The sequence below is a fragment of the Vibrio metschnikovii CIP 69.14 genome (genome assembly GCF_000176155.1).
Taxonomy (GTDB): Bacteria; Pseudomonadota; Gammaproteobacteria; order Enterobacterales; family Vibrionaceae; genus Vibrio; species Vibrio metschnikovii.
In genome coordinates, this window is sequence record NZ_ACZO01000005.1 from 115,343 (window position 1) to 173,013 (window position 57,671).

The following is a 57,671-nucleotide window of genomic DNA, read 5'->3' on the forward strand; positions in this document are numbered from 1 at the left end:
TGCAATTGCTGTTCAGCATTGGGGTTGAAGCTCATATCGGGCAACATAAACCTGTGTTTGTGTACGATTTTCCGGCTTCTCAAGCCGCGTTAGCCAAGGTAAACCGAAACGATCCACGAGTTGCAGATCGCTTTGAGGTGTATTTTAAAGGTATTGAATTAGCGAATGGATTCCATGAACTAGACGATGCGGCTGAGCAGCGTAAGCGCTTTGAGCAAGACAACCAAAAAAGAATTGCTATGGGTCTTGTTGCGCAGCCGATCGATGAAAATTTGCTTGCGGCTTTGACCGCAGGATTACCAACTTGCGCGGGAGTCGCATTAGGTATTGATCGTTTGATTATGTTGGCTTTAGGTGAAGATCACATTGATAAGGTCACGGCTTTTCCTTTTCCTCGCGCTTAGCACTCGCGTCAAACTGGCAAGCCCGTTATACTCCATCACTGTTTTGAACTTCCACTGTAAGAGCACAGGATATGCAAGAGTACATTGACTTTTTTCAACAGAACATGATCCTCTCCCTCGCATGGGTAGGGGTGTTTATCGCGTTGATCTTAAATATTTATAAATCTTCCACCGCCGTCTATAAAGAGATCGGTGCCGCTCAGGTGACCCATTTAATGAACCGTGAAAATGGGGTTGTGGTTGATATTCGTACTAAAGATGAATATAAGCAGGGACATATTACTGACGCAGTTCACATTTTACCATCTGAGATCAAAGCGGGTAACTTCCCTGCTATTGAAAAACATAAAGCTGACCCCATCATAGTCGTATGTAAAACAGGCCATAACTCTCGTGAAGCCGCGACACATCTAGCCAAAGCAGGATTTGAAAATGTCAGTCTGCTTAAAAATGGTTTAGTAACGTGGAGTGAAGCGAAGTTACCTTTGGTTCGTGGCAAAAAGTAATCGTTGCTGTGTCGTTTTGAGTAATGTTGCTTGCCACAAGCTGCGCTAAATGATTCGAGTTGTGATCGTTGCCATTGATTGGCAACGCCCTCTGGATGATTTATCGGTACTCGTTTAGTCTCAAGACAGTTGACTGACCACTATTTTTGATATTAAGGATTTTAATCATGGCTGAAGCCGCACAACAAGAAGCACCACAACAAAATTTCGCAATTCAACGTATCTTCCTCAAAGACGTTTCATTTGAAGCACCAAACTCTCCGACGATGTTTCAAAAAGAGTGGAATCCAGATGTTAAATTAGATCTAGACACGCAAAGTCGTGAGTTGGGTGAGGGTGTCTATGAAGTCGTGCTTCGTTTGACAGTAACGGTAAAAAATGCTGAAGAAACGGCCTTCCTGTGTGAAGTTCAGCAAGCGGGTATTTTTACTGCAGAGCAAATGGAAGCGGGCCAACTGGCTCATTGTTTGGGTGCATTCTGCCCAAATATTCTTTTCCCTTATGCGCGTGAAACTATTTCGAGCTTAGTAGTTAAAGGTACTTTCCCGCAGTTAAACCTAGCGCCAGTCAACTTCGACGCTCTATTTATGAACTACCTACAACAGCAAGCTGCCGGTGAAACTGCGCAAGCTTAATTTGATTTAATGGCTGTCTATATTCCTTACTGCTTGACCTCGCTTAGGAATAGGTAGAAAAATGCACAGAGCCGCTCATTGAGCTAAGCGATGTGCATTTTTGTTTTTAGTCTCGATCTAATAAGCGGTTACGAGCCGTTCAGGTTACCCATTCATTCATTCGCTATTCATTAGGTAAAAAAATGACCGATTCGAAAGCACAGCATGTCAGTAGCAAACCGATAACCATGACCGTGATTGGTGCCGGTTCTTACGGTACTTCTCTGGCTATTTCGCTAGCACGTAATGGAGCAAATATTGTGCTATGGGGGCATGATCCTCAGCATATGGCTCGTTTACAGTCTGATCGTGCCAACCAAGAGTTTCTTCCCGGGATTGCCTTTCCAGACAGTTTAATTATTGAATCTGATTTGTCGAAAGCGGTGCAGGCCAGCCAAGATTTACTGGTTGTCGTTCCGAGCCATGTCTTCGGGGTAGTATTACGCAGCTTACAACCTCATCTGCGTCAAGACAGTCGTCTTTGCTGGGCAACCAAAGGCCTTGAACCTGAAACGGGACGTTTATTGCAAGACGTCGCCCTCGACATTCTCGGCAGTCGTGTGCCATTAGCGGTACTGTCTGGCCCTACCTTTGCAAAAGAGCTTGCTATGGGTATGCCAACGGCAATAGCGGTGGCTTCGCCTGATGCTCAGTTTGTTGTCGACTTGCAGGAAAAAATCCATTGCAACAAAACCTTTCGAGTGTATGCCAACCATGATTTTATCGGCATGCAACTGGGCGGTGCAGTGAAAAACGTGATTGCGATTGGTGCAGGCATGTCCGATGGGATTGGTTTTGGTGCTAATGCACGTACGGCGTTAATTACTCGAGGTTTAGCGGAGATGTCTCGTCTTGGCGCTGCCTTAGGAGCACAGCCAGAAACCTTTATGGGGATGGCAGGATTAGGCGACTTAGTATTAACGTGCACCGATAACCAGTCTCGTAATCGTCGTTTTGGTTTAGCGTTAGGTCAAGGTAAAGCGGTGGATGCTGCTCAGCAGGAGATTGGGCAAGTGGTTGAAGGTTATCGTAACACCAAGGAAGTGTCGTTATTGGCTGCACGTATGGGGGTTGAAATGCCGATTGTTGAGCAAATTTATCAGGTCTTATATCAAGGTAAAGATGCCCGTTTGGCTGCGCAAGACTTGCTCGCACGAGATAAAAAAGCTGAGCAATGATCGAGACTGCTGATGTGATCAGTAATCGATAACGGTTGAATTTCCAATACCTGATAGATACTGTGGAAGGATAGTGCTATCGCGACCCGTCTGGAGGATGAGCGTGATGAGGCTAACTCAGTGAAAGGCAAAATAAAATGAAGCAGTGCGCACAGAAAAAAGTTTGGCAAACCATCATCCAAGAAGCACGTGAACAATCGGAGCAAGAGCCGATGTTGGCGAGTTTCTATCACGCGACGATCATTAAGCATGACAGTTTATCGGCGGCATTAAGCTATATTTTAGCCAATAAACTCAATACGGCTTCTATGCCGGCCATGGCGGTGCGTGAAGTAGTAGAGGAAGCTTTGGCTGCTGATCCGACGATTAGTGAGTTTGCTGCGTGTGATATTTGTGCGACCGTTAATCGCGATCCTGCCGTATCGATGTACTCGATGCCGTTATTGTATCTCAAAGGTTATCATGCGCTACAGGGTTATCGCGTCGCCAACTGGCTTTGGAAGCAAGGGCGCATTGCACTGGCGACTTATCTACAAAATCAAATCTCAGTGGCTTGTCAGGTGGACATTCATCCTGCTGCAACTATTGGCTGTGGCATCATGCTTGACCATGCAACTGGGATTGTGATTGGTGAAACCGCCGTGGTTGAAAATGACGTCTCCATTTTACAAGATGTGACGTTAGGTGGTACTGGTAAAGAGTGTGGTGATCGTCATCCAAAAATTCGCGAAGGGGTGATGATTGGTGCAGGGGCCAAGATCCTTGGCAATATTGAGGTCGGTGAAGGCGCGAAAATTGGCTCGTGTTCAGTGGTATTGCAGCCGGTACCGCCTCATACCACCGTTGCTGGAGTGCCAGCGCGTATTGTCGGTCGTCCGAAAACCGATAAGCCCTCATTAGATATGGACCAGCAATTTAATGGTCGCTCACAAACTTTTATTGGTGGTGATGGTATTTGACCGGCTATCTCCCTTAGCTGCCCTGACCACTTTGAGTGGCGGTTAGGAAGGGAAGCAAACCAACAAAAAAAGAGGATGCTCAGCATCCTCTTTTTCATGTGGAGTCAATCAAGCCATCGCATTGAGTTCAGCGAGCGTCTCTTCTGCCCATTCGATCCATGCTTGACGGGTAAGTAAATTGCGGCGTAAGGTCAGGCGTTCTAAGCGCTGCTGTTTATCCATCATCGCAGGATTGGCATAGTATGCAGACTCGATGTCTTGATAGTGGCTAACAAGTTTACGAGATTCTTCAATTAATCCAATTAATTGGAGACGGTAAGGTTCAGCGGATTGTACTGAACACGCCATGAGCTTCGCACTGAACTCGTCTCTAACGGTTGGATGCGCAGTTGGTTGGTCAAACCATTCGCCTAAAGCGCGGCGGCCGGCTTCCGTTATTGAGTAAACTTTACGATCAGGCTTGCCATCTTGAGGCTCTAGTACACAAGTCACTAACCCTTGCTGCCCCATTTTGTTCAGTTCACGATAAACTTGTTGATGACTTGCCTTCCAAAAATAGCCAATACTGGCTGAAAATTCCTTAGTGATATCGTATCCAGTAGCGTCACGAGTACTAAGAACGGTGAGAATAACGTGTGGTAATGACATGTCTTTAATCCAAATGGTGAGTAACTTCGTAATCGACTGAACCATCTTATGTACTTCTATCGGTACATTGGGATATGAGGTATCAGTCATGCAGCATCGAGTGCTGTCTCTGTCACCTTAAAAAGCCTTCTATCACCTAGGATTATGATGTTGTATTGATTGGACTGTGATTTGAAATAGTTATTAGGGCATCACAGGGTTTAGCATTATATCTAAATAATAAGCATAAAGTAGAATAAAAACAGTTTTTCGAATAAAAAAGTTGATAATTTTCTCAAAAATCGCGACAAGGCGTAGAAAAGGCCATCTAAAGATGGCCTTTTGGTCTCTGTCTAGAGTTTTATTCTGATTTTGCTAACCTGTATTGCGCATTCCGGCTGCAATGCCAGCAATAGTGACCATTAACGCTTCCTCTAACTCGGGATCCGCCTCGGTAGATTGACGAGTCCGATACAACAATTCAGCCTGCAGCATGTTCAATGGCTCAACATAGATGTTACGCAGACGAATCGACTCATGACCCCACGGATCGCTTTGCATCAGGTTCTCATTGTTTTCAACATTAAGTACCGCTTTGATGTCTTTTTGGAGCTGGTCTCGCAAGCGGTCACCCAATGGACGTAATGTTGGCTCGACCAAACGTTGGTCATAGTAACGAGAGACATCAAGGTTACATTTTGTGTATACCATCTCTAACATACCTAAGCGAGTAGAGAAGAATGGCCACTCACGACACATCTCCTCAAGCAGAGCTTGATGGCCTTTATCAACCGAGTATTGAATCGCTTCCCCAGCACCGAGCCACGCTGGGAGTACCAAACGGTTTTGACTCCATGAGAAGATCCAAGGGATCGCTCGTAGGCTCTCCACACCACCTTGCGGATTACGTTTGGCTGGGCGTGAGCCAAGCGGCAGTTTACCTAACTCAAGTTCAGGGGTTGCTTGACGGAAGTAAGGGACAAAATCCGGTTCGCCACGAACAATAGCTCGATACGCTTCACAAGAGACTTGTGAGAGGACTTCCATTAAGTCGCGCCACTCTTGTTTGGGTTCTGGTGGTGGTAATAGATTCGCTTCTAAAATAGCGCTCGCGTAAAGATGTAAGCTGTTGATCGCAACTTCGGGCAAGCCAAGTTTAAAACGAATCATTTCCCCTTGTTCGGTGACTCGTAATCCGGCTTTTAAACTCTTCGGTGGTTGAGACAACAGCGCAGCATGCGCTGGCGCACCGCCACGACCAATCGAGCCACCACGGCCATGGAATAACGTCAGATCAATGCTCTCTTCTTCACACACCTTGACCAAGTCTTCCATGGCCCGATATTGAGCCCATCCGGCGGCCATCACCCCTGCATCTTTCGCGGAATCAGAATAGCCAATCATCACCATTTGTTGGTTTTGAATGAAGCCACGATAGAGATCGATAGCGAGTAGCTGTTTAATCACGCTTTCGGCATTATTGAGATCGTCGAGCGTTTCAAACAACGGGCAGACACTCATGCGGTAAGGGCAGCCAGACTCTTTTAATAATAGATGAACAGCCAAGACATCAGAGGCGGTATGAGCCATAGAAATCACATAAGCACCAAAAGCATCTTGCGGTTGGGCGGCAATGATTTTGCACGTTTCTAAAACCTCTTTGACCGATTCAGACGGCTGCCAATCTAGCGGAAGTAGCGGACGTTTAGAGCTCAGCTCATTGGTTAAAAAAGCCAGTTTGTCTTGTTCGCTCCACTGATTGTAATCGCCAATCCCTAGATAGCGTGTCAGTTCGGATAATGCCTCAGCGTGGCGGCTACTTTCTTGACGAATATCGAGACGAACCAAGTGGACGCCAAAGGCTTTGACTCGGCGCAGAGCATCGAGCAGTGATCCATCGGCAATGACTCCCATGCCACATTCATGCAGTGATTGATAGCACGCGTATAATGGGTCCCATAACTGACTTTCGGTCCTTAAAGGCGCTTTAACCGCCAATTTTTGGCCATGTAACTTACTGTCGAGAATATCCAGTGTGTCTTGCAATAAGTGACGTACACCTTTGAGGACCGCGCGATAAGGTTCGTGCTCTTCTTCACCCGCTAAAGCGCGGAGTGCATCGGTACACTTAGTCATTGATAATTCGCTGATCAATTCATTAATGTCAGCTAAGTATAAATCGGCGGCTTTCCAGCGTGAGAGGAGTAAAACTTCACGTGTGACACTATGGGTCACAAAGGGGTTGCCGTCGCGATCTCCACCCATCCAAGACGAAAAATGCACGGGACGTGCGTCAATCGGTAACCCTTCACCAAGGTTAGCTTTAATATTGTCGTTTAGCTCACGTAAAAATTCTGGAACGGCTTGCCAGAGTGAGTTTTCGACCACCGCAAAGCCCCATTTCGCTTCATCGAGTGGTGTTGGACGTTGTTTACGAATGACGTCAGAGTGCCAGCCTTGAGCAATTAATTGCTCTAAACGACGTTCAGTTTTTTGACGTTCTTTAGAAGACAGATCGCTCAGCTCAAGATTCGATAAACATTGGTTAATTTTGACCAAATTATTGATCATGGTACGACGAGTAATCTCCGTCGGATGGGCGGTAAGAACTAATTCAATGTTTAAATCACGAACGGCTTGGATTGCATCAAATTGGCTGATTTTTTTATCGGCCAATTTTGCGAACAAGCTTTGCAGCGCATTGGCTTCACCAAGATGGTCTTCGCTATGCCGAGAAATGGTATGATATTGGTCCGCGATATTGGTTAAGTTGAGAAATTGGTTAAAGGCGCGCGCGACCGGAGTCAGTTGATCATTATTGAGGTGTTTGATTTCTTCGATGAGTTTTTCTCGATCGGCTTGGTTACCGGCTCGAGCTGATTTAGAAAGTTGTCGGATGGTTTCGACTTTTGCCAAAATAACGTCGCCGTCAGCGGCTTGGATGGTTTGCCCTAATAATCGACCTAGCATGCTCACGTTACTTTTTAGAGCGGCGTATTTTTCATTCATTATCATCCTGCCTTGTAAAAAAATTACATCCAATGTCATCTATTTAATTACACAATCTAGCGAAGTTTGTCTAGTGGAGTCAAACAAAGCATACAAAGATTCCATTTATGTCAGGCTGCGTTTTGTTAGAGAAATGGTGGCAAAATAACTTATTTTGTTGAAATTTTCTTACAATTGATTGAAACCATTAGCATGGTTATGCCGGCATCATCAATGTGAAACCTTGATGAGATGTTGCGCCGCTCTCGCTATCAACACCATCCAACGAGCGGCGCGGGGGAAATGGGATTACTCAGTAAAGCAGTATTTATTGATGGCTTGAGAAAGAATATTGACGGTCGGTTCGATAAAATCGAAGGATAAATATTCATCGGGTTGATGCGCTTGATCGATGGAGCCGGGACCGAGAACTAAGGTTGGACACAACTGCTGTAGAAACGGAGCTTCAGTGCAATAGTTGACCGTTTGCGAGGGTTGTCCACACAGTTCACTCACGCCAAGGATAAACGGGTGATCGTGCTGACATTCATAACCAGGGATGGGTTCATGCAATGCTTCAATCGCAATACGGCCAGGCCATTTGTCTTGAACGTCTTTGAGTGCACCGCGCAGTAGGTTATCGAGTCCATCTAAGCTAATTCCCGGTAAAGGCCGGACATCATAATGCAGCTCACAGCAGCCACAGATACGGTTTGGACTATCGCCGCCATGAATATGGCCGAGATTGAGGGTCGGGCTTGGAATCTCGAAGCCAGGATGGTGATACTCTTTAATCAGTCGGTCACGCAGTTGCATCAGGGCAAACATGACTTCGTACATAATCTCAATCGCATTAACACCCAGCGCAGGATTGGATGAATGACCAGACTGCCCTGTAACGCGAATGGCATTGGCGACGTGGCCTTTATGTCCACGAACTGGCACTAAGCTGGTCGGTTCACCAATAATGCAGTAATCGGGTTGAAAAGGTGCGTTAGCCGTAAAATGTCTGGCACCCAGCATGGTCGTCTCTTCATCACAGGTCGCTAAGACATACAGGGGTTTATTTTGCTTACTCCAATCGATATTTTTTACTGCTTGATAAATGAAAGCAAAAAATCCCTTCATATCGGCGGTCCCTAAGCCGTAGAAACGATCGTTCGCTTGAGTTAAAGCATGAGGTTCAAAATTCCAGCGACCTTGATCAAAAGGCACCGTATCACTATGCCCAGCCAAGAGTAGTCCGCCTTCTCCCGCGCCTTTTTTAGCGATTAAATTATGTTTGCCTGGCGCAACCACTTCCACTTGAGTGGTAAAGCCGAGTGCTTCAAACCATTCGGCTAATTTAGCAATCACCTCACTGTTGCCGTGATCCCATGTCGGGTCAGTGGAGCTAATGGAAGGCGTGGAAATCAGGCCCGAATAGACCTCCAAGAAACTGGGTAATTGCATATTATCTTTGCTCCTACTATTGACAGAGTATCGCTGAAAATGTAAAACACATATTAAATCACTTTTTATGAATAAAAAACCAGTTAAAACCCATTTTTTGTAAATTAAAAATCAGTTTTAACTTGGCTTTCACTCCGCTTTGGGATGGGTATTAATGTTAAAAACCGCAATTATTGGTGCAAGTGGCTATACCGGTGCTGAATTAGCACTGATGGTGGAAAAACACCCTCAACTCAAACTAGCAGGTTTATATGTTTCCGCCAACAGTCTCGATGCAGGAAAATCAATGGCTGAGCTGCATGGTAAATTAGCCGGGCTGGTTGACATGGAGATTGAGCCTTTAGTTGACCCACTTGTTGTTGCGAGTCAGTGCGATGTGGTGTTTTTAGCGACGGCTCATGAAGTGAGTCACGACCTAGCACCAATTTTCCTTGCCCAAGATTGTCAGGTTTTTGATTTATCTGGTGCCTTTCGTGTGAAAAGTGAGGATTTTTATCCTAATTATTATGGTTTTGAGCACCAGCACCGTGAGTGGTTAGATAAGGCGGTGTATGGCTTAGCAGAATGGAACCGTGAAGCCATTCAGCATAGCTCACTGATTGCCGTGGCAGGATGCTATCCGACGGCGGCGCAACTGGCTATTAAACCGTTGATTAACGCAAATTTGTTGGATACTGAGCAATGGCCAGTGATTAACGCGACCAGCGGCGTGACGGGGGCGGGTCGAAAAGCGACCTTAAACAACAGTTTTTGTGAAGTTAGTCTGCAGCCTTATGGCGTCTTTACTCATCGTCATCAACCTGAAATTGCCACCCATTTAGGCTGTGAGGTGATTTTCACCCCTCATCTGGGCAATTTTAAACGGGGTATTTTAGCCACAATAACCATGAAGTTGGCAGTCGGTGTTACGGCGCAGCAGGTCGATGAGGCATTTACTCAAGCTTATGCTGATCAGCCTGCGGTGAGGCTAAAATCCAGTTTGCCATCCATTAAAGATGTGGAATTTACGCCGTTTTGCGATTTGGGATGGCGAGTTCAAGGTGAGCATGTCATCGTCGTTTCAGCGATCGATAACTTATTAAAAGGGGCATCGAGTCAAGCGATGCAATGTTTAAATATTCATTACGGTTTTTCTGAGCTAACGGCTTTGGTGTAAAGCACCAAGCGTAAGGGTGAAATATGACAGATACACAGCATAATCCATTGGTGATTAAATTAGGCGGCGCAGCGCTGTCTTGTTCTGACACGCTAAGCAAATTGTTTGGCGCTATCGCACTGTATCAAGCTCAAGCTCAGCGACGAATTGTCATTGTTCATGGTGGCGGTTATTTGGTCGATGAGTTGATGGCAAAATTACACCTGCCGACGGTAAAGAAAGAAGGGCTACGCGTTACCCCTTATGAACAAATTCCTTTTATTGCCGGAGCGTTAGCCGGAACGGCCAATAAAATGCTCCAAGGACAAGCCATAAAAGACGGTTTGAATGCCATCGGTTTATGTTTAGCGGATGGCGGCTTATGTCAAGTCGAGGAACTCGACCCTGAGCTGGGAGCGGTGGGTAAAGCCCTGCCGGGCGATTCACAACTGTTACAAGCCATTCTTAATGCTGGCGGGCTACCGATCATCAGTTCGATTGGGCTTACTGCAAGCGGACAAATGATGAATGTCAATGCCGATCAGGCGGCGGTGGCCGTGGCCGGTGCACTGGATGCCGAGTTAGTTCTGCTCTCTGATGTGAGTGGTGTATTGGATGGCAAAGGGCACTTATTGCCGAGCTTGAACGCTCAGCAAGCCAATAGTTTGATTGCTGGTAAAGTGATCACCGATGGCATGATCGTCAAAGTCAAAGCCGCGCTAGAGGCCGCCAATGATTTGGGGCGTCCGATTCAAGTCGCTACATGGCGCTATCCGGAAAAGCTGCACAAACTATTTGCTGGTGAAAGTATTGGAACCCAATTTTTACCGCAATAAATCACAATAGGCAATGGGTGGCGCATGACCACTAAACACAATCAATAGACCTTAGTGCAGACTGCTAAGCGGGCACTGGGTAATGGAGAAAGCATCAATGAGTAAAGTTCAAGTTAATAAAGTAGTGGTTGCCTATTCTGGTGGTCTAGATACTTCAGTGATTATTCCGTGGCTAAAAGAAAACTATGCCTGTGAAGTGGTTGCCTTTGTCGCGGATGTAGGCCAAGGAGAAGAAGAGCTACAAGGCATTGAAGCAAAAGCGAAAGCCTCGGGCGCTTCAGAGTGTTATGTGGTCGATTTAAAAGAACAAATGGTTGCTGAATACATCTATCCGACCTTAAAAACCGGCGCGTATTACGAAGGGAAATATCTACTGGGCACCTCAATGGCTCGCCCAATCATCGCTAAAGCACAAGTAGAGATTGCTCGTAAAGTAGGCGCTGATGCGCTGTGTCATGGTTGTACTGGTAAAGGTAACGATCAAGTACGTTTTGAAGGTGCGTTTGCTGCCCTTGCACCAGATTTACATGTAATCGCGCCATGGCGAGAGTGGGATATTGTCAGCCGTGAAGAGTGCCTCGACTATCTGGCTGAGCGTAATATCCCTTGCGCCGCATCGTTAACTAAAATTTACTCACGTGATGCTAATGCATGGCACATTTCCACGGAAGGTGGTGTACTGGAGAGTACTTGGAATGCACCTAATGAAGACTGCTGGGTGTGGACCGTTGATCCTGAACAAGCACCGAATGACGCTGAATATGTCACTGTACAAGTGGAAAAAGGTCAAGTGGTTGGTGTCGACGGTGAGCTGATGACACCTTATAACGCCTTAGTTTATCTGAACGAAAAAGGCGCTAAGCATGGTGTTGGTCGGATCGATATTGTTGAAAACCGTCTGGTGGGGATGAAATCTCGCGGCTGTTATGAAACTCCGGGAGGCACGATCATGATGGAAGCACTACGTGCAGTAGAGCAACTGGTGTTAGACAAGGCATCGTTTGAGTTTCGTGAAGAGCTCGGCATTAAAGCCTCACATCTGGTGTATGATGGCCGTTGGTTCACCCCACTACGTGAAGCAGTATTTGCCGCTGCCGATCAGCTCGCTCAGCAGGTTAATGGTGAAGTGGTGATCAAGCTTTACAAAGGACAAGCGATCGCTACTCAGAAGCGTTCTGCGAACAGTTTGTATTCAGAAGCGTTTGCTACCTTTGGGGCTGATGAAGTATATGACCAAAGTCATGCTGGTGGATTCATTCGTTTGTATTCTTTGGCGAGTCGGATTCGTGCCTTGAACGAAAATAAATAAGCCTCACTGGATTGAATGAGGCCATCGTTAGAGATTAGCTCATAAGGATCGCTCGGCGATCCTTGTTTTTAACCCGAGTACAAGATGTTTTCCTATGGCGTATGCGCCTTAGGTCAAAGGTAGGAGAAACGCAATGGCATTATGGGGCGGAAGATTTACCCAAGCAGCAGACACCCGGTTTAAACAATTTAACGACTCCCTGCGTTTTGACTACCGATTGGCTGAGCAAGATATTGTCGGCTCGATTGCTTGGTCGAAAGCGTTACGGTCGGTGAATGTACTGACAGAACAAGAGCAACAAGCATTAGAATTGGCATTAAATGAGTTGAAGCTCGCAGTAATGGAAGATCCTGAGCAGATCTTGTTATCGGATGCGGAAGATATTCACTCGTGGGTTGAACAGCAGTTAATCAGTAAAGTGGGTGATTTAGGTAAGAAACTGCACACTGGACGTTCACGTAATGATCAAGTCGCCACCGATTTAAAATTATGGTGTCGTCAGCAAGGCCAGCAATTACTGCTCGGCTTGGATAGATTGCAGAGTCAGTTGGTTTCGGTCGCCGAACAACATCAAGCGACAGTACTACCTGGTTATACGCACTTGCAACGCGCTCAACCCGTCACGTTTGCTCATTGGTGTTTGGCATATGTTGAGATGTTTGAGCGTGACTACTCACGTTTACAAGATGCGCTACAACGGCTGGATACTTGTCCCCTCGGCTCTGGCGCTTTGGCAGGAACCGCTTATCCTATCGATCGTCAGCAATTAGCTCATGATCTCGGGTTTCGCCGGGCTACGCGTAATTCACTCGATTCGGTGTCGGATCGCGATCATGTGATGGAACTAATGTCGGTAGCATCGATTTCGATGCTTCACTTGTCGCGTTTAGCCGAAGATATGATCTTCTATAACTCCGGTGAGTCTGGATTTATTGAATTAGCAGATACGGTAACCTCTGGTTCATCATTAATGCCGCAGAAGAAAAACCCCGATGCTCTGGAATTGATCCGTGGTAAAACTGGTCGGGTTTATGGGTCATTAGCGGCGATGATGATGACCGTGAAAGCTTTGCCTTTGGCTTACAACAAAGACATGCAAGAAGATAAAGAAGGGCTGTTTGATGCGCTTGATACTTGGCATGATTGTATGGAAATGGCCACTCTTTGTTTTGACGGGATAAAAGTCAAAGCTGAGCGAACCTTAGAAGCCGCTAAACAAGGTTACGCCAATGCGACTGAACTGGCGGATTATTTAGTCGCTAAAGGTATTCCATTCCGTGAAGCGCACCATATTGTTGGCGTCGCGGTGGTTGGTGCTATCGAGAAAGGCTGTGCATTGGAAGCGCTCTCTTTGGCTGAGTTAAAAGTCTTTTCTCCTGTGATTGAAGAAGATGTTTACGCCATTTTAACCATCGAATCATGCTTAGAAAAACGCAGTGCACTCGGTGGCGTCGCTCCTTCACAAGTCGCCTATGCCGTTGAAGAGGCCGAAAAACGTTTGGCGAAGCGGGATGCAAGTGCGGTCAAAGTACGTCCAGCACGTTTAACCGATATTGAACGTTTAGAAGGCATGGTTGCTTATTGGGCAAACATGGGCGAGAACTTACCCCGTTCACGAAGCGACATTGTACGGGATATTGGTTCGTTCGCTGTGGCTGAACATCATGGTGAGATAACGGGATGCGCCTCGCTCTACGTTTACGATTCAGGATTAGCAGAAATTCGTTCTCTTGGGGTTGAAGCGGGCTGGCAGCGTCAAGGTCAAGGGCGTGCGATTGTCCATTACTTAGTGAAAAAAGCCCAGCAAATGGCGATTAATAAAGTGTTCGTACTGACTCGTTCTCCGGAGTTCTTTATGAAACTGAACTTTATTCCAACCTCGAAAACGTTATTGCCGGAAAAGGTATTAAAAGATTGTGAGCAGTGCCCGCGGCAACACGCTTGTGATGAAGTAGCCTTAGAAGTGGATTTTGCCCAGCGGATTGTTATCCATCAACGATAAGTGTTGAGATCTTTTATGGTGAAACCAAGCAAAAGAAAAGATCAAAAAAGATCGTGTAAAGTGGAACCAACCAGAAAAAGCACAGTCTATACCCGTACCACTGCTTTTTCTTAGATCGCTCTAAGAGAGCCCTAAAACTCCTTTTCGTTTTAGGGCTTTTTTGTGGGCGAGTGATCAGTCGAGTTTTTTTGACGCTCTCGCCAAGGCAGTACGACAAACTTCATCCATAAATGTAAAAATAACAAACCATTAAAAGCGAAACCTGCGAAGAGAAGGGCGATGGACGCGATAGCGGTTGGCTCATTTCTAAATAACCAAAACCAGACTCCCCAGCAAGCGACAGATAGTACGGTTAACCAATCAATACAGCGTTGGCAACGACCGATTTTTTTCCAGAACCATGCTTGATCACAGTAGTGACAACTGGTGAGTTTCATGGTGACTCCTTATGAGTGATTGTTGGCTTGTGAGTATGTTACCGCTATCGACAAAGCCCGTGAAGTTTTTACCTACTCGTGTAATGCGGGTGAGGAGAATATAAAAACTTTGATAGTCAGCAGCATTCAATGTTATGGTTTTTGATAGGTATATTCTTACTGCAGCAGTGACGCTATAACGAGACGCCTTTTCTGTTGCTTTCGATATGATTGATGGTTTTTATCTAGGAATAAGATGAACATTCGAGATTTTGAATACTTAGTTGCTCTTGCTGAGCACAAGCATTTTCGTAAAGCCGCTGAATCCTGCTTTGTGAGTCAGCCGACTCTTAGTGGACAAATTCGCAAGCTAGAAGATGAACTGGGTACGGTATTGTTAGAGCGTAGTAGTCGGCGGGTATTATTTACCGATTCTGGGCTACAGCTTGTTGACCAAGCCAAACGTATTCTCAGTGAAATTAAAGTTTTCAAAGATATGGCCAGTCAACAGGGAGGAGCCATGAGTGGCCCGATGCACATCGGGTTTATTCCGACATTAGGCCCTTATTTATTGCCGAAGATTATCCCAGAGCTCAAAGCTCGATTTCCTGACTTGGAACTCTATTTACATGAAGCGCAAACGCATCAATTAGTCCGTCAGTTAGAAGAGGGCAAGCTCGATTGTTTGGTATTAGCCTCGGTGGAAGAGAGTGCCCCTTTTAAAGAGATCGATATCTATAATGAGCCAATGAGTATCGCTGTGCCTTGCTCACACGAATGGGCTAATCGTGATGAGGTAGATATGTTGGAATTGAACGGGAAAACCGTATTGGCATTAGGCGATGGCCACTGCTTACGTGACCAAGCGTTAGGTTTTTGTTTTGCTGCGGGAGCGAAAGATGATGAGCGTTTTAAAGCTACCAGTTTAGAAACCTTACGTAATATGGTCGCTGCTGGTGCTGGGATTACCTTGTTGCCCCAGCTCTCGCTACCGGATGAAAAAACCAAAGATGGCGTCTGTTACATCAAAGCGGTCAATCCACAGCCATCACGACAAATTGTTTTGGCTTATCGACCGGGTTCACCGTTGCGTCAGCGCTATGAACAGCTAGCTCAGGTGATGAAAGAGCGTCTACAAGCGTTGGCCACTCAATAGCCTGCCTGTTCAGTGTCTGAAAATAACACCGCCCCTAATCGGGGCGGTCAAGATTAAAATAAGCTGTCACTATCATCTAAGTAGATGCTGTGAGGGGTATCCTCTTGTACATACTCTTTCGGCTCCGTTCCTTGAACAAAGTATTCGAACATAGAACTGGCATCTAATTTATTGGTGAGTAGCCCACTGTCACGATCAATTCTCACACGAATAATGTTCGGTGGCATGGCTTTGGGTTGAGCCGGCACGCCATCGAGAGCAATGCGCATAAACTCTACCCAGCCTGGTTGGGCTGTTTTCGCACCAGCTTCAGCACCAGTAATATCGTCATCAGTATTCGGGTTTGGGGCTGTGCTCCCTAAGTTGCGGCTATGGTCATCAAATCCAACCCAAGCCGTTGCGACCATGCCTGGTCCAAAGCCATTATACCAAGCATCTTTCGAGTCGTTAGTTGTTCCTGTTTTTCCGCCCACATCACGACGTCTTAAGGTTTGTGCGCGCCAGCCGGTACCATTCCATCCCGTTCCTGCACGCCAATCACCGCCACCCCAGATATTGCTATACATCATTTCACGAACGAGAAAAGCATTCTGTTCGGAAATCACCTGTGGTGCATAATTGACCGTGGCATCTTGCTCATTAAACGGATTATCGGATGACGATTGACAATCCTGGTGACAAACCACTTTGGGGTTAGCTAAAAACTCGACATGGCCAAAACTGTCTTCCACTTTGCTGATGTAAAACGGCTCAACATAATACCCGCCGTTAGCAAATACTGAATAGCCTTGAGCCATTTTGACGGGCGTTAAGCTGCCCGCGCCGAGAGCAATGGTTTCAGAACGCGGTAGTTGCGATAATTCAAAGCCGAATCGGGTCAAGAATTGTCGAGTCTCTTCCAAACCGACTTCACGCAGTACACGAACTGCCATCACGTTTTTCGACTGCGCCAGACCAATCCGCAGACGAGTTGGACCGACGTAAGTCGGGGGCGAGTTTTTGGGACGCCAAGCAATGCCTTGGCTTTGATCCCATTGGTTAATCGGAGCATCATTGATTAATGAGGCTAGAGTGAGGCCTTTCTCCAAAGCCGCAGAGTAAATGAACGGCTTTATACTTGACCCCACCTGACGGACCGATTGGGTTGCACGGTTAAAATTACTGTGTACGAAGTTAAAGCCACCAACCAGTGCTAGTATCGCCCCATTCTCAGGATCCATAGCAACGAATGCGGTATTTGCATTAGGCACTTGGCTCAGTGTCCAGTGTTCTTGTTCATCACCTATAGCGTGCTGGCGACGAATCCACACTTGTTCACCTACCGCAAGAATATCACTGGCTTTACTCGGTAAAGGCCCTTGACGATCGTCAGTAATAAATCGCCTTGCCCAGTTCATGTCTTCCCATGTAATGGTTTTTAGTCCGGCATTTTTTACCCAAACCTGAGCCGATTTTTCTTCGACCTTAACCACAATCGAAGGCAGAAGATCACCGTAAGTGGGTTCACTACGTAAGTGAGCGATCATGGTGGGGGTATCCCAAGCCGATTGCCCAGCTTTCCAGAGTACTTTTTCGGCACCACGGTAGCCGTGACGCATGTCATAAGCGAGGAGATTATCGATAGCGGCTTGGTTTGCGGCTTGTTGTAACTTGGTATTGACCGTCGTGTAGACATTCATCCCAGAGGTATAGGCCGCTTCTTCACCATAACGTTCGACCATCCATGCGCGAGCAATTTCTGCCACGTAAGGAGCTCGTAGCTCAATTTCTGCGCCATGGAATTTGGAGATTAATGGTTCATTACGAGCCTGATCATACTCTTGTTGGGTGATGTAGTTTTCTGCCAGCATGCGTAATAAGACGACATTGCGACGGTGAGTGGCTCGCTCCACAGAGAAAAGGGGATTCATGGTAGAAGGGGCTTTGGGTAGGCCAGCAATCATCGCTATTTCACTTAACGTCAGATCTTTGACTTCTTTACCAAAGTAGGTTTGAGCTGCTGCACCAACGCCGTAAGAACGATGACCGAGATAAATTTTATTCAGGTAAAGCTCCAAGATCTCTTCTTTACTCAAGAGCTGCTCAATATGAATGGCAATAAAGATCTCTTTAATTTTACGCATAATTTTCTTCTCATTGGATAAGAAGAAATTACGGGCCAGTTGTTGGGTAATGGTACTTGCCCCTTGAGAGGCACTCCCTGACGCCATGACGGCCACAGCGGCACGAGTAATCCCGATCGGGTCAAAGCCGTAGTGTTCGTAAAAACGTGAATCCTCGGTTGCGATTACTGCTTCGAGTAATTCTGGTGGCATTTCATCAAGGCGCAATGGAATGCGTCGTTTTTCACCAAATTGAGCAATCAGTTTACCGTCTTCACTAAACACCTGCATGGGAGTTTGTAGCCGAACGTCTTTTAATTCAGCGACATCGGGTAGATCTGGCTTTACATAAAAATAGAAGCCAAAGATTGTAGTGACTCCAAGAATAATGCAAATCAATGAAAATATGAGTAAACGCTTTATGAACTTCACCGGAGAATCCCTGTTTAGTAGAGGCTGTCTTAGTACAAACCCCTGTACTCTAGACTAAAACCTCAGCACTTAAAAATAGTGAACGGTTATTTTCTCACAAATAAGTGTGTGAGGCTGAGAATTGTCACTGGAGTTAATGGCATGAGTAAATCATTAGTTATTGGTGTCGATATCGGTCATCACAGTATCAAAGCTGTGGCTCTTAAACCAAACGGCGACAATTATTCGCTGCACGGTTGCACAGAAATCGTCATTACTGACGACATTTTCGCCGATAACGATACGTTGAATTATCAGAAAATTGTAAAGAAACTCAAAGAACTAAAAAAGAGTTTCCCGCTATTTAGTCGCAAGGTTGCGATTGCTCTGCCTGACACGGCGGTAATTAGTAAAGTATTACAAATAGATAGCGACTTAGACCCTCGTGAAAAAGAGTTTGCTATTTATCAGGCTTTTTCTCATCAATCCCCGTTGCCGATGGAAGAGCTGAGCTTAGATTTTGTTCCTTTACCGATTCAAGCGTTCGCTAAAAACCGAACAGCGACCTATCAGGTGTATGCCACCCGAAGAGAAGTCGTCGCGAGTCGATTATCGGCGATTCAACAAGCTGGGCTGGAAGCGACTTTACTGGATGTGCAATTACATGGTCTGGCTCAGATTTGGCAGCAGGTGAGTCAGGCTCAACAGCGCTCGAATTGGATGTTGGTCGATGTCGGTTATACCCAAACTACGTTATGTATCGATTTTGCCGATAAAGCGCCGTTTTATAAGGATATTGCCTTAGGTACACGCTGGTTTGAATTGCCATCTCTGGCGGAAACGATGGCGCGCAGCGATGAACGTAACCAATGGCTATTCAATCGATTGTTTGTCGAACGCCTAACCCGTCAACTGCAGCTATTTACTTCCGTTCATGGTCAGCAAAGCCTCGCGGGGATCTGGTTATCTGGTGGCGGGGCGATGATGGATGGGCTAGCAGAAACCATCACCGAGCAGCTTGGATTACCCTGTGAACGGTTCGCGCCATTAGCGACTTTTGTCAACAAAATCACTCAACGTAAGCGGTTAAACGATCAGCCTAAATTCACGACGGCTGCCGGTCTTGCGTTGCGAGGTATAGCATGGTTGGAGAGTGGGCATGTTGCATAGCATCAATTTATTCCCTTGGCGAGAGGCACAGCGTGCTGATCATAAACGGCGTTTTCTCCAGCTTATGAGTCTTGGCGTCTTAGTCGCTTTGGCCATGCAATGGGGGGCCGGCCATTATCTTGATCAGCAACAACAGCACCAACAGGCACGATTAGGTTTTTTGAATCAGCATCTTCAGCAACTGGATCAGCGATTACGGGCACTCAAAATGACCGAAGCTGAGCATCAAGCACTGCAAGCCCGGTTAAGTGTTGTTGAGTCCTTACAGCAAAAGCGCAATAAAACCACACAATTGATGAACTTGATGCCAGAGTTGATTCCTGAAGGGGTTTACGTTGACAAAATTAGTATGAAGGGGGATGCCGTCGAAGTCAGCGGAATTAGCGACAGTACCGCACGCTTAGCCACCATGTTAGATAAATTAGAAAGGTCACCACACTTATCAGCAGTAGGCATGCACTCGATTGTCGCTGGGAATCAGCGTTTTAATAAAGATTTTCAGAGCTTCAAGGTCTCTTTTCATTTTCATACTGCTCAACCAGGATTAGAAGCGTTAATTCGGCAAGGTGAACATCATGACTAATTTTCGTGATCTGGATGTCGATGAATTGCTTGAATGGCCGCTCAACGCACAACTGATGGTGATTGTGTTGGTCATGGTAGTGATTCAAGTCATCGGCTATGGCATGTATTTATCGCCTAAACAAGAGGCACTTGAAGGACTCAATCAGCAAGAGCAGAGTCTTAAATCGATAGTACGCATTAAGGCCAATAAAGTCGCGGCATTACCTCAGTTGCAATCTCAATTGGATGAGTTGGCTGAGCGTTATGATTTTTTATTGCGCCAACTCCCAGCGCAGCAAGAGCTGGCCAGTTTGCTTGCTTCCGTCAACGAGCTGGGATTAGAACATGGGTTAACCTTTACTCGAATTGATTGGGGAGAAAAGCAACCGCAGGCATTTTTGTATCGCTTACCATTGAATATTGAACTCACGGGGAGTTACCACAACATTGGCGATTTTTCTCAGGCGATAGCGACGCTACCAAGAATCATCAATGTTGATGATGTGGATTGGCAAAGAGTCAGTCAAGAGAGCAGTACCTTACATTTCAGAGTACGGGCTTACACCTATCAATTTAAAGCGGAGGCAGGCGATGAGAAATAGTACGTCAATCGTGACTGCGCTAGTCACTTTTGTTTCTTTGATCGGCTGTAAAGCCAATCAAGAGTCTCTGGTGGACTACTTAGCGGAAGTGGAAGCTAAGAGTCAACAAGAGGTTGCTCAGCTAACGCCAGTGATTGCGTTTCAAGCTTTTGAATATGCACAGCATGACGCACGCGAGCCTTTTGTTTTACCACGAGAAGCGATTGCCCAAAATCAACCGATCACCAATCGCCATTGCTGGCAGCCTAAGTCGAGAGGAAAAACCACTTCACTGGAGCGATATCCGCTAAATCAGTTGCAATTGCGTGGTGTGATGCGCCGTGAAAGAGAGGTTTCTGCTTTGATTCAAACACCTGATGGGATGGTGGTTACTCTCCAAGCGGGTCAGTACGTCGGAGTAAATAATGGACAAGTTATACGCGTGGCCGAGGATCATCTATTGATTAAAGAAACCTTACCAGATGGATTGGGGTGCTGGAATCAGCGTCACGTCACATTGGCTTTGAAATAAACATTTCTGTTTAGAGACTAAATTATGATTAAAGGATTACCTTCAAGTATCGCGGTAGTGCTGCGCTACCTGTGCATCACGCTATGGCTAGGTTTAGCATTGACGACGCAGGCTGCTCTAGCGAGTGATAGCAATCAGTTTAAACACATCGATTTTCGGGTAACCCCCGACAAAGCCGCGGTGATTGTGATTGAGTTAGCGTCGGCATCGAGTGTGGTTGATGTTCAGAAAACGACGCAGGGGTTGAGTATTGAATTATTAAAAACCGATGTGGCTGAGGAGCAGCTTTATTTACTCGATGTCCAAGATTTCGCAACCATAGTTGAGAGTGTGGAAGTTTTTCGTCAAACACCAAGCACGTTGTTGTTGGCTAAAATACACGGTCCCTTTCATTATGATTATCAGCTCAAAGGTCGTTACGTTGAAGTGACGATCACGCCGTTAAAAGCCGAGGTTCAAAGTGCGCCAGCCAATCTACTTGAACCATCAGCCAAGCTGATTTCGATTAACTTTCAAGATATTCCGGTACGTAACGTTTTACAACTGATCGCTGATTATAATCAGTTTAACTTAGTGGTATCTGATTCAGTGGTAGGGAATTTAACCCTGCGTTTAGATGGTGTGCCATGGCAGCAAGTGTTGGACATTATTTTGCAGGTGAAAGGGTTGGATAAACGGGTTGAGGGCAATGTGATTTTGGTAGCGCCTAAGGCGGAACTCGATTTACGTGAAAAACAACAGCTGGAAAAAGCCCGTTTAGCAGAAGAGTTGGGAGAATTGCAGTCAGCCATCATCAAAATAAGTTTCGCGAAGGCGTCAGATATCGCTGAGATGATTGGTGGGACGGGAGCGGTGAATATGCTCTCTGAACGAGGTTCAATCAGTATCGATGAACGCACCAATGCCTTATTAATTCGCGAATTGCCGGAAAATATTCATGTGATCCGAGAGATCATTTCGGCGTTAGATATCCCTGTTAAGCAGGTACAAATTGAAGCGCGAATTGTGACCGTGAATGAAGGTAATCTTGATGAACTCGGTATTCGTTGGGGCGTGAGCTCAACACGCGGTAATAATACAGTTGGTGGTTCAATAGAAGGTAACTTAACGGGTATTGGTCTCTATCAACCAGAAGATGGTAGCGAAATGATCAATAACTTCCTTAATGTCAATTTGGGAGCCACAGCAGCGAATGCTTCGAGCATCGCGTTTCAGGTGGCAAAGCTGGGTTCAGGGACACTGCTCGATCTTGAACTGTCAGCGATGCAGCGAGAATCGAAGGCGGAAATTATTTCCAGTCCACGGCTTATCACTACCAATAAAAAGCCAGCTTATATAGAGCAGGGGACAGAGATCCCCTATTTAGAATCGTCTTCCAGCGGTGCGACTACGGTGGCATTTAAGAAAGCGGTACTGAGTTTACAGGTTACCCCGCAGATTACGCCGGATAATCGTTTGGTGCTGGATTTAAGTGTTACCCAAGACCGACCTGGCGATATTGTCAAAACCGGTACCGGAGAAGCGGTAGCGATCCACACGCAACGGATTGGTACTCAAGTTTTAGTCAATAATGGCGAAACCGTGGTACTGGGCGGTATTTTCCAACACAGCATCACTAATACTGTCGATAAAGTGCCATTACTGGGTGATTTACCGTTACTCGGTGCGCTTTTTCGACGTAGCTATCAGCAAATGGGCAAAAGTGAGCTACTGATTTTTGTTACTCCAAAGGTTGTAATTCAGTAACTTAGTGTGATTATTTCCGCTAAAGCAAAATTAAAGTTGCATTAGTGGCACCTTATCTAGATAATTTCGGGTCTTATCACGAATTATCTGTGAGGAATAGGTGCCACAAGCATTCCTATCGTCGACCGCTGTCTGGCGAATCTTGTGGCGATGTCATTGAATTAACGTTGTAAATTACTGCTAAACATGGCCGAAAAACGCAATATTTTTCTTGTTGGCCCGATGGGCGCTGGCAAAAGTACAATTGGTAGACACTTGGCTCAACAACTTCATATGGAGTTTGTTGATTCCGATACTGTCATTGAAGAGCGCACTGGCGCAGATATCGCATGGGTATTTGACGTTGAAGGTGAAGAAGGCTTCCGCAAACGCGAGGAAGCGGTGATCAATGATCTTACTGAGCAACAAGGTATTGTTCTCGCCACTGGTGGTGGCTCAGTGATCAGCAAAGAAAACCGTAACCGCCTTTCTGCTCGAGGCGTGGTTGTCTACTTAGAAACCACTATTGAAAAACAATTAGCACGTACTAACCGTGACAAGAAACGCCCTTTATTACAGACGGATCATCCTCGAGAAGTGCTAGAAGCACTTGCTGATGAGCGTAATCCTTTGTATGAAGAAATTGCGGACATCACAGTACGTACCGACGATCAAAGTGCAAAAGTGGTAGCCAACCAGATCGTAAAAATGCTAGAAGAACACTAACCAGTTCTTTTATTTTGGAGTGCAAACCATGGAACGGATTACGGTCAGCCTAGGTGAGCGTAGCTACCCCATTTCAATTGGTGCCGGATTATTAAATAATCCGGCCCTTCTTCCTCTTTCCGCCCAGCAAAAAGTGGTGGTGATCACCAATCATACGGTTGCGCCACTTTATGCTGAGCGATTACTTGCCGTTCTAAACCAAATCGGCTGTTCATCGGCTCTACTGGAACTTCCAGACGGCGAACAGTACAAAAATCTCGATACCTTCAATACGGTCATGAGCTATCTCCTTGAGCATAATTACAGCCGCGATGTGGTGATTATTGCGCTTGGTGGTGGGGTGATTGGTGATCTCGTCGGATTTGCGTCAGCGTGTTATCAACGCGGTGTCGATTTTATTCAAATCCCAACCACATTATTGGCTCAAGTCGACTCTTCTGTCGGTGGAAAAACCGCGGTGAATCATCCGTTGGGTAAAAATATGATTGGGGCATTTTACCAGCCTCAAGCGGTGATTATTGATACTGACTGCCTAGCGACACTGCCCCCCCGAGAGTTTGCCGCCGGCATGGCTGAAGTGATCAAATATGGCATTATTTATGATCATGATTTCTTTGTGTGGCTTGAAAACCATCTTGAAGACTTGTATGCGTTAGAGGCGTCCGCGCTGTCTTATGCGATTGCTCGTTGCTGCCAGATAAAGGCGGAAGTCGTTGCTCAAGACGAAAAGGAATCCGGAATTCGCGCTTTATTAAATCTAGGTCATACCTTTGGCCATGCCATTGAAGCCGAGTTAGGTTATGGCTGCTGGTTGCATGGTGAAGCCGTAGCGGCAGGCACGATGATGGCCGCAGTAACGGCTAAGTTACAAGGTTTGATCTCAGAGCAGCAGCAACAGCGTATTCATGCCATACTGAAAAAAGCGCGCTTACCTGTGCACACGCCGAGCAGCATGAGTTTTGATGATTTCATTAAACATATGATGCGTGATAAAAAGGTTTTGGCGGGTGAGTTACGCTTAGTGCTCCCAACCGGTATCGGAACGTCTGAAGTGGTAAAAGGGGTTTCGCAAACGGTGATTAAGCAAGCGATAGAAGATTGTCGTAATATATAGTGGTATTCTGCCTACTTGATGTTACAGCGGTGTTGGCCAGACGTTCCCATTCAATCTAAATTAGAATGAGTCTACCTGACCGCTGTATCGTTGATCAGTCAGTTTCGGTATCAGTATCAGACATTAAGCCATTAGGATCGTCGATGAGTGTGGAACATGAACTAGAGTTAGATTCGCAAACTGAACTGTTGGAACGATTACAGTTACTGACGCGTTTTGGTTCCAACCTAGTGAATGTTTTTGGCGGTCTAGGTGCCGGAAAATCTTGGTTAGCGCAACGTTACCTTGAGTATTGGGTGGCGGATAAAAATCAATCCTTACTTTTATGTCATCCTAATCAAAGCGATGAGCAGCATCGCACCACCATTCTTAGCCAAGTGTTATCAGAGCCACTGTTTAATGCCAAAGATGCGTTGCTTGATAGTTTTTCACGTTTGATTGGCGAGCGTACGACATGCGATATTGTTGTGGTGATTGATGATGCGCATTTGTTGTCTGATACGTTACTCTCCGAGTTATGGATGTGGGTGCTTGAAGCTCAGACTAATCCTCGCTGGACCATTAATGTGGTGTTATTTGCGCAAGCTAATCGTCTTGATGCGTTATTAACTCGCTTAACTTATGGTCAAGAACATAAACCGATTGAACTCGAGATCGAGCCATTATCAGAGTATGAGGCCGACCGGTTATTTGAACAGCGAGTCATGCGTTATGTTGATCCAACACTGGAGCGTCAAGCTCGTAGCGCATATAAAAAAGTGAATTATCTTCCGGGGGAGATCATGGCGTTAGTCGATCAAAAGCGTGAGAAGCGCATCATTATTCGCTCGATCATCGGCTCACCGCTGAATATTGGCTTGCTGGTACTGTTATTGATGTTATTTATTGGTGGTGGCTACTGGTGGCTATGGTCCCAGCCGTCGCCAAATGAGACATTGCCTGTATTAACTCAACGAGCTGAGCAAACGGCGATTCCGACGTTACCGTCTCAAGAGGACAATGCTCGTTCTTATCAAAACGTCGCTGTGACGTCTTCACAACCGAACCCATCCAATGCGATGGCCGATGATGCCATTGCTTTGCCTCCCAAAGTGGTTGAGAGTTTAGAAGGGGTTGGTATCGCTGATACTGCACATCAGCGAGTGGTGATCACTTCCGATGTGGTGGATGCCTTACTGGATGGTCGTTCGGAATCAGTCGCTGTTGAGGTTAATCGCTATCCTATCACTCAAGGGACGAATGACGATTTGTCGATAGTGGAATCTGCTCCGTCATCAGGATCTATTCGTTTCTCTTTCGCCAGAGAAGAGTTGATGGCGATGTCGCCGCGCAGCTATACCTTACAGTTGGCGGCGGTGAATTCTCTGCAAGAAGTCCAAAACTTTATTGACCGTTATTCACTGACAGAAACGCTATACGTCTACCCAACCGTTCGTGATGAGGTGGATTGGTATATCGTTACTTATGATAACTATCCAACCATCCAGTTAGCTCGTGACGCGGTGGCTACTTTACCGCCTGCGGTACAAGCACTCGGTCCTTGGGCCAAATCACTTAGCCAAGTTCAACGTGAAATTCAACGTGCGAAATAACGCTGAGATTCAGTAGAAAATATGTTACATTCCGCACCCTTATTTTTGGTGATTGATTAGAGCAGTAGATGAAAAAGCAGCGTGCCTTTTTGAAATGGGCTGGGGGAAAGTTTGGCCTAGTCGAAGAGATTCAACGCCATCTGCCACCTGCAAGTCAGTTGGTTGAGCCTTTTGTCGGTGCAGGTTCGATTTTCCTTAATAGCGATTTTGAACATTATTTGTTGGCGGATATTAATCCGGATTTAATCAATTTATACAATTTATTAAAACATCAGCCGCAAGAGTATATTCGCGAAGCCAAGCGTTGGTTTACACCAGAAAATAATCGTAAAGAAGCCTATTTAGACGTACGTAAACAGTTTAATGACTGCGATGATGTGATGTATCGTTCGTTGGCTTTTCTGTATATGAATCGTTTTGGGTTTAATGGTTTATGCCGTTATAACAAAAAAGGTGGATTTAACGTGCCGTTTGGCTCGTACAAAAAACCGTATTTTCCTGAAGCCGAGCTAGAGTTTTTTGCACAGAAAGCGCAGCGTGCCACGTTTATTTGCGCAAGTTACCAACAAACTTTTCATCAAGCCATGGCATCCAGTGCTATTTACTGTGATCCTCCTTATGCGCCGTTGTCGAATACCGCGAATTTTACGGCTTATGCAGGGAATGGATTTAGTCTTGATGACCAAGCGGCTTTAGCCGATTTGGCTGAGAAAACCGCCCAAGAGCGGGGTATTCCGGTCCTTATTTCCAATCATGATACGATTTTAACTCGTCGCCTTTACCATGGTGCGCAACTGAATGTGGTTAAAGTTAAGCGCACGATCAGTCGTAATGGTGCTGGGCGGAATAAAGTCGATGAGTTATTGGCCTTATTTACACCTTAGTTAATAAAGTAATTCTCACTCTCTGAGGGAGTGAACGTCGCTTCCGGTTAGGATCTTTGCCACCCCTAGGTTAGAATACTGGGCATATTTTGTTTGCTATGTTCTATCACCGAAGAGGTCAGGTATGAAAGATTTTCTTATTGCTCCATCCATTCTCTCTGCAGATTTTGCGCGCCTTGGCGACGATGTTGATAAAGTGCTTGCCGCTGGAGCGGATGTGATTCACTTTGATGTGATGGATAATCATTACGTACCTAATCTGACCTTTGGTGCGCCAATTTGTAAAGCGCTACGTGATTATGGTATTACCGCGCCAATCGATGTGCATCTTATGGTTGAGCCGGTTGATCGAATTATTCCTGATTTTGCTAACGCTGGCGCATCAATGATCACCTTTCATGTGGAAGCCTCGAAGCATGTTGATCGCACCTTGCAACTGATCAAAGAGCATGGTTGTCAGGCTGGAGTGGTGCTGAATCCAGCCACGCCGCTCAGTCACCTCGATTACATTATGGACAAAGTCGATTTGATTCTCCTAATGTCGGTCAATCCAGGTTTTGGAGGCCAGTCCTTTATTCCGCACACGTTAGATAAGCTACGTGCGGTACGTGAGCGTATTACGCAAAGTGGTCGCTCCATTCGTTTAGAAATAGACGGGGGCGTAAAGGTCGAGAATATCCGTGAAATCGCCCAAGCTGGCGCGGATATGTTTGTTGCCGGGTCGGCAATTTTTGGCGAGCCAGATTATAAAGCGGTGATTGATGCTATGCGTAGTGAACTGGCTGGTGTTGAACGTCGTAATTAATAAGATAGTTATTATTCCTTACCGCTGAGCGCCGATGACGTCCATCGGCAAGCGACTGTGATTCGTCGGTAGGGAGAGCACAAATAGGACAGAGTTTTGCAATCAATAAAATTAATCGCGTTTGATCTCGATGGGACACTGCTTGATAGTGTGCCAGATCTTGCTGTTGCTGCTGATCAAGCGGTGCGCGCTTTGGGCTATCCTGGGGTAACGGAATCTCAGGTACGTGACTATGTTGGCAATGGTGCCGATGTGTTAATCGGTCGCTGTTTAAGCCAAAGTCTCAATATCGACCCTGAGCTGAATAATGATACTCATCAACAAGCGCGTTTGTTATTTGATGAGTATTATGCGCAAACGGGCCACCAATTGAGCCACCTCTATCCGAATGTAAAGCATACCTTGGCGGAACTGCATCGCGCGGGGTTTATCTTAGCGTTGGTGACCAATAAGCCGAGTAAATTTGTGCCTGATGTTCTTGCTCAACATGGTTTAGCTGAGCTATTTAGTGATGTGATTGGTGGCGATACCTTTAGCCATAAAAAACCCGATCCTATGGCCCTTAATTGGTTGCTCGAAAAGCACCACTTGAAGGCAGAGCAAATGTTGATGGTCGGTGATTCGAAAAACGACATTTTAGCGGCCCAAAATGCGGGCTGTGCTTCATTTGGCTTAACCTATGGTTATAACCACGGTGAGCCAATTGCCAATGCCAAGCCTGATGTGGTGGCGGATGATATCGTTCAACTCCTCGATGTTGTTATGGTTTGCGCGTAAAAATTATCACTTGCCTCTGGTAAAATACTCATCAATGAGTACACTGCTAAACTGCGCCTATTCACTGTAAGCGCAGTTTTTTATTGGTTTTATACCCTTCCTACTCGAAGCTATTGCGGTGTTGGCGACGTTCGTTCACCCCAAGCATAGAACTTATCTATGCTCGTGGGCTAGATTCATTTGCTGCCGATTAGCCATGCTCAGTGGTGTGGGTATCGCCTTCCCTTATTTTGAATCACAAGGAAATTATACTCATGAGCAAACCCATCGTATTGAGTGGTGTTCAACCATCTGGTGAACTCAGCATTGGTAACTATTTGGGTGCTCTGCGTCAATGGCAACAGATGCAAGATGATTATGATTGTCAGTACTGTGTGGTTGATTTACATGCGATTACCGTACGTCAAGATCCAAAGGCGTTATATGAAGCGACACTCGATGCGTTATCCATCTGTCTTGCCGTTGGTGTCGATCCGCAAAAAAGCACCTTGTTTGTCCAATCTCATGTGCCTGAACATACTCAACTTGGCTGGATACTTAATTGTTATACCCAAATGGGTGAACTCAGTCGCATGACTCAGTTTAAAGACAAATCGGCTCGTTATGCCAATGATGTCAATGCCGGACTATTTGGTTATCCAGTATTGATGGCGGCCGATATCTTGCTCTATGGCGCGCATCAAGTTCCCGTGGGCAGCGATCAAAAACAGCACCTAGAACTCGCGCGTGATATCGCGACACGTTTTAACAATATTTACAGTCCGGAACAACCGATCTTCACCATTCCTGAACCGTATATTCCGCAGGTCAATGCACGAGTCATGAGCCTGCAAGATGCGACTAAGAAAATGTCAAAATCGGACGATAATCGTAAAAATGTGATTACGTTATTAGAAGATCCCAAGTCGATTATCAAGAAGATCAATAAAGCGCAAACGGATACCGAAACACCACCGCGTATCGCCTTTGATACTGAGCAAAAAGCCGGTATCTCGAATTTAATGAGCCTATATTCCGCGGCCACAGGCAAAACCTTTGCTGAGATTGAAGCGCAATACCAAGGCGTTGAAATGTACGGTCCTTTTAAAAAGGATGTTGGAGAGGCATTAGTCGCGATGCTTGCTCCGGTACAAGCGGAGTACCATCGTATTCGCGATGACAGAGCCTATCTGGATGCGGTCATGAAAGCCGGGGCCGAAAAAGCCTCCGCTCGCGCTGCTCTCACACTGAAAAACGTTCAGCAAGCGGTTGGATTTGTGCCTCGTCCATAAGCTCCCCCCCTTGATTCTACGATACTGAATAAGCCCAAAGCGAATGACTCACTTTGGGCTTATTTGTCTGCTAGCGACTACAAGATAAATCAACACGGTCTACACTTAGTGGGAGTAGTACAGTAAGGGGATCGCGATGAAATGGTGGTTATTGTGTGGATTGCTGATCATCAGCAATGGATTAGCTGCGAGCCCTTTACGGGTTTGTGTAGGTAATATGAATGTATGGCCACCTTTTACTTATTGGCAAGGCGCTACCGATGAAGAAAAAGCTCAATCATTAACCGGATCAGCCACGACATTGGTATTACAATCCCTTGAACACTTAAACGTGGATTATCAGCTTTTGTTTATGCCGTGGGCGAGGGTACAGCATGAGCTAGCTCAGGCGAATGGACGCTGTGATTTGACGTGGAATGCCAGCTATCGTCATGACAGAGCGGAATACAGCTACTTTTCAGTCACCCTGTATCGTATTCAACTCGGTTATTTTACTCTCGCTGATTCGAATAATCTCCTCAGTCATCATCAAGATTCTGGCGTATTGTGTGGTGTACACGGTTTTAACTATCAAGACTTTGGCCTATCTCGCGAGCCATCGTTGCGTTTAAACACCGTCCAACAAGCGTTAGATATGTTACAAAAGCAGCGCTGTGATTGGTTTCTAAGTGAAATTGAGCCAATTTATGGTGGTATTCAGCTTGGCCTTTATCAGCTTGAACGGCCAATTACACCTCACTTATTGGGGAGAGATAAGCAGTTTCATGTGCAAATTCGTCGTGATTATCCGAATGCGTTGCTCTTGCTGAATAACATCAATCAATTCTTAATTGATGCTCAACAGAGCGGGCATGCACAAGCTGTATTTGATCGTTTTTTATTGTTCAATGCGGCGGAACATCAAGACCCTTAATGTCGATGACTCTTATTCGACTCAAGTAAAGCACTTGCCTTTCTACAACGGTGCTGCACAATATCGCCTTCTGTTTCTTCAACTGACTGGCACGGCTGATATTATGTTGCTTCTCATCGATAACTACGATTCTTTTACCTACAACTTATATCAATATTTCTGTGAATTAGGGAAAGAGGTCAAAGTCGTACGTAATGATCAGATTGACATAAAGGGGATTGAAGCCCTTAATCCGAGCCATTTAGTGATTTCCCCCGGACCTTGCACACCGAACGAGGCGGGGATCTCTCTTCAAGCTATCGCTCATTTTGCCGGGAAACTACCGATATTAGGGGTATGTCTTGGTCATCAGGCGATTGCGCAAGTGTTTGGTGGACAAGTGGTGCGCGCCAGACAAGTCATGCACGGTAAAACATCACAGATTAAGCACAATGGACGCAGTGTATTTGTTGGCTTAAATAACCCATTGACGGTTACTCGTTATCACTCATTAGTGGTTGAGGCTCATTCATTACCAGCTTGTTTTGAGCTCACGGCGTGGACGGAATTAGACGATGGTTCTGTCGATGAAATTATGGGTTATCAACACCGAACGTTACCGATTGATGCGGTGCAGTTTCATCCCGAATCGATTAAAACTGAGCAAGGGCATCAGCTACTGGCCAATTTCTTAAATCGTTAAGCCAATCATTACCGATCTTGATCACTTTTCTTAACATTTCTTTGTGCTGAATGGCGCTTGATTGTGATGTGCAATTTTATGCGCCTTTATAGCCTCTCTCCTTAGTGAACCCCTTGCCTTACAATGGCTATCTATTCTATTTTGCATGCGAAGGTAAAAAATACTTCATAAAAGACAGTCGTTAGTGCATAAATAATCAGAGACGATATCGAGTACACTGGTATTGATGTCGTGAAAAGAATATTTCGCTATTGAATTGGTTAATATTTTGTAAATACAATGCCGTATTAGTGATAATGCCATACAAAATCTTACGCTAAGGTTTTGTCGCCAAATGGCAGAGCAACTTGGCATGCGGTATAAGAAGGAATGGGTAATGACAATGGAAAAACAGATACAACGTGGTTTATTTGATGAGGTGATGGTGCCTTGTTATAACCCGATGGCGTTCATCCCAGTAAAAGGACAAGGTTCCCGAGTTTGGGATCAGCAGGGACGAGAGTACATCGATTTTGCTGGTGGTATCGCAGTCAGTTGCTTAGGACACTGCCATCCGGCCATGGTTAATGCATTAACCGAGCAAGCCAATAAATTGTGGCATTTGAGTAATGTGATGACTAATGAGCCAGCATTACAACTTGCTAATAAATTGATTGAACTGAGTTTTGCTGACAAAGTCTTTTTTGCCAACTCAGGCGCTGAAGCCAATGAAGCGGCACTGAAATTAGCTCGTCGTTATGCGGCTGACGTTTATGGTCCAGAGAAAACGGAAATCATTGCCTTTAAACAAGGCTTCCATGGCCGAACCTTCTTCACTGTCACGGTAGGTGGACAAGCGGCTTATTCTGACGGTTTTGGACCGAAACCCGGCGATATTACTCACCTGCCTTATAACGATATTGATGCTTTGCAAGCGCATATGTCGGATCGCACCTGCGCGATCATGATGGAGCCTCTGCAAGGCGAAGGCGGTATTATTTCGCCAACGCCAGAATTTGTTCAGGCGGTGCGTGAACTGTGCGATAAGCATAACGCGCTACTGATTTTTGATGAAGTTCAAACTGGTAATGGGCGTACGGGGCACTTTTATGCTTACCAAGGTTTAGGTGTCACGCCAGATATCTTAAGTACGGCGAAATCATTAGGTGGCGGCTTCCCGATTGGTGCGATGTTAACCACTAATAAGCTTGCCGAGCATATGAAAGTCGGTACCCACGGTTCAACGTATGGCGGTAACCCGTTAGCGTGCGCTGTTGGTCTGGCCGTCGTTGATATTGTTAGTCAACCAGAAACCTTAGCGGGTGTGAAGCAACGTGAAGCTTGGTTTCGCGAGGGATTAACCAAAATTAATGATAAGTACCATGTGTTTTCTGAAATCCGTGGTCAAGGTTTACTGCTTGGCGCGGCGCTCAATGAGCAGTGGCAAGGCCGTTCTCGAGACATTTTATTAGCGGCTGGAGAGCATGGATTAATGCTGTTGGTGGCGGGACCGAACGTGATCCGTATGACGCCTTCATTATTGATCACTCAACAAGAAATCGAACAAGGATTGGCTAAACTCGAGCAAGCGATCGCAACACTCGTGTAGTCTTTCTGCTATTCACACCCACCATGGATAGCGGTGGGTGTTTGCTGTCTTCGCTAGGTCAAGCTGGCCTAGTGCTATGCATCTGGAGGGAATATTGATGCTAGTTATTCGCCCTATTGCAACGTCTGACTATCCGGCACTTCATGACTGTGCCATTGAATCGGGTCATGGCTTTACGTCACTGCCCGTTAATCAAGAATTACTCACCAATCGTATTGAACACTCAGAATACAGCTTTGCTAAACCGTCCGTAACGCAACCAGGGGATGAAGGTTATTTAATGGTCGGTGTAGACAGTGTAACCGGAGAGGTGGCTGGTACGACGGGGATCGAAGCGGCGGTTGGTTGGGATCGTCCTTTTTATTCTTATCATATTAGTACGATTGTCCATGCCTCACATAAGCTTGGGGTCAACAATGTCGTTAAATTACTCACCTTTGGTAACAACTACACCGGATGCTCAGAAATTTGCAGCTTATTTTTGCGAGAGCACTTTCGCCAAGGTTTGAATGGTCGCTTAATGTCGAAGAGTCGTTTTTTAATGATGGCGGAGCATCCAGAACGTTTCTCTAAAACCATCTTTGCTGAGATGCGAGGCGTCTCTGATGCGGATGGTAATTCTCCCTTTTGGCAGTGGCTGCAAGAGCACTTCTTTTCAATCGACTTTACCTTGGCTGACTATTTAACTGGGATCGGTAAAAAAGGTTTTATTGCCGACTTAATGCCCAAGTTGCCGATTTATATCAATTTACTTAGTCCTGAAGCCCAAGCGGTGATTGGCCAAGTGCACGAGAATACTCGTCCAGCCCTCAAGTTATTGGAAGACGAAGGATTTACTTGCCGTAATTACGTCGATATTTTTGATGCCGGCCCAGCCGTAGAATGTGATGTCCGTAATATTGAATCGGTGCGTAATTCTGTTCGTGCTAGGGTTGAAGTCGCGCGTCATTCCAGCACCCAACAATATTTGATGTGTAATACCTCATTTACTCATTTTCGTGCTACCGCCGAAAAAGCGGCCTACAACCGTGAGCGAGAAACGGTGTTGATTACTCCCGAAGTGGCTCAAGCATTAAACGTTGACCAAGGGGATTGGTTGCGAATTTTGGCTCAATAGTTTTTAGATAAGGAAGATACAATGACTCAGTGGATAGCAGGTCAATGGATTGCTGGACAAGGCGATGCGTTGAGTTCAATCAGCCCTTACGATGACCAAGTGGTTTGGCAAGGTAATAGCGCCACAGCAGAACAGGTTGAACAAGCGATCAGCGCGGCTCGTCAAGCATTCATCGCATGGAAAAATCGCCCGTTTGCTGAGCGTGAACAAGTGGTGTTGGCTTTTGCTGAGCAGGTCAAAGCCAACAGTGAAAAAATTGCTGAAGTGATCGCTAAAGAAACCGGCAAACCATTATGGGAAACGCGCACCGAAGCCGCGGCGATGGCTGGTAAAATTGCGATTTCTATTCGTGCTTACCATGAACGTACTGGGCAGCAGCAACGTGAGGTGGCAGGTAATACGATTGTATTGCGGCATCGTCCTCTTGGCGTAATGGCGGTATTTGGTCCATATAATTTTCCTGCCCATTTACCCAATGGCCATATTGTTCCTGCTTTACTGGCTGGTAATACCGTGGTGTTTAAACCTTCAGAGCAAACCCCATGGACTGGTGAGCTAGCGATGCAGTTATGGCAAGCGGCGGGATTACCTGATGGTGTGCTTAACCTAGTACAAGGTGCGAAAGAAACGGGTATTGCGCTCGCGCAATCAAAAAATATTGATGGCTTGCTCTTTACTGGTAGTGCGAATACGGGGCACCTCTTACATCGTCAGTTTGCCGGTCAACCCGATAAAATGTTAGCACTGGAGATGGGCGGCAATAATCCGATGGTGATTTCTGAGCACTATGGCGATATTGATGCGGCGGTATACACTATTATTCAGTCAGCGTTTATTAGTGCGGGACAACGTTGTACTTGCGCTCGTCGTCTTTATTTACCTGAAGGTGAAAAAGGCGATAAGTTGCTTGATAAGTTGCTAAAAGCGACCGAGCAGCTGCGCATTGATCAGCCTTTTGCTGATCCTGCACCCTTTATGGGGCCACAGATTTCACGTGCTGCCGCTGAGTTTATTTTGACGGCACAAGCGAATTTACAAGCGTTAGGCGGAAAAAGTTTATTAACCGCGAAGGCACAACAAGCGGCGTTCGTCACACCAGGGATTATTGATGTCACTGCGATTAATGATTTACCTGATGAAGAATATTTCGGCCCATTATTGCAAGTCATTCGTTATCAAACACTGCCTCAAGCTGTAGCACTGGCTAATAATACGCGCTTTGGTTTGTCAGCAGGCTTAGTGTCGACCGACGATCAAGAGTGGCAATATTTTATTGATCATATTCGCGCCGGAATTGTTAACCGTAACCGTCAACTTACCGGAGCCAGTGGCGATGCTCCCTTTGGTGGGCCGGGTGCGTCAGGTAACTTACGCCCCAGCGCGTTTTACGCCGCGGATTACTGTGCTTACCCAATGGCGTCGATGGAAGGGCAAACGACAGAATTACCCGCGACACTATCACCAGGGGTTGTTTTGCCTTAAGTCGTCAACACAGCTAAAGAGTGTAGATAATGTTTAACCCATAACGTCTCTATCGCGAGAGGCGTTATCCACCCACTGACAAGGAGGCGTCATGACGCCAAGTGCGCTTTTTCAATGTTTATGGAATGACTATATTCAGCGTCTTTGCCCTGCGGCAGAAAAAGTCCATCATTTGCTCCAGGAAGACGAAGCACTGATCAATGACCACATTGCTTTACGAACTTTTAATATCGCACCACTGGGTATAGAGACTTTGGCCAAGCCGTTTCTGGCCTTAGGCTACGTTGCTTGCGGTGATTATCTGTTTGAAAGCAAAAAGCTGGTGGCGAAGCATTATGAGCACCCTGATCCTAAGCAACCTAAGGTATTTATTAGTGAATTGAAGGTCGAAGAGTGCTCAGCAGAGTTACAAGCGATAGTCGCTAAGTTAGTGGCTCAAGTCGAGACGACTCGCCTTGATGATGTCGATTTTCTTTACGCCGGCCGTCTATGGGATCTCTCGTTTGCAGATTATCAAATCTTAGCCAAAGAAAGCGAGTATGCGGCGTGGTTAGCCGCCCATGGTTATGGGGCCAATCACTTTACGGTGAGTGTTAATCAGCTCAAGGCATTTAATGAGGTCAAAGCGGTCAATGATCATCTGCGTCAGGCGGGCTTTACTATCAATGAAAATGGCGGTGAAGTGAAAGGCACACCAGAAGTATTACTAGAACAGTCCTCGACTATGGCTGATAAGGTGCCAGTCTCGTTTAACGACGGTGTTGAAGTGATCCCTGGTGGTTTTTATGAGTTCGCTAAACGTTATCCGATGGCGAACGGTCAACTGTATAGCGGCTTTGTGGCGGCTTCAGCAGATAAAATCTTTGAAAGTACCGATCTTCGTTAGTAAAAAAACGGAACGGGTAGCCAACGATGAACAACAAAAAAGCTACTTTAGGTCAACTAAAGTAGCTTATTCAGGCTTTAAGCATGTTAAACCAGAGGTTAACGAGTGCCGTAGACCACGATGGTTTTACCGTGTGCTGATATCAGATTTTGCTCTTCAAGCATTTTCAGAATCCGGCCAACGGTTTCACGAGAGCAACCAACGATTTGACCAATTTCTTGACGAGTGATTTTGATTTGCATCCCATCAGGGTGAGTCATTGCATCGGGTTGTTTTGCTAGGTTTAGTAGAGTTTGTGCAATACGACCAGTCACATCAAGGAACGCCAAATCACCGACTTTTTGGCTGGTCACTTGTAGGCGACGAGCCATTTGCCCTGATAGACGCATCAGGATATCGGGGTTAACTTGAATCAATTGACGGAACTTCTTAAAAGAAATTTCCGCGACTTCACAAGGGGATTTAGCTCGAACCCAAGCGGTACGTTCTTGATCTTCTTCGAACAGACCAAGCTCGCCGATGAAATCACCTTGGTTAAGGTAAGAAAGAATCATCTCTTTACCTTCTTCGTCTTTAATTAGTACCGCAACAGAACCTTTAACAATGTAGTACAAGGTTTCCGCTTTTTCGCCCGCATGGATCAGCGTGCTTTTTGAAGGGTACTTATGAATATGACAATGTGAAAGGAACCACTCTAGTGTTGGGTCGGTTTGAGGTTTACCTAGAACCATAATATCTCACTTCCTCTGCAGGGTACGCTCGCTGCTGTCCGTATATTTTAGCGAAGCCTTAATGGATTAACTAGAATAAGAGGACTTCCTAATGGCTGCAAGCTATCTTGTGTTCGGTAAGGAATAGTATCCTTTTTCGAACGCGATTTCTTGATTTTAATCGTATCAAACCATGGATATTTTACGCAAAAACGTGCACATGATCACGGTATGAAAAGTAATCGTGTTAATAAGACCGTAGCCTGACCGATTATGCGAATTTCTTACTCATCAGGTCAAGATAAGGCAATCTCAACCAATTTTTCCGGATTCAATTAATTGCTGGAGTAAGGGTTGCACGATAAGTTCCATAGCAAAGCCCATTTTGCCGCCAGGAACCACAATCGTGTTGTGACGCGACATAAACGAGCCATCAATCATTGCCAGTAAATAGGGATAATCGACATTCTTTATTCCGCGTAAACGGATCACCACAAAGCTTTCATCTAAACTCGGGATGCCTTTCGCATTGAGAGGATTTGAGGTGTCGACCGTAGGCACTCGTTGAAAGTTAATGTGCGTACGCGAAAACTGAGGGGTAATGTAATTCAGATAATCGTCCATTGAGCGAACGATAGAATCCATGACGGCTTCACGAGAATGGCCGCGGTCACGAGTATCGCGCACGTATTTTTGGATCCATTCCAAATTGACAATTGGAACCATGCCAATCAAAAAATCGACATGTTGCGCGACATTAATGTCACCATCGACCACTCCACCATGTAAGCCTTCATAAAATAAGACATTGGTATCATCAGGCAACTGCTGCCAAGGTGTGAAGGTACCAGGCATCTGATTATAGGGGACGGCTTCATCAAAAGTATGCAGATAACGACGAATTTGTCCTGCGCCCGTTTTGCCATATTGGCGGAAAAAATCCTGCAGAGCAGGGAAGTCATTCGCTTGCGGACCGAAGTAGCTAATATGTCGACCTTGTTCTCTTGCTTTACGAATTTCAATATCCATTTCTGGACGAGTGAAGCGGTGGAAGCTATCACCTTCCACCCAAGCGGGTTTAATGTTCATCATATTGAACATTTTGCGGAAAGCTTCTGATGTGGTCGTTGTACCAGCGCCTGATGAACCGGTGACCGCAATAATGGGGTGTTTTGCTGACATGACATACCTTGTCTGTTGATCCTTGAGGGGCAAAGCCCATGACTGGTTTCACTATATCATGGAAAAAACGCAGCAGAAAACGCCGATTTTTGCCGTCAGCGTGCGGTACTTTTGATATCGATCGTTTCGTGTAACTCAGAATAGACGATCATCGCTTGCCCACTGCGCAGTTGAGCGATGACTTGATCGATTTTGTCTTGTAAGCTGATTTCACTTTCACCGTAGTCAGTGCCTTCGCGTAATACAAACTCACGAATTAAATTGTCTAGAGTGTCACTGGCGATATGTTGCCAAGGAACGATCATAAATACCTCATGATTTTATGAACTGATAATCTCTGTTTTACGATATTTTGCTGCCATATGACGCCAAATGACGCTAATTTTTATTTCTGTCGCCAATTAGCGTAGTAACTCGGCAAAGCCTGCTCAAGCCAGAACCTAGGTTGACGTAAGCTGCCAGCTAAAAAACCAACATGGCCACCGTGTTCAAATAATTGGTAGTTAATCTGTGGGTTTAAAGGACCGCGCGGGATCACTGCTTCAGTCATAAACGGATCATCGGCAGCATGAATGATCAGCGTAGGGATAGTAATCGCGCCTAATTTCATGAGTCCTGAGCATTGTTGATAGTACTCTTGCGCATCTTTAAAGCCGTGTAGCGGTGCGGTGATCAAATCATCAAATTGATAGAGCTTGCTTACTTGACGAATGGATTGCGTGGTTAAACCTAGCTCATTTTGTAGCAATGGGGCTTTTCTTAACGCATTATTTTTTAATGATGAGAGTAAATAACGGCGATAAATTTTTGAAAAGCCCTGTTCAATACGTTGCGAACACGCTGCTAAATCCAGTGGTGCGGAAATGATGGTTGCCGCATCGACAATCGGATCATCCCGATAGCACGCCAGATAGTTGACCAGCATATTACCGCCTAAAGAGACTCCAGTCGCAATGATGGTACGCTGAGGGAATTGCGCTCGTAGGTATTCAAGTACGAAACGCGCGTCTTCCGTTTCACCCGAATGGTAAGCTCGAGCTAAGCGGTTGGGTTTTCCGCTGCAGCCTCGAAAATGCATCATCACCGATAGCCAACCATGTCGAGCAAACGCATCCATTAAGCCATTAGCATAAGGGCTATAAAAACTGCCTTCTAAACCGTGAAATAAGACAAAAATGGGTTTATCGACACCGGGGAAGGCTGGTTCACTCCATGCTAAATCAAGAAAATCGTTATCTGGCGTGGTTAAGGTTTGCCAAACCGGCGTAAAGCAAGCCGCTCGACGAATTAAGCGCGGTAGTAGGGTTTGTAAATGTGGGTTGGTTAATCCCTTCGCGGCAGTAAACGGCGACATCAAAAACCTCAATTCTTTATGAGCATCATGTTGGTTTTACCGGGGTAGAGAATAGAGAGATCAAATGCTCAGCGCCAAGTTGTCGACAGTAGCGCTCAGTCAACGCTAGGTCTTTGGTCGGGGATAATCGGAATCCCTGTACGCAGGCGATCAGCTCTGCTTGTTGCTGTTTTTCTAACCGCAATTCAAACTGTAGCGCTTCACGGTACAGTGTTTCTGATAGGTGAGACTTTAGTTTACGGCGCAACTCACGAAAAGAGTGAACTAAGCTTTCTGAATGATTTAAACACGCCAATAAGCGTGGCCATTCTGAATCGTTAATACTGAGTTGTTGTTCGTCTAACCACTTGAGCAGCAAGAGTAAATTTACATTCCCCTGAAACTGGTTTTGCAGACACAAGCACGCTTCTTTCACTTCATTAACCGCATAATAGTCGAGGCTAAATTGCCATAAGCCTTCTAACGTTAATGATGAATGAGCGTGCGTTGGGATCATTACTGAGTGAATTCCTGTTCCAGTTGTTCAAGATGTTCTTGCTCGGCCATCCAATCACTTTCTACTTGCTCAAGCGCGCTTTTTGCTGACGCTTGATTAGCAATCACTTCGGTTAATTGGGCTTTATTCTCTGCGTCATACAAACTGGCCTCAGAGAGATTTAACTCGGCTTGGGCGAGAATGGCATTCAATTTATCCATTTTCTCTTCTAACTGTGTCAATTTTTTGCGAATTGGCGCGGTTTGTTTACGAAAATCAGCTTCGCGACGTTTTTGCTCTTTTTTCGCCGCAGCACTGTTGGTGCTGTCTTTGACTGGTTGAGTCGCTTGAGCTTCTTTACGGGCAATTTTCTGTTGATCGGTTAGCCATTTGTAGTAATCGGTTAAGTCGCCATCAAAAGGAGCGACTTGCTGATCATGCACTAAGTACAGCTCGTCAGTGGTCGCGCGTAATAGGTAGCGGTCATGACTGACGATAACCATTGCACCTTCAAGCTTTGTAAGGCAAAGGTTAGTGCTTGGCGCATGTCTAAATCTAAATGGTTGGTGGGTTCGTCCAACAACAACAGATTAGGTTTTTGCCACACAATCAGCGCCAGCACCAAACGGGCTTTTTCGCCACCGGAGAAAGGGGCCACTTTTTCTAGCGCTTTTTCACCCTGAAAACCAAAACTGCCTAAATAATTGCGCAGCTCAAGTTCGGTTTTATCCGGGGCAATTTGCATCATGTGCTGCAACGGCGTTTCTTGTGGGTGTAATGTTTCCAACTGATGCTGGGCAAAGTAGCCGATTTTCACGCCTTGAGAGTAAGTGAGATCGCCACTTTGCGGTTTCAGTTCACTGGAGAGCAGTTTAATTAATGTTGATTTACCCGCGCCATTACGACCTAGCAAACCAATTCGGCTACCCGGGACTAAGTTAAGACGAATCTTTTCGAGGATCAGCCGACCGTCATATCCGGCGGCCACGTTATCCATCATTAAAATCGGATTAGGCAAGGCGGCAGGTTGACGAAACTCAAAGCTAAACGGGTTATCAAATTGCGCTGGTAAAACTTGCTCCATTTTTTCCAGTGCTTTAATTCGGCTTTGTGCTTGGCGCGCTTTTGAGGCTTTATAGCGAAAGCGATCAATGTAGCTTTGCATATGTGCCATCTGCTTTTGCTGTTTTTGATATTGCGCTTGTTGCTGCATTAGCTTTTGTGCGCGTTGCACTTCAAACGATGAGTAGTTACCGGTGTACTCATTGAGCTGTTGATTTTCAATATGAATAATCCGATTGACGATCGGGTCAAGAAAATCACGATCGTGAGAGATCAACAGTAGCGTACCAGGATAGCTCTGTAGCCAACGCTCAAGCCACATCACTGCATCTAAATCGAGGTGGTTAGTGGGCTCGTCGAGGAGCAATAAATCAGAGCGACAGATCAGCGCTTGGGCAAGGTTAAGACGCATGCGCCAGCCACCAGAAAATTGGGTTAAATTCCAACTCATTTGTTGTTGACTGAAACCTAAACCATCCAGCAGTTCGGCAGCGCGCGCTTGAATGCTGTAACCACCAATGGTTTCAATATGACCATGCAACTCGGCAACACGGGTGCCATTATCTTGCTGTTCTGCTTCACGGAGTTGTTGTTCTAAGCGACGATATTCTCGATCACCATCAATCACGTATTCTAAAGCTTGTCGCTCTAAAGCGGGCGTTTCTTGGGCAACCCAAGCCAACTCCCAGTGAGCCGGTTGATTAAATGAGCCGGCATCAATCGATAACTCCTCTTTCATTAATGCAAATAGTGTTGATTTACCACAGCCGTTTTTACCGACTAAACCGACTTTATCGCCGGGATGAATAGTGGCTGAGGTTTTATCAAGCAGCGGTTTTCCGCCACGGAGTAATTGAATGTCAGAGAAGATAATCATAAAGAGTCGTGTCTAGTTAGCCGTGTATGTCGCCGCGAATAGTAGGAGTAATCTTGATCAATGTCGATGATTATACCGATTCGTTGATGGTCTTCCTAGGCGGTTCTCTATCGTTTAGCGACATTGGCTCGTTACATGCTCGGCTATCGCTTGGTCGGCTTTAAGGCTACAATTTGTGTTACTGTTGAGCCGCTTACGATAAGGAAATCCGTTGGTTGCTCTATCGACCGTTCGCATCTATTAAAGAGAATCAAGGAATGACCAAGGATAAGGATAAAGAGAACGCATCCTCCCATCATCAAGTGGGCACCGCCGATCGACCCAAGGTATTGGTTATTTACGCTCACCCCGACCCTGATCACTCGCTGGCTAATCGTCTGCTGATTGAACGAATTATCGCTTTGCCTCATGTTGAAGTGCTTGATCTGTACGCGACCTATCCCGATTTTTTTATCGATGTGAATCAAGAGCATCAACGTTTACTGGAAGTTGATGTGATTGTCTTTCAACACCCGTTGTACATGTATTCGTGTCCTGCATTATTAAAAGAGTGGATTGATAAAGTGCTCGGTAAAGGTTTTGCCTTTGGACCAGAAAGTGCGCTGCAAGGTAAGTGTTGGCGAAGCGTGATCACGACCGGTGGGCATCGAGAGGCTTTTAGTGCTGAGGGATACAATCGTTATCCATTGAGTGCAATTCTACAACCTTTTGAATTAACCGCCGCGTTATGTCGTATGCGCTGGATTGATCCGTTAGTGATGTATTGGGCAAGGCACATCAGTGATGCTGAACGCAGGCAACATGCTGATCAGTATGTCGCTTGGCTAGAAGGGTTACGTCATGATGACTGATTGGCTGTCCAGTTCGGTGATTTTTTTGACGGCTGCCGTGGTCGCAGTACCGATTGCTCAACGTTTAGGGCTTGGGGCTATTTTGGGCTATTTACTCGCCGGGATTGTGATTGGTCCTTGGGGTTTTAAGCTTATCACTGATGTTAATGCGATTTTGAACTTTGCCGAATTTGGTGTGGTACTGCTGCTATTTTTGATTGGCTTAGAGCTAAACCCTAAGCGATTGTGGCAAATGAAAGGACCGATCCTTGGGCAAGGTGGGTCACAGATGTTAATCACCAGTAGCGTGATCGCGAGCGGTTTATGGATGTACGGTTTCTCTTGGCCAGTGAGTATCACGGTTGGGTTGATTCTTGCTCAATCATCGACGGCAATAGCGCTACGTACCATTGATGAAATGCGGTTAACCTTAAGTGATACGGGACGCACGGTATTTGCCGTGTCGCTGTTTCAAGATTTAGCGGTTATTCCAACGCTCGCTTTAGTGGCCATTTTTGCCGGCCAAACAACGGGTGACAGCTTACCATTAATGTGGATGTTGGCAGGGGTAGCAGGGCTATTAATGGCTGGGCATTTCCTATTGCAGCCTTTATTTCGGTGGGTGGTGAATAGCCAAGTGCGCGAGCTATTTACCGTAGCCTCGCTATTGTTGGTGATTGCGATTGCCTTATTGATGGAAAAGCTGGGTTTGTCGATGGCCTTAGGGGCTTTTCTGGCAGGCATGCTGCTTGCGGAAAGTGAGTTTCGTCATGAGTTAAGTACAGCCATTGAGCCTTTTAAAGGCTTATTGTTGGGGCTATTTTTTATCGCCGTGGGCATGTCGGTTAATATCGACTTACTGTGGCAGGAGTGGTGGTTGGTCAGTCTACTGGTGATCGGGCTAATCAGTGTCAAAATGGCGATCATGTATGGTTTAGCGCGTCTAGCTAAAGTGCGTTCGAAAGCACGCAGTCGCAGCGCGTTGATTTTGAGTCAAGGCGGAGAAATTGGTTTTGTCATTTTGACTGCCGCGACGGAGGGGCAATTATTCACGGCTAGTCAGTCAGCGTTGCTGGTTTTAGTGATCAGTGTCTCGATGATGACGACCCCATTATTGCTCAAACTCCAAACCTTCTATTATAGCCAGACGTTAAATAGCCCTGAAGAGGAGCCTGACAACACGATTGGCCATCAAACTCCGCAAGTGATCATCGCTGGTTTTGGCCGCTTTGGACAGATCGTTGGCCGATTAATGTACGCCAATAAGATTAAAATTACCGTATTAGAGAGTGATGCCAGCCAAATTAAACTGCTGCGTAAATATGGTTATAAGGTGTTTTATGGCGATGCGACCCACCTTGAACTGTTGCGCTCTGCGGGGGCTGCACAGGCAGAGGCGATAGTGATCTGTACCGATGAACCCGATGAAGTGATGCGGATTGTGACTTTGTGTCAACAGCACTTCCCACAATTAAAAATCTTAGCACGGGCGCGAAGTCGGGTAGAGGCCTATCAATTATTAAGCCACGGTATCGCAGGGCATTCTCGAGAGACGTTTCTTGGCGCTTTAGATTTAGGCCGCCAAGTGCTTGTGCAATTAGGCATGCACCCTTATCAGGCGAAACGAGCAGAAGCGCACTTTCGGCGGTTGGATGTCACGATGCTTAAAGAATTATTGCCGCAGCACAGTGATGATAAAAACTTAACGTTACGGACTAAAGCGGCTCGTAAAGAGCTGGAAGAGATTTTTGGACGAGAGATGGCTAATGATCGTCAAGCTCGTGATTATTGGGAAAAACGTAGGACGAAATAGTGAGCACAAAAAAACGTTTTATTGCTGGAGCCAGTTGCCCAAATTGTAAAACACAAGACACACTGCGCTGGTGGATAGAGAATAATATTGAGCTGGTTGAGTGTGTAGAATGTGATTACGCAGAGCAACGTAAACCGCAATCGGTAGAAAAAAGCCAACATGCTACTGAGCAAATGATTGGGATTTTTAAACCAGAATAATTGAGTTTCAGTGTATAATCTTCATAATATTGCTCATCTCTCTCTTAATCTGAGATGAGCAAAACAAAACCAACCTCCTTGGAGCCGTTATGAAAATTGAAAAAAACATGGTTGTGAGCATTGCCTACCAAGTAAAAATGGAAGATGGCGTGGTCGTAGACCAATCAACAGTGGAAGCCCCACTGGAGTATCTACATGGTCACAACAACCTAATCACTGGTCTTGAGCGTGAGCTAGAAGGTAAAGTTATCGGTGATAAATTTAGCGCTACTGTCGCACCAGAAGATGCTTACGGTGAACACAGTGATGCGCTAGTACAACGTGTTCCTGCGGATGTTTTCCAAGGTGTGGATGAGTTGGAAGTCGGTATGCGTTTCTTAGCTGATACCGATCAAGGTCCTATCCCTGTTGAGATCACCGAAGTCGATGGTGATGAAGTGGTGGTTGATGGTAACCACATGTTAGCCGGCCAGACCTTGACGTTTGATGTTGAAGTGATTGCGCTACGTGAAGCGACAGCTGAAGAGCTTGAGCATGGTCACATTCATCATGCTGGTGGCTGTGGTCACGACCATGGGCATGACCACGATCACGATGGTTGCTGCGGTGGCGAAGGTCATCACCATCATGGACAAGAAAAAGAAGGCTGCTGTGGTGGCGGTAGCTGCGGCTCTCATTAATCGATAGCCAAAGATAACTTATTACGATGGAAACGAGCGGCTAAGACCGATTGGTATTCGGAAATCGTGTAAGTTTGTCGATATTGAAAGCGTTAACTGTTCTGCGGTTAGCGCTTTTTTTAAAGGAACTCTACGATGAAATCTCCCTTTGCAATCGCCATTCATGGCGGAGCTGGCACTATCTTGCGTGAGCAGATGAGCGCTTCACTGCAGCAAGAAATAACCCAAACCTTAGAGGCGGCGGTGCGCGCGGGACATCAGCACTTAGAGCAAGGCGGCGATGCGCTAGATGCGGTTGTCGCTGCTGTTACTTTACTTGAAGATTCGCCGTTGTTTAATGCTGGCAAAGGCTCCGTCTTGACTCATCAAGAAATGGTTGAGATGGATGCCGCGGTGATGGATGGTCAACAACGGCGCGTTGGCGCGATTGCTGGGGTAAAACACATCAAAAATCCGGTTGTTCTGGCGAGAGATGTGCTGTTGCACAGTGAGCATGTATTTTTGATTGGGGAAGGAGCAGAAGCCTTTGCTTTTGCGCAGGGGCATACGTATACCGAACAGGACTATTTTTTTACTGAGCGACGTTATGAGCAATTATTAGCCATGAAAGCCAGTGATCAAACGGCGTTATCTGAATCGGTTTATCCAGATGATAAGAAATATGGCACCGTGGGTGCGGTTGCGCTCGATCAACAGGGTAATTTGGCGGCGGCGACCAGTACAGGTGGCATCAGCAACAAGCGCTATGGACGCGTCGGGGATTCGCCGATCATTGGCGCAGGTACGCTGGCTGAAAATGGTAATGTGGCTATCTCAGCCACTGGAGTGGGTGAATATTTTATTCGCTATCAGGTAGCGGGAGAAGTCGCCGCTCGAATGCGGTATCTGCAACAAGACCTCGTCACCGCCTGTGAGACGGTCATTCAAGGTGAACTCAAGCAAGTGGGAGGAGAGGGCGGATTGATCGCTATTGATCAACAGGGCCACATTCACTTTGCGATGAACAGTTCCGGCATGTATCGCGCGGCGATTGACTGTGATGGGGTTTGTTCGGTAAAAATTTATGCTGATGAATAAACGCGGAGATGCCTTCTGAGTGTCAGGTTGATTTTCATCAGTGTCTCACTACTGGCGACTGGCAATTGCCACGCGTTTAAAAAATAACTGCAAGTCGAAGGATTCGGTGCTAGAATCCTTTTTTAACTAGCAATCAGACTTGGAAAGATGGGAAATAACGTAGTCGTTCTAGGCACCCAGTGGGGTGACGAAGGTAAAGGCAAGATAGTTGACCTTTTAACAGAAGATGCCAAATATGTGGTTCGCTATCAAGGTGGCCATAACGCTGGACATACTCTAGTCATCGACGGTGAAAAAACCGTTCTTCACTTAATTCCGTCCGGTATTCTCCGCAACAACGTAAAATGCATCATTGGTAATGGCGTGGTTCTGTCACCCGATGCATTAATCAAAGAGATGACACCGCTTGAAGAGCGTGGCATTCCTGTTAAGGAGCGTCTGTTTATTTCTGAAGCTTGTCCTTTGATTCTTCCTTATCATATCGCTCTTGATCAAGCGCGTGAACTGGCTCGTGGCAAAAAAGCCATTGGTACCACAGGTCGCGGCATTGGTCCTGCTTATGAAGATAAAGTGGCGCGTCGTGGTCTGCGTGTTGGCGATTTGTTCAACATGGTTTCCTTTGCTGAAAAACTTAAAGAAGTCATGGAATTCCATAACTTCCAGCTAGAGCATTTTTATAAAGTAGATCCAGTGAGCTATGACGACGTCTTAGCTCAAGTCCAAGGGTACGCTGAATTGTTGACCTCTATGGTCATCGATGTGACGGATGAATTGGATGCAGCCCGCAAGCGTGGCGACAAGATCATGTTTGAAGGTGCACAAGGTACGCTGTTGGATATTGACCACGGTACTTATCCTTATGTAACGTCTTCTAACACGACCGCTGGTGGTGTAGCTGCTGGTTCAGGTTTTGGTCCTCGTCATCTAGGTTATATCTTAGGTATTGCAAAAGCCTACTGTACTCGTGTTGGTGCGGGTCCATTCCCAACAGAATTGGATGATGAAGTAGGTAACCACTTAGGTACTAAAGGTCATGAATTTGGCGCGACGACGGGTCGTAAACGTCGTTGTGGTTGGTTTGATGCGGTGGCTATGCGCCGTGCGATTCAAATCAACTCAGTCACTGGCTTTTGCTTAACTAAGTTAGATGTACTTGATGGACTGGAAGAGCTAAAAATCTGTACGGGTTATCAAATGCCGGATGGTTCTGTTGCACAGGTATCACCAATGGCAGCAGATGCTTTCGAGGCGGTGACGCCTATTTACGAAACCATGCCAGGTTGGTCAGAAAATACTTTTGGCGCGACATCAATTGAATCATTACCTCAAGCGGCGATTAATTACATTAAACGCATTGAAGAGTTAACGGGCGTGCCAATTGATATTATTTCAACGGGCCCAGACCGTAACGAAACGATCATCAAAGTACACCCATTTAACGTGTGATTTTTTGATTCGTTTGACGATTTCTCTATTTAAAAAGCTGGCGCTTCGCCAGCTTTTTTTATGCCTCATTCTTCATACTCTTAGTCTTGGTGGCAAAAAGTTGCCGCAAAGAGGCAATTTATCCTAAAGTGAATGCTAGGGCTGCCGATACAAGAATCAAGCCGAGCCCTTGCGCGCTGTCGCGCTATACTAGTATGGCTATCGGATTCAACCAAGAGTGCAAGTATGAAGCTACGTACGGTAGCCGCTTCTATATTATTCGCATTTCACTCTTCCTTCGGTCACGCCAACGTGGCGGATGTTAAAGAGCCTGTGCCGATTTATTCTGAAGCTGAGCTAATCAAACTGATTGAACAGAACCAACACTTGGAGCGACTGAAAGCCGATCGCTGCCAGTTGGTTGAGGACATTGTTGCTCGTGCAACTCGGATCAGTCTGCCTGCGTACGAGTTTTTATATGGTGATATGCTGGCGTGGGGCGTTTGCGTTGAACAAGATGTTGAGCTGGGCTTATATTATATGGAAAATGCTGCCCATCAAGGATTAGCCAGTGCCCTAGAGCAGCTTGGTCGTTATTATTCGCGAGGCACGTTAGTCCAGCAAGATAGAGAGCGAGCCATTCCGTATCTTCGTGAAGCGGCGGCGATGGGCAATCTTAATGCTCGGATTCATCTTGCTGAGCTGTTATTACGCGATCATGGTAGCCCGTTAGATTATGAAGATGCCTATCGTTGGTTATACAATTCCGTGACTGCCGATCAGCGAACTCATAATCGAATTACCTTGCTGCGACAAGGATTAGAAATGAGGATGCCAGAAAATATCATTGCTCGAGCAAAGCGCCGTGGCAGCTTCTGGTAAATAAAGCTTGTTTATCTTAGCTTTTTTCTCTATCATTCTGTCGCTTGCTGGATGATTGTCATGCAGTAAGTGATAGATATAGAATATTATTAATACTCAATCCTATCTTATTATTTCCTACTTAGCGTTTAACGCTCGCTTTACCACTTTCTCTCAACATCCTGTCATCATACACACGATTCAACTCTTCGTTATTTATTGTGACAACTTGATTCCGGTCACGTAATACACAAAGTTGTTGCGCTTCTGCCGGTTGGGATTAGCTATTAAGCTTAAGAACACAGTAGGATATACTTTATGTACCTTCCTAGAAAAGCAGGTCTGCCTATGTCTGATACTACCCATACTGATCCGTTTGCGGATCGCGAAGCCGATAACTACGATAACCCGATCCCAAGTCGTGAATATATTTTAGAATTCCTAACCAAAGCCAATGTCCCCATGAACCGTAACGATCTGTTTGCCGCCCTTGAATTATCGGGTGAGGATCATTACGAAGGTCTACGTCGCCGCCTCAGAGCGATGGAGCGAGATGGTCAATTGGTGTTTACGCGTCGTCAATGTTACGCCCTACCAGAAAAACTGGAAATGATTAAAGGCCATGTTATTGGTCATAAAGATGGCCATGGCTGGGTTCGCCCAGAGGGTGGTCTAAACAAAGAAAACGATATTTTACTGCCGCACCACCAAATGCGCACCTTGATTCATGGTGACTTTGTATTAGTGCAGCCAACTGGCACCGACAAACGAGGCCGAAAAGAAGGGCGCTTGGTTCGTATCCTTGAAGCTCGTAATGCACAAATTGTCGGGCGTTTTTTCCTTGAACAAGGTTATTCGTATGTGGTGCCGGATGACTCGCGCATCCATAAAGATATTTTAATCCCAACCGAACACCGCGAAGGCGCTCGGATGGGTAATGTGGTGGTGATTGAAGTAACCGATCGTGGCACTCGTACCCGAGGCATGATGGGTAAGGTTGTAGAAGTACTGGGTGAAAGTATGGCACCGGGTATGGAGACTCAAATCGCTATTCGCACCCATCAAATTCCCCATGAATGGCCTGATGAAGTCTTAAAGCAAGTCAGTGGACTAAAAGAAGAAGTCCCTGAAGAGGCCAAACAAGGTCGAGTCGATTTACGGCAATTGCCTTTGGTGACTATTGATGGGGAAGATGCCCGTGACTTTGATGATGCTGTGTATTGTGAAGCTAGAAAAGAGGGGGGCTGGCGTTTATGGGTAGCCATCGCCGACGTGAGCTATTATGTCCGTCCTGGCAGCGCCTTGGATAAAGAGGCGACCAATCGTGGTAACTCCGTGTATTTCCCATCGCAAGTGGTCCCCATGTTGCCGGAAGTTTTATCTAACGGTCTGTGCTCGCTCAACCCACAAGTCGATCGGTTATGCATGGTGTGTGAAATGACGATCTCTGATGGCGGCAAACTCATCGATTATCAGCATTATGAAGCGGTGATGAGTTCTCATGCTCGACTAACCTATACCAAAGTTAACGATATTTTGCAGGGTGATGAAGAACTGCGTGAGCGCTACCAAGCGGTCGTGCCTCATCTTGAACAGTTACATAACATGTATCAGGTGCTGAAAACGGCTCGTGATCAACGTGGTGCGATTGAATTTGAAACGGTAGAAACCAAATTCATCTTTAATGCCCAGCGTAAGATCGAAAGCATTGAGCCAGTGATCCGTAACGATGCTCATAAGCTGATTGAAGAGTGTATGATCCTTGCCAATATTGCCTCAGCATCGCTAGTCGAAAAAGCCAAGGAAGCCGCTCTGTTCCGAGTGCATGAGCCACCAGGTGAAGAACGTTTAATGGGCTTTAGAGACTTCTTGGGCGAACTAGGACTCGACTTGAGTGGTGGGCTTGAGCCATCGCCAACCGATTACGCCAATCTGATGAAACAAATCGGTGAGCGTGCAGATAAAGAGCTGATTCAAACCATGCTACTGCGCTCAATGAAGCAGGCTGTCTATAACGCCCATAACGCAGGTCACTTTGGTCTGGCATTAAAACGTTATGCGCACTTTACTTCTCCAATCCGCCGCTATCCAGATTTACTTTTACACCGTGCAATCAAATATTTGATAGCGAAAGAACAACATCAGACCCAAGATCGCTGGACACCAACCGGAGGCTATCACTACTCGTTTGAAGAGATGGACTTTTATGGACAACAGTGTTCAATGACCGAACGCCGTGCTGATGATGCAACACGAGAAGTGTCTGATTGGCTGAAGTGCGAGTACATGCAAGATCATGTCGGTGAAGAGCTTGATGGTGTGATTGCCAATGTGACTGGATTTGGTTTTTTTGTTCGACTCACGGAATTACATATCGATGGTTTGGTTCACATCTCCAATTTGGCTAATGACTATTATCAGTTTGACCCTATCGGTCAACGTTTGATTGGTGAGTCATTCGGTAATATTTATCGTTTAGGTGATGCGGTGAAAGTGAAAGTATTATCGGTGAATCTGGATGATCGACAAATTGACTTTGAATTAGTCGAAACAAGTCGTAAGCTACGCGGCGAAGGTAAAACGGCCAAAAAGCGGGCAGTAGAAGCGCAAGCAAAAGCCAAGAGTAAAAAAGCGGGCACGCGTGGTGGAAAAGCCGTTCCAATGGTTGAGCCAACCAAGCGTCCAGATAAATCAGAGAGCGCAGATTCAGCGAAAAGTAAACGCGCTAAGTCTGATAAAGCCAGTAAAGCGAAATCTCGTTCTAAAACGGCAAAGAGCCGGACAAAAACGAAATAGGTAAGTAATGAGTAATGAACTGATTTACGGCATTCATTCGGTCAACGCTGTGATGCAGCGTGAGCCAGCCCGTATCATTGAAGTGTATGTTTTGAAAGGTCGTCAAGATGATCGGCTACTTCCGGTATTGAATGAATTGCAGCGTTTAGGGCTATCCATTCAGGAGATGGGGCGTAAGGCACTGGATGACAAAGCTCAAGGTGCTAATCACCAAGGGTTGATAGCCAAAGTCAAACCAGCTAAAGCATTAAACGAACATGATCTAGACGCAATATTAAGTCAGCATGAACAACCGTTGCTGCTAGTACTGGATGGCGTGACCGATCCGCATAACTTAGGGGCGTGTTTGCGTAATGCAGATGCTGCTGGTGTGGCGGCGGTGATTGTCCCTAAAGATCGTTCAGCACCGATGACGGCCACGGTAAGCAAGGTCGCTTGTGGTGCTGCAGAAACCGTTCCTTTAGTGCGTGTGACCAACTTAGCGCGCACGATGCGTGCTCTACAAGAGCAAGGTGTTTGGTTTGTTGGCACAGCGGGCGAGGCGACGCATGATCTTTATCATAGCAAGCTGACTGGTCCGTTAGCGATTGTCATGGGAGCTGAAGGCGATGGTATGCGCCGTTTAACTCGTGATACTTGTGATGATCTAATCAAAATCCCAATGGCAGGTAGTGTTTCCAGTTTAAATGTCTCAGTCGCGACCGGGATTTGCTTATTTGAAGCGGTCCGTCAACGCAATAACGTTTAATGTTTATGCTGATGTCATCGTTAAGAAACCTAGGTCTACTGACCTAGGTTTCTTGTTTTTCGCCTCATTCGTTTATTTTTCCAACACCCCCTTGCAAGTCAATCTGTGATCTGTATAATGCACCCCCACTGGTTAAGCCAGTTGTGAACCAATGAGCAGCGAGGAGCAAGCTTGTGGCAACACAGGTGAGGTAACGTATACTCAGCTTATGTTCGCAGTTAATAGGATTAGCTTTAGTCAATTTAATTAGCTGACAATGTGCCCAATCGGGGTACTACGGTTTCACATAAATCAATCGACATTCACCCGCCATGGCAGGTTCGAATGGCGATATTGTTTGTGTAATTTTTACTTATTGGAGCCCTGTCTCATGCAGAACCAACGCATCCGTATCCGCCTTAAAGCTTTCGATTACAAACTAATCGATGCTTCTACAGCGGAAATCGTTGAAACAGCTAAGCGTACCGGCGCACAGGTTCGTGGTCCAATTCCACTGCCTACTCGTAAAGAGCGTTTCACTGTTCTTATCTCTCCACACGTAAACAAAGATGCACGTGACCAGTACGAAATTCGTACTCACAAGCGTCTGATCGACATCGTTGAACCAACTGACAAGACTGTTGATGCACTTATGCGTCTTGATCTTGCTGCTGGTGTTGATGTTCAAATCAGCCTAGGTTAAGGGAGATTAGAAGAATGATTGGTCTAGTCGGACGTAAAGTGGGTATGACCCGCGTATTTACTGAAGAAGGCGTTTCTATCCCAGTAACTGTTGTTGAGGTTGAAGCGAACCGTGTTTCTCAAGTGAAAACTCTTGAGACTGACGGCTATGCTGCTATTCAAGTAACAGCTGGAACTAAGAAAGCTAACCGCGTAACTAAGCCAGAAGCTGGTCACTTTGCGAAAGCAGGTGTAGAAGCTGGTCGCGGTCTTTGGGAATTCCGTTTAGAAAACGGCGAAGAGTTCGAAGTTGGTGCTGAACTGACTGTTGAACTGTTCAACGAAATTAAGAAAGTAGACGTTACTGGTACATCGAAAGGTAAAGGCTTCCAAGGTGCTGTTAAGCGCTGGAACTTCCGTACTCAAGATATGACTCACGGTAACTCTTTGTCTCACCGTGCTCCTGGTTCAATTGGCCAATGTCAAACTCCAGGTCGCGTATTTAAAGGCAAAAAAATGGCAGGTCACATGGGTGCTGAGCGTGTAACGACTCAAAACCTAGAGATCGTACGTGTTGACGCTGAGCGCAATCTGCTTCTTATTAAAGGTGCAGTCCCAGGTGCAACTGGCGCTAACGTGATCGTCAAACCAGCTATTAAAGCATAACGTCTAGGAGTAAGTAATGGAATTGATGGTTAAAGGTGCTAACGCACTAACTGTTTCCGAAACTACTTTCGGACGTGAGTTCAACGAAGCTCTTGTACATCAAGTAGTTGTTGCGTATGCAGCAGGTGCTCGTCAAGGTACTCGTGCTCAAAAGACACGTTCAGAAGTTTCTGGCGGTGGCGCTAAGCCATGGCGTCAAAAAGGTACTGGCCGTGCACGTGCTGGTACAATCCGTAGCCCAATCTGGCGTACAGGTGGTGTTACTTTTGCTGCGAAACCACAAGATCACAGCGTTAAAGTAAACAAAAAAATGTACCGCGGCGCTATGAAAAGCATTCTTTCTGAGTTAGTTCGTCAAGAGCGTTTAATCGTTGTTGATAACTTCTCGGTTGAAGCACCAAAAACGAAAGAGCTAGCGGCTAAGTTGAAAGAACTTGAGCTGAACGATGTTCTTATCGTGACTGGCGAAGTAGACGAGAATCTATTCTTAGCTGCTCGTAACCTGTACAAAGTTGACGTGCGTGATGTAACTGGTATTGATCCAGTGAGCCTAATCGCATTTGACAAGGTTCTAATGACTGCTGCTGCAGTTAAGCAAGTTGAGGAGATGCTGGCATGATCCGTGAAGAGCGTCTACTAAAAGTTCTACGTGCACCGCACATCTCTGAAAAAGCCACTATGGCTGCTGAAAAAGCGAACACGATCGTTTTCAAAGTAGCAAAAGATGCAACTAAGAAAGAGATCAAAGCAGCTGTAGAAAAGCTATTTGAAGTTGAAGTTAAGTCTGTAAATACTCTTATTCTTAAGGGTAAGACCAAACGTCAAGGTCTACGCCAAGGTCGCCGCAGCGACGTTAAAAAAGCGTATGTGACTTTGAAAGAAGGTCAAGATCTTGACTTTGTTGGCGGCGCGGAATAACAGGAGTAGTTGAATAATGGCTATTGTTAAATGTAAGCCGACTTCCCCTGGTCGTCGTCACGTTGTTAAAGTTGTTAACGCTGACCTCCACAAGGGTAAGCCATACGCACCTCTTCTAGAGAAAAACTCTAAGAATGGTGGTCGTAACAACAACGGTCGTATCACAGTACGTCATATCGGTGGTGGTCATAAACAACACTATCGTTTGATTGACTTCAAACGTACTAAAGACGGTATCCCAGCGAAAGTTGAACGTCTAGAATACGATCCAAACCGTAGCGCAAACATCGCTCTCGTATTATACGCAGATGGTGAACGTCGTTACATTATTGCACCTAAAGGCCTCCAAGCTGGTGATACTATCCAGTCTGGTGTTGATGCGCCAATCAAAGCAGGTAACACCCTGCCATTGCGCAACATCCCTGTTGGTTCAACGATTCATAACGTTGAGTTAACTCCGGGTAAAGGTGCACAGCTAGCTCGTTCTGCTGGTGCGTATGCTCAACTTGTCGCTCGCGACGGTGCATACGTTACTATCCGTCTACGTTCTGGCGAAATGCGCAAAGTACTTTCTGAAGGCCGTGCAACAATCGGTGAAGTTGGTAACTCTGAGCACATGCTACGTGAGCTTGGTAAAGCGGGTGCTTCACGCTGGCGCGGCGTACGTCCAACCGTACGTGGTGTAGTAATGAACCCTGTTGATCACCCACATGGTGGTGGTGAAGGCCGTACTTCTGGTGGTCGTCATCCTGTATCTCCATGGGGCGTACCAACGAAAGGCTACAAAACTCGTAGCAACAAACGCACTGACAAGTACATCGTACGTCGTCGTAATAAGTAATCTATTTAAAGAGGAATCGCCATGCCACGTTCTCTCAAGAAAGGTCCATTTATTGACCTACACTTGCTGAAGAAGGTAGAGAAAGCGGTGGAAAGCGGAGACAAAAAGCCTATTAAGACTTGGTCCCGTCGTTCAATGATCATTCCAACAATGATCGGTTTGACCATCGCTGTCCATAATGGTCGTCAACACGTTCCAGTTTTTGTAACTGACGAGATGATCGGTCACAAACTGGGTGAATTTGCCCCAACTCGCACTTACCGCGGCCATGCTGCGGATAAGAAAGCTAAGAAGCGTTAAGGAGTAGATGATGGAAGCATTCGCTAAACATAACTTTGCTCGCATTTCGCCTCAGAAAGCTCGCTTAGTTGCAGATCAAATTCGTGGTAAGTCAGTTGACCAAGCTCTAGAAACGTTAACGTTCAGCAACAAAAAAGCGGCTGAACTTATTAAGAAAGTTCTAGAGTCAGCAATCGCTAACGCGGAGCACAACGAAGGTGCTGACATTGACGACCTACGTGTCGCTAAAATCTTCGTAGATGAGGGCCCAACCATGAAGCGTATTATGCCTCGTGCAAAAGGTCGTGCGGATCGTATCTTGAAGCGTTCAAGCCACATCACTATTGTTGTCGCAGACCGCTAAAAGACTAGGAGAGTAAGCAATGGGTCAGAAAGTACATCCTAATGGTATTCGTCTAGGCATCGTTAAGCCTTGGAATGCTACATGGTTTGCTAATACCAAAGATTTCGCTGACAACCTAGACGGCGACTTCAAGGTACGTCAATACCTCACTAAGGAATTGGCAAAAGCGTCTCTATCACGCATCGTTATCGAGCGTCCTGCTAAGAGCATCCGTGTGACTATTCACACTGCTCGCCCAGGCGTTGTTATCGGTAAGAAAGGTGAAGACGTTGAGAAGCTACGCGCAGCAGTAGCGAAGATTGCAGGTGTACCAGCTCAGATTAATATTTCTGAGGTACGTAAACCTGAGCTAGACGGTCAGCTAGTGGCTGATAGCATCGCGTCTCAACTAGAGCGTCGTGTTATGTTCCGTCGTGCTATGAAGCGCGCGGTACAAAACGCTATGCGTCTAGGCGCTAAAGGTATCAAAGTGGAAGTAAGTGGCCGTTTAGGCGGCGCTGAAATTGCACGTTCTGAGTGGTATCGTGAAGGCCGTGTGCCTCTACACACTCTACGTGCTGACATTGATTACGCAACTTCTTCGGCTCACACTACCTATGGTGTGATTGGTGTTAAAGTCTGGATCTTCAAAGGTGAAATCCTAGGCGGTATGCCAGCTGCTAACGCAGTAGAGCCAAAGGCTGACAAGCCTAAGAAGCAGCGCAAAGGCCGTAAGTAAGGAGTCGACAGATGCTACAACCTAAACGTACCAAGTTCCGTAAGGTTCATACAGGTCGTAACCGTGGTCTAGCAAAAGGTACTGAAGTAAGCTTCGGCACCTTTGGTTTGAAAGCTGTAGGCCGTGGTCGTCTAACTGCTCGTCAAATCGAAGCGGCACGTCGTGCTATGACACGTCACATTAAGCGTCAAGGTAAAATCTGGATCCGTGTTTTCCCAGACAAACCAATCACAGAAAAACCACTTGAAGTTCGTCAAGGTAAGGGTAAAGGTAACGTTGAGTACTGGGTAGCCCAAATCCAACCTGGCAAGGTGATGTACGAAGTTGATGGTGTACCTGAAGAATTGGCTCGTGAAGCGTTCCGCCTAGCGGCACGTAAACTGCCATTCAAGACTACATTTGTAACTAAGCAGGTGATGTGATGAAAGCACAAGATCTACGCGAGAAAAACGTTGAAGAGCTTAATGTAGAGCTACTAGGTTTATTGAAAGAGCAGTTCAACTTGCGCATGCAAGCGGCGACTGGTCAACTTCAGCAAACTCATACTCTGAAAGCTGTCCGTCGTGATATC

The 57,671-nt window shown here is 46.0% G+C and carries 56 protein-coding genes and 3 pseudogenes (2 of these 59 running past the window's edge); 48 read left to right on the plus strand and 11 right to left on the minus strand.

The window, feature by feature from the left end:
* The 5 genes from epmA to cysE all read left to right on the plus strand — a co-directional run.
* Positions 1-404, plus strand: the 3' portion of a protein-coding gene (gene epmA, locus VIB_RS02710) for an elongation factor P--(R)-beta-lysine ligase (RefSeq protein ID WP_004394466.1). The gene continues 571 nt to the left of window position 1, outside the view; 404 of the gene's 975 nt are visible here — the last part of the coding sequence; its start codon lies off the left edge, out of view; it ends in the stop codon at positions 402-404.
* A gap of 71 nt (positions 405-475) precedes the next feature.
* Positions 476-910: a rhodanese-like domain-containing protein gene (locus VIB_RS02715; protein WP_040903935.1), complete on the plus strand. Its 435-nt coding sequence runs from the start codon at positions 476-478 to the stop codon at positions 908-910.
* Positions 911-1,077: 167 nt separating this feature from the next.
* Positions 1,078-1,545 (plus strand): protein-export chaperone SecB, encoded by a 468-nt coding sequence (gene secB / locus VIB_RS02720; RefSeq protein ID WP_004394468.1) that lies wholly within the window; start codon positions 1,078-1,080, stop codon positions 1,543-1,545.
* A gap of 182 nt (positions 1,546-1,727) precedes the next feature.
* Positions 1,728-2,762 (plus strand): NAD(P)H-dependent glycerol-3-phosphate dehydrogenase, encoded by a 1,035-nt coding sequence (gpsA, locus tag VIB_RS02725; RefSeq protein ID WP_040903938.1) that lies wholly within the window; start codon positions 1,728-1,730, stop codon positions 2,760-2,762.
* A gap of 137 nt (positions 2,763-2,899) precedes the next feature.
* A complete protein-coding gene (gene cysE / locus VIB_RS02730) occupies positions 2,900-3,721 on the plus strand; it encodes a serine O-acetyltransferase (RefSeq protein WP_004394470.1) in 822 nt (273 codons plus the stop codon).
* A gap of 108 nt (positions 3,722-3,829) precedes the next feature.
* Here the strand turns inward: cysE and VIB_RS02735 are convergent, their stop codons facing one another.
* The 3 genes from VIB_RS02735 to argE all read right to left on the minus strand — a co-directional run bounded on the left by VIB_RS02735 (position 3,830) and on the right by argE (position 8,788).
* Positions 3,830-4,369 carry a PadR family transcriptional regulator gene (locus tag VIB_RS02735; RefSeq protein WP_040904023.1) on the minus strand — a complete coding sequence of 180 codons (540 nt, stop codon included), beginning with the start codon at positions 4,367-4,369 and terminating at the stop codon, positions 3,830-3,832.
* 354 nt (positions 4,370-4,723) lie between these two features.
* Positions 4,724-7,357, minus strand: coding sequence for a phosphoenolpyruvate carboxylase (gene ppc / locus VIB_RS02740; RefSeq protein ID WP_004394472.1), 2,634 nt, complete (start codon positions 7,355-7,357; stop codon positions 4,724-4,726).
* Between the two features lie 288 nt (positions 7,358-7,645).
* Positions 7,646-8,788 carry an acetylornithine deacetylase gene (gene argE / locus VIB_RS02745; RefSeq protein WP_004394473.1) on the minus strand — a complete coding sequence of 381 codons (1,143 nt, stop codon included), beginning with the start codon at positions 8,786-8,788 and terminating at the stop codon, positions 7,646-7,648.
* Between the two features lie 154 nt (positions 8,789-8,942).
* Here argE and argC point away from each other — a divergent pair, with 154 nt between their 5' ends.
* The 4 genes from argC to argH all read left to right on the plus strand — a co-directional run bounded on the left by argC (position 8,943) and on the right by argH (position 14,070).
* Entirely contained in the window at positions 8,943-9,944 is a 1,002-nt protein-coding gene (gene argC, locus VIB_RS02750; RefSeq protein ID WP_004394474.1) for an N-acetyl-gamma-glutamyl-phosphate reductase, read from the plus strand.
* Between the two features lie 23 nt (positions 9,945-9,967).
* Positions 9,968-10,759: an acetylglutamate kinase gene (argB, locus tag VIB_RS02755; RefSeq protein ID WP_004394475.1), complete on the plus strand. Its 792-nt coding sequence runs from the start codon at positions 9,968-9,970 to the stop codon at positions 10,757-10,759.
* A gap of 97 nt (positions 10,760-10,856) precedes the next feature.
* Positions 10,857-12,068, plus strand: coding sequence for an argininosuccinate synthase (locus VIB_RS02760; RefSeq protein WP_004394476.1), 1,212 nt, complete (start codon positions 10,857-10,859; stop codon positions 12,066-12,068).
* A gap of 133 nt (positions 12,069-12,201) precedes the next feature.
* A complete protein-coding gene (gene argH / locus VIB_RS02765) occupies positions 12,202-14,070 on the plus strand; it encodes an argininosuccinate lyase (RefSeq protein ID WP_040903941.1) in 1,869 nt (622 codons plus the stop codon).
* A gap of 149 nt (positions 14,071-14,219) precedes the next feature.
* On the opposite strand, the gene VIB_RS02770 is transcribed toward argH, so the two are convergent.
* A complete protein-coding gene (locus VIB_RS02770; protein WP_040903944.1) occupies positions 14,220-14,507 on the minus strand; it encodes a DUF3624 domain-containing protein in 288 nt (95 codons plus the stop codon).
* A gap of 235 nt (positions 14,508-14,742) precedes the next feature.
* On the opposite strand from VIB_RS02770, the gene oxyR reads away from it, so the two are divergent.
* Positions 14,743-15,642, plus strand: a complete 900-nt coding sequence (gene oxyR, locus VIB_RS02775) for a DNA-binding transcriptional regulator OxyR (RefSeq protein WP_004394478.1) — start codon at positions 14,743-14,745, stop codon at positions 15,640-15,642.
* Positions 15,643-15,695: 53 nt separating this feature from the next.
* Here the strand turns inward: oxyR and VIB_RS02780 are convergent, their stop codons facing one another.
* Positions 15,696-18,176: a penicillin-binding protein 1A gene (locus tag VIB_RS02780; RefSeq protein ID WP_004394479.1), complete on the minus strand. Its 2,481-nt coding sequence runs from the start codon at positions 18,174-18,176 to the stop codon at positions 15,696-15,698.
* 141 nt (positions 18,177-18,317) lie between these two features.
* Between VIB_RS02780 and pilM the strand changes: the two genes are divergently transcribed.
* From pilM to VIB_RS02870, 19 genes and pseudogenes are all read left to right on the plus strand, one after another.
* Positions 18,318-19,325 (plus strand): type IV pilus assembly protein PilM, encoded by a 1,008-nt coding sequence (pilM, locus tag VIB_RS02785; protein ID WP_004394480.1) that lies wholly within the window; start codon positions 18,318-18,320, stop codon positions 19,323-19,325.
* A complete protein-coding gene (locus VIB_RS02790) occupies positions 19,315-19,908 on the plus strand; it encodes a PilN domain-containing protein (protein WP_040903947.1) in 594 nt (197 codons plus the stop codon). Before pilM ends, VIB_RS02790 begins: the two co-directional genes overlap by 11 nt.
* Positions 19,901-20,491 (plus strand): type IV pilus inner membrane component PilO, encoded by a 591-nt coding sequence (locus VIB_RS02795; protein ID WP_040903950.1) that lies wholly within the window; start codon positions 19,901-19,903, stop codon positions 20,489-20,491. Before VIB_RS02790 ends, VIB_RS02795 begins: the two co-directional genes overlap by 8 nt.
* A complete protein-coding gene (locus VIB_RS02800) occupies positions 20,481-21,002 on the plus strand; it encodes a pilus assembly protein PilP (RefSeq protein ID WP_040903953.1) in 522 nt (173 codons plus the stop codon). Before VIB_RS02795 ends, VIB_RS02800 begins: the two co-directional genes overlap by 11 nt.
* A 24-nt stretch (positions 21,003-21,026) precedes the next feature.
* On the plus strand, positions 21,027-22,748 hold the full coding sequence (locus VIB_RS02805; RefSeq protein ID WP_004394483.1) for a type IV pilus secretin PilQ: 1,722 nt from the start codon (positions 21,027-21,029) through the stop codon (positions 22,746-22,748).
* Positions 22,749-22,934: 186 nt separating this feature from the next.
* Entirely contained in the window at positions 22,935-23,453 is a 519-nt protein-coding gene (aroK, locus tag VIB_RS02810) for a shikimate kinase AroK (RefSeq protein WP_040903956.1), read from the plus strand.
* Positions 23,454-23,481: 28 nt separating this feature from the next.
* A complete protein-coding gene (gene aroB / locus VIB_RS02815; protein ID WP_004394485.1) occupies positions 23,482-24,567 on the plus strand; it encodes a 3-dehydroquinate synthase in 1,086 nt (361 codons plus the stop codon).
* Between the two features lie 143 nt (positions 24,568-24,710).
* Positions 24,711-25,106: pseudogene (locus VIB_RS18310) on the plus strand (AAA family ATPase); the annotation flags it as partial.
* A gap of 525 nt (positions 25,107-25,631) precedes the next feature.
* Positions 25,632-26,159, plus strand: a pseudogene (locus VIB_RS18315) (SPOR domain-containing protein); the annotation flags it as partial.
* A 68-nt stretch (positions 26,160-26,227) separates the two neighbouring features.
* Positions 26,228-27,043 (plus strand): Dam family site-specific DNA-(adenine-N6)-methyltransferase, encoded by an 816-nt coding sequence (locus tag VIB_RS02825; RefSeq protein WP_004394487.1) that lies wholly within the window; start codon positions 26,228-26,230, stop codon positions 27,041-27,043.
* 124 nt (positions 27,044-27,167) lie between these two features.
* Positions 27,168-27,848, plus strand: a complete 681-nt coding sequence (gene rpe, locus VIB_RS02830) for a ribulose-phosphate 3-epimerase (protein WP_004394488.1) — start codon at positions 27,168-27,170, stop codon at positions 27,846-27,848.
* A 96-nt stretch (positions 27,849-27,944) separates the two neighbouring features.
* Complete coding sequence (locus tag VIB_RS02835; RefSeq protein WP_004394489.1) at positions 27,945-28,625, plus strand: phosphoglycolate phosphatase; 681 nt, start codon at positions 27,945-27,947, stop codon at positions 28,623-28,625.
* A gap of 254 nt (positions 28,626-28,879) precedes the next feature.
* A complete protein-coding gene (trpS, locus tag VIB_RS02840; protein WP_004394490.1) occupies positions 28,880-29,896 on the plus strand; it encodes a tryptophan--tRNA ligase in 1,017 nt (338 codons plus the stop codon).
* A gap of 136 nt (positions 29,897-30,032) precedes the next feature.
* Positions 30,033-30,809, plus strand: a complete 777-nt coding sequence (locus VIB_RS02845; RefSeq protein WP_004394491.1) for a substrate-binding periplasmic protein — start codon at positions 30,033-30,035, stop codon at positions 30,807-30,809.
* A gap of 103 nt (positions 30,810-30,912) precedes the next feature.
* Positions 30,913-31,491: an aminodeoxychorismate/anthranilate synthase component II gene (locus tag VIB_RS02850; RefSeq protein WP_040903960.1), complete on the plus strand. Its 579-nt coding sequence runs from the start codon at positions 30,913-30,915 to the stop codon at positions 31,489-31,491.
* A gap of 376 nt (positions 31,492-31,867) precedes the next feature.
* Entirely contained in the window at positions 31,868-33,079 is a 1,212-nt protein-coding gene (locus tag VIB_RS02855) for an aspartate aminotransferase family protein (RefSeq protein ID WP_004394493.1), read from the plus strand.
* Between the two features lie 97 nt (positions 33,080-33,176).
* Entirely contained in the window at positions 33,177-34,196 is a 1,020-nt protein-coding gene (astA, locus tag VIB_RS02860) for an arginine N-succinyltransferase (protein ID WP_040903963.1), read from the plus strand.
* A gap of 21 nt (positions 34,197-34,217) precedes the next feature.
* Positions 34,218-35,678, plus strand: a complete 1,461-nt coding sequence (gene astD / locus VIB_RS02865) for a succinylglutamate-semialdehyde dehydrogenase (RefSeq protein ID WP_004394495.1) — start codon at positions 34,218-34,220, stop codon at positions 35,676-35,678.
* 91 nt (positions 35,679-35,769) lie between these two features.
* Positions 35,770-36,564 carry a DUF1338 domain-containing protein gene (locus VIB_RS02870; RefSeq protein ID WP_004394496.1) on the plus strand — a complete coding sequence of 265 codons (795 nt, stop codon included), beginning with the start codon at positions 35,770-35,772 and terminating at the stop codon, positions 36,562-36,564.
* Between the two features lie 98 nt (positions 36,565-36,662).
* Here the strand turns inward: VIB_RS02870 and crp are convergent, their stop codons facing one another.
* The 6 genes and pseudogenes from crp to VIB_RS02900 form a co-directional block, all read right to left on the minus strand.
* Positions 36,663-37,295 (minus strand): cAMP-activated global transcriptional regulator CRP, encoded by a 633-nt coding sequence (gene crp / locus VIB_RS02875; RefSeq protein WP_004394497.1) that lies wholly within the window; start codon positions 37,293-37,295, stop codon positions 36,663-36,665.
* 291 nt (positions 37,296-37,586) lie between these two features.
* A complete protein-coding gene (locus VIB_RS02880) occupies positions 37,587-38,456 on the minus strand; it encodes a phosphoribulokinase (protein WP_004394498.1) in 870 nt (289 codons plus the stop codon).
* Positions 38,457-38,551: 95 nt separating this feature from the next.
* Positions 38,552-38,761: a YheU family protein gene (locus tag VIB_RS02885; protein ID WP_004394499.1), complete on the minus strand. Its 210-nt coding sequence runs from the start codon at positions 38,759-38,761 to the stop codon at positions 38,552-38,554.
* A gap of 80 nt (positions 38,762-38,841) precedes the next feature.
* On the minus strand, positions 38,842-39,810 hold the full coding sequence (locus tag VIB_RS02890) for a hydrolase (protein WP_004394500.1): 969 nt from the start codon (positions 39,808-39,810) through the stop codon (positions 38,842-38,844).
* 25 nt (positions 39,811-39,835) lie between these two features.
* Complete coding sequence (locus tag VIB_RS02895; RefSeq protein ID WP_040903966.1) at positions 39,836-40,306, minus strand: TIGR02444 family protein; 471 nt, start codon at positions 40,304-40,306, stop codon at positions 39,836-39,838.
* A pseudogene (locus VIB_RS02900) lies at positions 40,306-42,224 on the minus strand (ABC transporter ATP-binding protein). The gene VIB_RS02895 and the pseudogene VIB_RS02900 overlap by 1 nt, the downstream one beginning before the upstream one ends.
* A 257-nt stretch (positions 42,225-42,481) precedes the next feature.
* On the opposite strand from VIB_RS02900, the gene kefG reads away from it, so the two are divergent.
* The 19 genes from kefG to rpmC all read left to right on the plus strand — a co-directional run.
* Positions 42,482-43,075, plus strand: a complete 594-nt coding sequence (kefG, locus tag VIB_RS02905) for a glutathione-regulated potassium-efflux system ancillary protein KefG (protein WP_050782705.1) — start codon at positions 42,482-42,484, stop codon at positions 43,073-43,075.
* Positions 43,065-44,867, plus strand: coding sequence for a glutathione-regulated potassium-efflux system protein KefB (gene kefB / locus VIB_RS02910; protein WP_040903969.1), 1,803 nt, complete (start codon positions 43,065-43,067; stop codon positions 44,865-44,867). The genes kefG and kefB overlap by 11 nt, the downstream gene beginning before the upstream one ends.
* A complete protein-coding gene (locus tag VIB_RS02915) occupies positions 44,867-45,067 on the plus strand; it encodes a YheV family putative zinc ribbon protein (RefSeq protein WP_004394504.1) in 201 nt (66 codons plus the stop codon). Before kefB ends, VIB_RS02915 begins: the two co-directional genes overlap by 1 nt.
* An 89-nt stretch (positions 45,068-45,156) precedes the next feature.
* Positions 45,157-45,747 carry a peptidylprolyl isomerase gene (slyD, locus tag VIB_RS02920; protein ID WP_004394505.1) on the plus strand — a complete coding sequence of 197 codons (591 nt, stop codon included), beginning with the start codon at positions 45,157-45,159 and terminating at the stop codon, positions 45,745-45,747.
* A gap of 135 nt (positions 45,748-45,882) precedes the next feature.
* Positions 45,883-46,824 (plus strand): isoaspartyl peptidase/L-asparaginase family protein, encoded by a 942-nt coding sequence (locus VIB_RS02925; protein ID WP_004394506.1) that lies wholly within the window; start codon positions 45,883-45,885, stop codon positions 46,822-46,824.
* A 147-nt stretch (positions 46,825-46,971) separates the two neighbouring features.
* Entirely contained in the window at positions 46,972-48,270 is a 1,299-nt protein-coding gene (locus VIB_RS02930; protein ID WP_004394507.1) for an adenylosuccinate synthase, read from the plus strand.
* Positions 48,271-48,495: 225 nt separating this feature from the next.
* Positions 48,496-49,131: a flagellar protein MotX gene (gene motX, locus VIB_RS02935; protein ID WP_040903975.1), complete on the plus strand. Its 636-nt coding sequence runs from the start codon at positions 48,496-48,498 to the stop codon at positions 49,129-49,131.
* A gap of 327 nt (positions 49,132-49,458) precedes the next feature.
* The gene (gene rnr, locus VIB_RS02940) at positions 49,459-51,906 is read left to right on the plus strand and encodes a ribonuclease R (protein ID WP_004394509.1); all 2,448 of its coding nucleotides are present in this window, start codon (positions 49,459-49,461) and stop codon (positions 51,904-51,906) included.
* A 7-nt stretch (positions 51,907-51,913) separates the two neighbouring features.
* On the plus strand, positions 51,914-52,654 hold the full coding sequence (rlmB, locus tag VIB_RS02945; protein ID WP_004394510.1) for a 23S rRNA (guanosine(2251)-2'-O)-methyltransferase RlmB: 741 nt from the start codon (positions 51,914-51,916) through the stop codon (positions 52,652-52,654).
* A 370-nt stretch (positions 52,655-53,024) separates the two neighbouring features.
* Positions 53,025-53,336 carry a 30S ribosomal protein S10 gene (gene rpsJ / locus VIB_RS02950; RefSeq protein WP_001181007.1) on the plus strand — a complete coding sequence of 104 codons (312 nt, stop codon included), beginning with the start codon at positions 53,025-53,027 and terminating at the stop codon, positions 53,334-53,336.
* 14 nt (positions 53,337-53,350) lie between these two features.
* Positions 53,351-53,980, plus strand: a complete 630-nt coding sequence (rplC, locus tag VIB_RS02955; RefSeq protein WP_004394520.1) for a 50S ribosomal protein L3 — start codon at positions 53,351-53,353, stop codon at positions 53,978-53,980.
* Positions 53,981-53,996: 16 nt separating this feature from the next.
* Complete coding sequence (gene rplD / locus VIB_RS02960; protein WP_004394521.1) at positions 53,997-54,599, plus strand: 50S ribosomal protein L4; 603 nt, start codon at positions 53,997-53,999, stop codon at positions 54,597-54,599.
* Positions 54,596-54,898, plus strand: a complete 303-nt coding sequence (gene rplW, locus VIB_RS02965) for a 50S ribosomal protein L23 (protein ID WP_004394523.1) — start codon at positions 54,596-54,598, stop codon at positions 54,896-54,898. The genes rplD and rplW overlap by 4 nt, the downstream gene beginning before the upstream one ends.
* Before the next feature lie 16 nt (positions 54,899-54,914).
* Positions 54,915-55,739 (plus strand): 50S ribosomal protein L2, encoded by an 825-nt coding sequence (gene rplB, locus VIB_RS02970; protein ID WP_004394524.1) that lies wholly within the window; start codon positions 54,915-54,917, stop codon positions 55,737-55,739.
* Positions 55,740-55,760: 21 nt separating this feature from the next.
* Positions 55,761-56,039: a 30S ribosomal protein S19 gene (gene rpsS, locus VIB_RS02975; RefSeq protein WP_004394525.1), complete on the plus strand. Its 279-nt coding sequence runs from the start codon at positions 55,761-55,763 to the stop codon at positions 56,037-56,039.
* Positions 56,040-56,049: 10 nt separating this feature from the next.
* The gene (rplV, locus tag VIB_RS02980) at positions 56,050-56,382 is read left to right on the plus strand and encodes a 50S ribosomal protein L22 (protein ID WP_004394526.1); all 333 of its coding nucleotides are present in this window, start codon (positions 56,050-56,052) and stop codon (positions 56,380-56,382) included.
* Between the two features lie 19 nt (positions 56,383-56,401).
* On the plus strand, positions 56,402-57,100 hold the full coding sequence (gene rpsC / locus VIB_RS02985) for a 30S ribosomal protein S3 (protein WP_004394527.1): 699 nt from the start codon (positions 56,402-56,404) through the stop codon (positions 57,098-57,100).
* Positions 57,101-57,111: 11 nt separating this feature from the next.
* Positions 57,112-57,522, plus strand: coding sequence for a 50S ribosomal protein L16 (rplP, locus tag VIB_RS02990; RefSeq protein WP_004394529.1), 411 nt, complete (start codon positions 57,112-57,114; stop codon positions 57,520-57,522).
* Positions 57,522-57,671 carry the 5' portion of a 50S ribosomal protein L29 gene (gene rpmC / locus VIB_RS02995; protein ID WP_004394530.1) on the plus strand. It continues 42 nt past the right edge of the window, so 150 of the gene's 192 nt are visible here — the first part of the coding sequence; it begins with the start codon at positions 57,522-57,524; its stop codon lies off the right edge, out of view. The genes rplP and rpmC overlap by 1 nt, the downstream gene beginning before the upstream one ends.

Bases quoted from the DNA above. Each gene is read 5' to 3' on its own strand.
- rplP (WP_004394529.1), top strand. From the start codon at position 57,112: ATGCTACAACCTAAACGTACCAAGTTCCGTAAGGTTCATACAGGTCGT.
- gpsA (WP_040903938.1), top strand. From the start codon at position 1,728: ATGACCGATTCGAAAGCACAGCATGTCAGTAGCAAACCGATAACCATG.
- rplD (WP_004394521.1), top strand. From the start codon at position 53,997: ATGGAATTGATGGTTAAAGGTGCTAACGCACTAACTGTTTCCGAAACT.
- VIB_RS02825 (WP_004394487.1), top strand. From the start codon at position 26,228: ATGAAAAAGCAGCGTGCCTTTTTGAAATGGGCTGGGGGAAAGTTTGGC.
- VIB_RS02845 (WP_004394491.1), top strand. From the start codon at position 30,033: ATGAAATGGTGGTTATTGTGTGGATTGCTGATCATCAGCAATGGATTA.
- rnr (WP_004394509.1), top strand. From the start codon at position 49,459: ATGTCTGATACTACCCATACTGATCCGTTTGCGGATCGCGAAGCCGAT.
- rplW (WP_004394523.1), top strand. From the start codon at position 54,596: ATGATCCGTGAAGAGCGTCTACTAAAAGTTCTACGTGCACCGCACATC.
- rlmB (WP_004394510.1), top strand. From the start codon at position 51,914: ATGAGTAATGAACTGATTTACGGCATTCATTCGGTCAACGCTGTGATG.
- VIB_RS02760 (WP_004394476.1), top strand. From the start codon at position 10,857: ATGAGTAAAGTTCAAGTTAATAAAGTAGTGGTTGCCTATTCTGGTGGT.
- VIB_RS02855 (WP_004394493.1), top strand. From the start codon at position 31,868: ATGACAATGGAAAAACAGATACAACGTGGTTTATTTGATGAGGTGATG.
- VIB_RS02890 (WP_004394500.1), bottom strand. From the start codon at position 39,810: ATGTCGCCGTTTACTGCCGCGAAGGGATTAACCAACCCACATTTACAA.
- VIB_RS02850 (WP_040903960.1), top strand. From the start codon at position 30,913: ATGTTGCTTCTCATCGATAACTACGATTCTTTTACCTACAACTTATAT.
- VIB_RS02715 (WP_040903935.1), top strand. From the start codon at position 476: ATGCAAGAGTACATTGACTTTTTTCAACAGAACATGATCCTCTCCCTC.
- argE (WP_004394473.1), bottom strand. From the start codon at position 8,788: ATGCAATTACCCAGTTTCTTGGAGGTCTATTCGGGCCTGATTTCCACG.
- VIB_RS02735 (WP_040904023.1), bottom strand. From the start codon at position 4,369: ATGTCATTACCACACGTTATTCTCACCGTTCTTAGTACTCGTGACGCT.
- argB (WP_004394475.1), top strand. From the start codon at position 9,968: ATGACAGATACACAGCATAATCCATTGGTGATTAAATTAGGCGGCGCA.
- VIB_RS02895 (WP_040903966.1), bottom strand. From the start codon at position 40,306: ATGATCCCAACGCACGCTCATTCATCATTAACGTTAGAAGGCTTATGG.
- astA (WP_040903963.1), top strand. From the start codon at position 33,177: ATGCTAGTTATTCGCCCTATTGCAACGTCTGACTATCCGGCACTTCAT.
- aroK (WP_040903956.1), top strand. From the start codon at position 22,935: ATGGCCGAAAAACGCAATATTTTTCTTGTTGGCCCGATGGGCGCTGGC.
- pilM (WP_004394480.1), top strand. From the start codon at position 18,318: ATGAGTAAATCATTAGTTATTGGTGTCGATATCGGTCATCACAGTATC.
- VIB_RS02790 (WP_040903947.1), top strand. From the start codon at position 19,315: ATGTTGCATAGCATCAATTTATTCCCTTGGCGAGAGGCACAGCGTGCT.
- VIB_RS02885 (WP_004394499.1), bottom strand. From the start codon at position 38,761: ATGATCGTTCCTTGGCAACATATCGCCAGTGACACTCTAGACAATTTA.
- aroB (WP_004394485.1), top strand. From the start codon at position 23,482: ATGGAACGGATTACGGTCAGCCTAGGTGAGCGTAGCTACCCCATTTCA.
- secB (WP_004394468.1), top strand. From the start codon at position 1,078: ATGGCTGAAGCCGCACAACAAGAAGCACCACAACAAAATTTCGCAATT.
- motX (WP_040903975.1), top strand. From the start codon at position 48,496: ATGAAGCTACGTACGGTAGCCGCTTCTATATTATTCGCATTTCACTCT.
- rpsS (WP_004394525.1), top strand. From the start codon at position 55,761: ATGCCACGTTCTCTCAAGAAAGGTCCATTTATTGACCTACACTTGCTG.
- argH (WP_040903941.1), top strand. From the start codon at position 12,202: ATGGCATTATGGGGCGGAAGATTTACCCAAGCAGCAGACACCCGGTTT.
- VIB_RS02925 (WP_004394506.1), top strand. From the start codon at position 45,883: ATGAAATCTCCCTTTGCAATCGCCATTCATGGCGGAGCTGGCACTATC.
- rplV (WP_004394526.1), top strand. From the start codon at position 56,050: ATGGAAGCATTCGCTAAACATAACTTTGCTCGCATTTCGCCTCAGAAA.
- kefG (WP_050782705.1), top strand. From the start codon at position 42,482: ATGACCAAGGATAAGGATAAAGAGAACGCATCCTCCCATCATCAAGTG.
- rplC (WP_004394520.1), top strand. From the start codon at position 53,351: ATGATTGGTCTAGTCGGACGTAAAGTGGGTATGACCCGCGTATTTACT.
- ppc (WP_004394472.1), bottom strand. From the start codon at position 7,357: ATGAATGAAAAATACGCCGCTCTAAAAAGTAACGTGAGCATGCTAGGT.
- VIB_RS02870 (WP_004394496.1), top strand. From the start codon at position 35,770: ATGACGCCAAGTGCGCTTTTTCAATGTTTATGGAATGACTATATTCAG.
- slyD (WP_004394505.1), top strand. From the start codon at position 45,157: ATGAAAATTGAAAAAAACATGGTTGTGAGCATTGCCTACCAAGTAAAA.
- kefB (WP_040903969.1), top strand. From the start codon at position 43,065: ATGATGACTGATTGGCTGTCCAGTTCGGTGATTTTTTTGACGGCTGCC.
- VIB_RS02880 (WP_004394498.1), bottom strand. From the start codon at position 38,456: ATGTCAGCAAAACACCCCATTATTGCGGTCACCGGTTCATCAGGCGCT.
- VIB_RS02800 (WP_040903953.1), top strand. From the start codon at position 20,481: ATGAGAAATAGTACGTCAATCGTGACTGCGCTAGTCACTTTTGTTTCT.
- VIB_RS02770 (WP_040903944.1), bottom strand. From the start codon at position 14,507: ATGAAACTCACCAGTTGTCACTACTGTGATCAAGCATGGTTCTGGAAA.
- rpsC (WP_004394527.1), top strand. From the start codon at position 56,402: ATGGGTCAGAAAGTACATCCTAATGGTATTCGTCTAGGCATCGTTAAG.
- rpe (WP_004394488.1), top strand. From the start codon at position 27,168: ATGAAAGATTTTCTTATTGCTCCATCCATTCTCTCTGCAGATTTTGCG.
- crp (WP_004394497.1), bottom strand. From the start codon at position 37,295: ATGGTTCTAGGTAAACCTCAAACCGACCCAACACTAGAGTGGTTCCTT.
- oxyR (WP_004394478.1), top strand. From the start codon at position 14,743: ATGAACATTCGAGATTTTGAATACTTAGTTGCTCTTGCTGAGCACAAG.
- rplB (WP_004394524.1), top strand. From the start codon at position 54,915: ATGGCTATTGTTAAATGTAAGCCGACTTCCCCTGGTCGTCGTCACGTT.
- argC (WP_004394474.1), top strand. From the start codon at position 8,943: ATGTTAAAAACCGCAATTATTGGTGCAAGTGGCTATACCGGTGCTGAA.
- trpS (WP_004394490.1), top strand. From the start codon at position 28,880: ATGAGCAAACCCATCGTATTGAGTGGTGTTCAACCATCTGGTGAACTC.
- VIB_RS02805 (WP_004394483.1), top strand. From the start codon at position 21,027: ATGATTAAAGGATTACCTTCAAGTATCGCGGTAGTGCTGCGCTACCTG.
- VIB_RS02930 (WP_004394507.1), top strand. From the start codon at position 46,972: ATGGGAAATAACGTAGTCGTTCTAGGCACCCAGTGGGGTGACGAAGGT.
- astD (WP_004394495.1), top strand. From the start codon at position 34,218: ATGACTCAGTGGATAGCAGGTCAATGGATTGCTGGACAAGGCGATGCG.
- cysE (WP_004394470.1), top strand. From the start codon at position 2,900: ATGAAGCAGTGCGCACAGAAAAAAGTTTGGCAAACCATCATCCAAGAA.
- rpsJ (WP_001181007.1), top strand. From the start codon at position 53,025: ATGCAGAACCAACGCATCCGTATCCGCCTTAAAGCTTTCGATTACAAA.
- VIB_RS02795 (WP_040903950.1), top strand. From the start codon at position 19,901: ATGACTAATTTTCGTGATCTGGATGTCGATGAATTGCTTGAATGGCCG.